Here is a 55,552-nt window from a genome sequence, read left to right as displayed (position 1 = left end):
GCGGCAGGGTGGCCGGGTCGATGGCATCGACCAGGCGGGTGAACTCCTTCAGCGTGAAGGTGCGCAGGCCCGCCGAGTGGCCCATGGAGATGACCTGCGCCCGGTGGTCGCGGGTCGCCGTCAGCACCAGGTCGGCGCGGATGACGTGCTCGTCGTGCAGTTCACGGCCGGTGAAGCCGGAGGCGTCCGCGCCGAACTCGGCCAGGACGGTCTCCGCGTGGGGCTCCATGGGCGCGCCCTCGTGGCCCCAGGTGCCCGCGCTCTCCACGATCAGGCCGCCGCCCAGGACGCCGAGCCGCTCCGACACGAAGTGCCGGGTCAGCCGTTCGGTGATGGGCGAGCGGCACACGTTGCCGGTGCTGACGTGGAGGATGCGGAAGCTGTCGCGCGGAAAGCCGAACGTCGTCGTCTCCTCGGCGGCCCACTGCCCGCTGCCTATGCCACGCCCCGTGTCAGGGGCGGTCAATTGGCCACCTCGAGGTCGGGTACGACCTTGCGCAGCTCGTCCGGGGACAGGGCGCCCTCGCGCAGCAGCACGGGCACGGGACGGGTGACGTCGACGATCGACGACGGGACGTTGCCCGGGGTGGGGCCGCCGTCGAGGTAGACGGAGACGGAGTCGCCGAGCATCGCCTGCGCGGCGTCGCAGTCCTCCGGCGCCGGGTGGCCGGTGAGGTTGGCGGAGGACACGGCCATCGGGCCGAACTCGTTGAGCAGCTCCAGGGCGACCGGGTGCAGCGGCATGCGCACGGCGACGGTGCCGCGGGTCTCGCCGAGGTCCCAGGCCAGGGACGGCTGGTGCTTGGCGACCAGCGTCAGCGCGCCCGGCCAGAAGGCGTCGACCAGCTCCCAGGCCAGCTCGGAGAAGTCGGTGACGAGGCCGTGCAGGGTGTTCGGGGAGCCGATGAGGACGGGGCTGGGCATGTTGCGGCCCCGGCCCTTGGCCTCCAGCAGGTCGCCGACGGCCTCCGGGGAGAACGCGTCGGCGCCGATGCCGTACACCGTGTCGGTCGGCAGCACCACGAGCTCGCCCCGGCGGACGGCGGACGCGGCCTCGCGCAGACCGGTCACGCGGTCGGTCGCGTCGTTGGTGTCGTATCGCCGTGCCATGTCTAACGGGCCTCCTCGTACACGTGCTGCGAAGTCGAAGTCTGGGGGTCGCTCACGGCAGGGCCTTGCGGGCCGTGGCGAACCGCGGGCGGTTGTTGAGGTCGGGGTGGTCGGCGGCGTCGGTCCAGCCGCGGGTCTCGGCGAAGATCCACGGCACCTGGCCGCCCTGGGTGTCGGCGTGCTCGACGACGACCACGCCGCCGGGGCGCAGCAGCCGGTGCGCGGTGCGCTCCAGACCGCGGATCAGGTCCAGTCCGTCCTCGCCGGAGAACAGGGCCATCTCCGGGTCGTGGTCGCGGGCCTCGGGGGCGACGTACTCCCACTCGGTGAGCGGGATGTACGGCGGGTTGGAGATGACCAGGTCGACCTGGCCGTCGAGGTCCGGGAAGGCCGTCCGGGCGTCGCCCTGGCGCAGTTCCACCCTGGACCCCTCGACGTTCTTGCGGGCCCACACCAGGGCGTCCTCGGACAGCTCCACGGCGTACACGCGCGAGCGCGGCACCTCCTGCGCCAGGGCGAGCGCGATGGCGCCCGACCCCGTGCACAGGTCGACGATGCACGGCTCCACGACGTCCATGGCGCGCACGGCGTCTATCGCCCAGCCGACCACGGACTCCGTCTCGGGCCGCGGCACGAAGACGCCGGGCCCGACCTGGAGCTCCAGGTAGCGGAAGTAGGCGCGCCCGGTGATGTGCTGGAGCGGTTCGCGGGCCTCGCGGCGGGCGACGACCTCCCAGTAGCGGGCGTCGAAGTCCTGGTCCTTCACGGTGTGCAGCGCGCCGCGTTTGACGCCGTGCACGAACGCGGCGAGCTCCTCGGCGTCGGTGCGCGGCGAGGGCACGCCGGCGTCGGCGAGCCGCTGGGTGGCCTGGGCCACCTCCGCGAGCAGCACGCTGCGGGGGCCTGGGGGTCGCCCCCCAAAAGATTGCTGCACGCGCGTCCTCCGGTGCTCGGTGCTTCGTACGAGGGCTGGTCTGGTTCCTTGGTCCTGTGTCGCCGCGCGTCCTTACGCGGCGGCGAGCTTGGCCGCCGAGTCCGCGTCGACACAGGCCTGGATCACCGCGTCGAGGTCGCCGTCCAGGACCTGGTCCAGGTTGTAGGCCTTGAAGCCGACGCGGTGGTCCGAGATGCGGTTCTCCGGGAAGTTGTAGGTGCGGATCTTCTCGGAGCGGTCGACGGTGCGGACCTGGCTGCGGCGGGCGTCCGCGGCCTCCCTCTCCGCCTCCTCCTGCGCCATGGCGAGCAGCCTGGAGCGCAGGATACGCAGCGCCTGCTCCTTGTTCTGCAGCTGGCTCTTCTCGTTCTGGCAGGAGGCGACGACTCCGGTCGGGATGTGCGTGATGCGCACCGCGGAGTCGGTGGTGTTGACGGACTGGCCGCCGGGCCCGGAGGACCGGTAGACGTCGATCCGCAGGTCGTTGGGGTTGATCTCGACGTCGACCTCCTCCGCCTCGGGGGTCACGAGGACACCGGCGGCGGAGGTGTGGATGCGGCCCTGCGACTCGGTGGCGGGCACCCGCTGCACGCGGTGCACGCCGCCCTCGTACTTCAGCCGGGCCCACACGCCCTGGCCGGGCTCGATCTGGCCGCGGGCCTTCACGGCGACCTGGACGTCCTTGTAGCCGCCCAGCTCGGACTCGGTGGCGTCGATGATCTCGGTCTTCCAGCCGACCCGCTCGGCGTACCGCAGGTACATGCGCAGCAGGTCGCCCGCGAACAGCGCCGACTCGTCGCCGCCCGCGCCCGCCTTGATCTCCAGGATGACGTCCTTGTCGTCGCTGGGGTCGCGGGGGACGAGCAGCAGCCGCAGCTTCTCGGTGAGCTCCTCGCGCTGCTTCTCCATGTCCTTCACCTCGGCGGCGAAGTCGGGGTCGTCGGCGGCCAGCTCGCGCGCGGTCTCGATGTCGTCGCCCGCCTGCTTCCAGGAGCGGTACGTGGCGACGATCGGGGTGAGCTCGGCGTAGCGCTTGTTCAGCTTGCGCGCGTTCGCCTGGTCGGCGTGGACCGACGGGTCGGCGAGCTTCTTCTCCAGGTCGGCGTGCTCGGCGACGAGTTCCTCGACGGCCTCGAACATCTTGGGGCTCCTGATACTGCGGTGAAGGGGAAGGCGGGCGACCAAAAACGCCGGTCCCGGCGCTCCCCCGGCTGGGGGCGCGGCCGTGGACCGGCGGTATGGGGCTCGCTACTTCTTGGAGCCGGCGGCCTTGCCGAAGCGGGCCTCGAAGCGGGCCACACGGCCACCGGTGTCGAGGATCTTCTGCTTGCCCGTGTAGAACGGGTGGCACTCGGAGCAGACCTCGGCCCGGATGGTGCCGGACTCGATGGTGCTGCGGGTGGTGAACGACGCGCCGCAGGTGCAGCTGACCTGCGTCTCGACGTACGCGGGGTGGATGTCGCGCTTCAAGGTGTCTCCTAGGTTCCGGGAGGGCGCCGGGTCGCATCCGCGGGTTGCGGAGGCGTGAACCGGAGCCGACGTACCAGTCTGCCAGGACTGGCGCCTTCACCCAAAACCGGGGGCCGCCGTCGTTTGTTCCCGGGGACGGGAGCGGGCGTGCTGTGGCCGGTCGCGCCGTTCCTCGCACCGCTAAGGGGCGCTCACGACGTCCCCGGCCTCGCCCGTGGCCGTGCCCTCGGTGGCCGTCTGCGGGATCGGCTCGTCGCGTTTCAGGGCGTCCCAGACCTGCCGGGCCTCGGCCTCCCGGACGAGGACGCGGTTGCCGTCGGCGGGGTCGTAGCACACCGGCAGAGTGACCATGTGCAGACCGGAGGCGCCGATGCCCTTCAGGCCGTTCGCGAAGGCCGTCAGGGAGTTCACCGAGCCGAGGCCGGAGTCGGTGGTCACGGCCTCGGTGGCGGTGTCGGCGAGGCCGTAGAGCTTCTTGGGGCTGGTGAGGACGCCGATGTCCTTCACCTGGTCGACCAGGGCCTTGACGAAGGCCTGCTGGAGCTGGATGCGGCCGAGGTCGGAGCCGTCGCCGACGCCGTGCCGGGTGCGGACCAGGCCGAGGGCCTGCTCGCCGTCGAGCCGGTGGGTGCCGGCCGTCAGGTCGAGGTGGCTGCCGGGGTCCTCGATGTCCTCGGTGGTGGTGACCCGGACGCCGCCGAGCTCGTCGACGAGCTTCTCGAAGCCGGCGAAGTCGATCTCCAGGTAGTGGTCCATGCGCAGGCCGGTGAGGGTCTCGACGGTCTTGACGGCGCAGGCGGCGCCGCCGGTGGAGTACGCCGAGTTGAACATCACCTCGTGCGCGGCGGGGTGCTGCCGGCCGGCGGTGCCGGTGCAGGTGGGGCGGTCGACGAGGGTGTCGCGCGGGACGGAGACGACGCTGGCTTCCTTGTGGCCCCGGTGGACGTGCACGATCATCGCGGTGTCGGAGCGGGCGGTGCCGTCGTCGGTGCCGCCGCCGAGCTTCCCGTTGCCGCCGGAGCGGGTGTCGGAGCCGAGGACGAGGATGTTCTCGGAGCCGTTGCCGGCCTTGTCCGGGCGGCCGGTGCCGAGGACCTGGTCGATGTCGACGCTCTTGAGGTTGCCGTTCAGCTTGAGGTACAGGTAGCCGGCTCCGGAGCCGCCGAGGACCACGATGCCCGCGGCGGTCCACGCCGTGACGATCAGACCGGTGCGCCGCCTGCCGCGGGGCTTGCGGCGGCGGCCCCTGGCGCGGCGGCGCGGGCCCGTGCGGGCGGGCGCGCCCGGTATGCCGGGGCCCGGTGTGCGGTCGTCGGGCATGTGCTCCTCGGTTCTCCTGCGGCTCCGTCGTCGCTCTGTCATCGCTCTGTCAGGTCTGACGGGTGAGCTCCGGAAAGAGTTGCACTTTCCCACATGTCCGCCGTGTGGCGATTCGCACATCGCGCGCGCGGCGCACACGTGCCCCGCGCGCGAAGGGCCGCCTCCGGTGAGGAGGCGGCCCGGGGCTCCAGGGCGCGCGGAGCGCGGTGGGCGGATCAGCCGAAGAGGTTGAAGGCTGCCCCAGCCGCCGCCGACCCGGACGCGGGTGCCGAGGAGGCCGTTGCCCTTGCCCGGGTAGAGCCACAGCGCCCCGGACTTGTCCTGGCCGATCAGGTCGGGCAGGGCGTCGCCGGAGAGGTCGCCGGGGACCGCGATGTTCTTCATCGTGTTCCAGCCGCCGCCGGCCCGGGTGGTCTCGTAGCGGTCGACGCCGTTGAACCCGAAGTGGTACAGGACGCCGTCGGAGGTGCGCAGCGGGTAGTCCTGGAAGGAGTCCCGGTCGAGGTCGGCCTGGCGGGCCAGGGTGACCCCGCCGTAGTCGCCGAGCGCCATGCAGTCGCCCAGCCACGGCCACTTGCCCAGGGAGTAGTACTCGTACGCCGTCCCGCCGGGCGTGCGGACGAACAGGTCCGCCCGGCGGTCGAAGTCGAGGTCGGCGTCGTCGATCCGCGTGTTGAGGGCGCCGACGCAGGAGCGGGTCTTGGCGTAGACGCCGTACGCGCCCGACTCGGCGCAGTCCTTCACGCCCCACGACACGACACCGGCGATCCGTCCGTTGACCACGAGCGGGCCGCCGGAGTCGCCGTTGCACGGGGAGACCGTCCCGGCGTCCTGGCCGGAGGCCGGGTTGCCGGCGCAGGCCATCTGGCCGGAGACGAAGGAGGAGCCGAAGACCGACTTGCAGGCGGAGTCCGTCCGCATCGGGACGGTCGCCTTCCGCAGCGTCGGCGAGATGTCCTGGCTGGTGGAGCTGGTGCGCCCCCAGCCGTAGACCGTCGCCGGGGTGCCGCTGCCGTACGAGGCGGTGTCCGTGCTCGACGTCACCTGGAGCGTCTTGTACGGCAGGGCCTCGGACAGCGTCAGCACCGCGAGGTCGCCGCCGGCGCTGGTGCGGTTGTTGTACACGGGGTTGATCCACTGGCGCCACACGCCGACGGCCCGGCCGCCGTGCAGGTCCTGGCCGTCGGGAGGCGGTTGGTGCCGGCGACGACGGCGCCGTGCCTGCTCCAGTTCAGGCCGTACGCGCAGTGCGCGACGCCTCGGCGATGGTCGCGTCCTTGCCGCCGATGATCTTCGGGTCGACGGTGCCGGAGGAGGTCTCGGGGCTCGCGGTGGGCTCCGGTTCCGCCGTCGGCGTGGCGGTGGCGTCGCCCTCGAGCACGTCCCGGGCGCCCTGGACGCGCTGGAGCAGTTCCGCCTGGGAGGCACCGGCCGGCGCCTCGGCGGTCTGCCGGGCCGGGACCGGGGGCACCCCGGGCGCCTCGGCCGGAGCGGCTGCCAGGACCGCGCCGGACAGCGCGAGTGCGGCAGCAGCCGCGGGGAGAGCTCTGTGCGCTCTCCGGGAAGTGGATGTCACTCAGAACTCCTGTCGATCCTGCCGGAAGGCAGCGCGGCGCCGTGCGCGTCCGTGCGGACGGAGGCGCCGGTCGGATGGTGCGCGCAGGAGAGAGAAAGGAACCACCGGGGCAGGCGGAGCCGCCCGAGGGCAGCCCTGAGCATCCCGGTGGCGTATCCGAAAACACGTTCTCCCACTACGGCTCGCCGATCTCACAAAGCAGAAGTCCGCCCCGTCACTCGGGTGACGGGGCGGACTTGTGCGGGCGTCGAAGACGCGGCGGGCTCAGGCTCAGTCGCCGTTGCCCGGCGCCGGCGTCGTCTTCTGGATCTGCATCAGGAACTCGACGTTCGACTTGGTCTGCTTCATCTTGTCCAGGAGCAGCTCGATCGCCTGCTGCTGGTCGAGGGCGTGCAGCACCCGGCGCAGCTTCCAGACGATGCCCAGCTCCTCGGCACCGAGCAGGATCTCCTCCTTGCGGGTGCCGGACGCGTCGACGTCGACGGCCGGGAAGATGCGCTTGTCGGCGAGCTTCCGGTCGAGCTTGAGCTCCATGTTGCCGGTGCCCTTGAACTCCTCGAAGATCACCTCGTCCATGCGGGACCCGGTGTCCACCAGAGCGGTGGCGAGGATGGTCAGCGAGCCGCCGTCCTCGATGTTGCGGGCCGCGCCGAAGAAGCGCTTGGGCGGGTACAGGGCGGTGGAGTCGACACCACCGGACAGGATGCGGCCGGAGGCCGGGGCGGCGAGGTTGTACGCGCGGCCCAGACGGGTGATCGAGTCCAGCAGGACGACCACGTCGTGGCCCAGCTCCACCAGGCGCTTGGCGCGCTCGATGGCGAGCTCGGCGACCGTGGTGTGGTCCTCGGCCGGACGGTCGAAGGTCGAGGAGATGACCTCGCCCTTGACCGACCGCTGCATGTCGGTGACCTCTTCCGGACGCTCGTCGACGAGGACGACCATCAGGTGGCACTCGGGGTTGTTGTGCGTGATCGCGTTGGCGATCGCCTGCATGATCATGGTCTTGCCGGTCTTCGGCGGGGCCACGATCAGACCGCGCTGGCCCTTGCCGATCGGCGAGACCAGGTCGATGATGCGGGTCGTCAGCACACCCGGGTCCGTCTCCAGGCGGAGGCGGTCCTGCGGGTACAGCGGGGTGAGCTTGTTGAACTCCGGTCGGCCGCGGCCGTGTTCGGGCGCCATGCCGTTGACGGAGTCGAGGCGGACGAGCGCGTTGAACTTCTCGCGGCGCTCGCCTTCCTTGGGCTGGCGCACGGCACCGGTGATGTGGTCGCCCTTGCGCAGGCCGTTCTTGCGGACCTGGGCGAGGGAGACGTACACGTCGTTCGGGCCCGGCAGGTAGCCGGAGGTGCGGATGAACGCGTAGTTGTCGAGGATGTCCAGGATGCCCGCGACGGGGATCAGGACGTCGTCCTCGGCGATCTGCGGCTCGGCGGCGATGTCGTCGCGGCCACGGCGGCCACGGCGGTCGCGGTACCGGCCGCGACGGCCCCGGCGGCCGCCCTCGAAGTCGTCGTCGTCCTGCTGGCGGTCACGGTCCTGACGGCCGCCGCCCTGCTGCTGGCGCTGCTGGTTGCCCTGGCTCTGCTGCTGGTCGTCGCCCTTGCCCCGGCGGTCGCGGTCCCGGCCGCGCTCGCGGCGGTCGCGGCGGCGGCCCTCGCCGCCCTCGCCGGCCTCGGACCGGCCCTCGCCCTGGCCCTGGGCCTGCTGCTGCGCGGGCGTCTCGGCCTTCGGCTCGCTCTTGGCCTCGGCGGCGACCGACTCGGCGGCGGCCGGGCTGCCGGCGTCGGCGGTGGCGCGGCGGCGACGGCGCTCGGAGGGGGCGTCGTCTCCCCCGCGCTCGGCTTCTCCCCCACGCTCGGCTGCGCTCGCGCGGGGGGTGCCCCCAGCGGGCTGGCCGGGAATCTCGATCTGCTGCTGGGCCACGGCCTTCTCGGCGGGGGCCTCGGCAGTCGCCTTGCCGGCCTTCTTCCCGGCCTTCTCCGCCTTGTCGCCCTTCTCGGCGGCGGCCTCGTCGCCCGTACGGGTCCGGGAGGTGGCGCGGCGCTTCGGCTTGGTCTCGGTGGCGGCGTCGGCCTTGGCCGGTGCGGCCCCGCCGGACGCCTGCGCCTCCTTGATGACCTCGATCAGCTGGCTCTTGCGCATGCGCGCGGTGCCCCTGATGCCGAGGCCGGATGCGACCTGCTGCAGCTCGGCCAGCACCATGCCCTCGAGGCCGGTACCGCGGCGCCGCCGGGAGCCGGCACCGGTGGCAGGCGCGGCAGCGTCCGTGGCGGGCGCGGCAGCGGTCTCCTCGACACGTGCGCCCATCAGATCGGTGGTGTCGCTCACGAAGGGTCCTTCCCTGGAGCGGACGTCGGCCTGTCTGGCTCGGCGACCGGTTGTGCTGTCCGGCTTCGGTCCTTGCTGTGTGGACCGTGCCGGGGCGGTAATCCGCCGAAACGGCGGAGGAAATATCTGGTGATGGCGCTTCCTTGAGCCGTGGCACCCAGTGTCTGGGTCACGCGGCGTGGTCGCACCGGTTCCGGAGCGTGCCCGGCGGACCGTTCAGTGCCTGTGTACGCCGTACTGCCCGTGTTCGGCGTGCACCGCACAAGGCGGCTTGGGGGGCTCCCGGAAGAATGTCTGTCCCGGACGGGGACACGAGGCACCTCGCCATGGTGGGGTCGGGTGCAGACTTGAGATTAACACTACCGGATCCAACAAACATTCCCCCTCTCCAATCCGGCAACCGTGTGTCAGGTGGCGAGCGGCAGCACGCTCGCGCCCCGCAGATCGAGGCTCAGCCGGTTCGCCGCCCAGTCCCGGCCGGCGAGCGCCTCGACCTTGTCGGCCGTGCCCTCGTCGGCCAGCGCCATCACCGTGGGCCCGGCGCCGGAGATCACCGCGGGGATGCCGTCGGCCCGCAGCCGCTCCACCAGTGCCGCGCTCTCGGGCATGGCGGGGGCGCGGTACTCCTGGTGGAGGCGGTCCTCGGTGGCGGGGAGCAGCAGCTCGGGGCGGCGGGTGAGGGCCTCGACGAGGAGGGCGGCGCGGCCGGCGTTGGCGGCGGCGTCGACGTGCGGGACGGTGCGCGGGAGCAGTCCGCGCGCGGTCTCCGTCAGGACCGGCTTCCCGGGGACGAAAACCACCGGAACGATGGAATCGGAGGGCTCCATCCTGATCGCCCGGGCGGCGCCGGCCTCCATCCAGGACAGGGTGAAGCCGCCCAGCAGGCAGGCCGCCACGTTGTCGGGGTGGCCCTCGATCTCGGTGGCGAGGTCGAGCAGGGCCGCGTCGTCGAGACGGGCCTCGCCGCCTATGGTCACCGCGCGAGCGGCGACGATGCCGGCGCAGATGGCGGCGGAGGAGGAGCCGAGGCCGCGGCCGTGCGGGATGCGGTTGGCGCAGACGATCTCCAGGCCGCGCGGCTGTCCGCCGAGGGCGTCGAAGGCGGTGCGCAGAGAGCGGACGAGGAGGTGCTTCTCGTCGCGCGGGAGCGTCTCGCTGCCCTCACCTGCGATGTCGATGTGCAGCCCGGAGTCGGCCACCCGGACGACGACGTCGTCGTACAGCCCCAGCGCGAGGCCGAGGGCGTCGAAGCCCGGGCCGAGGTTGGCGCTGGTGGCGGGGACGCGCACCCGGACGGCGGCGGCGCGGAACGCTGGACCGGCCATCGCTCGTTGACTCTCCTTGAGCTGCGTGGTGGTCGAAGGACATGCGAGGACGTACGAACCCCGAGACCGCTGCCGGCCTGGCGGCCGGCCGTTTCCGGTCCGCTGCGGGTCCGGGGAGACGGCTCGGCCCGCGCCATATGCGGGGCATATGCGGCGGGCGGGTTCGGTACAGCCTATCGAAGGAAGGTTCTGTGGCGACATAGGGCGCACAGGAGGCGCACGATGCGTGTCGCAAGCCCCCTGTGCAACCCCTGTGGGGAACTTCCCCAGGCAAGCGTCCTCTTACGCCTTCCCGCGCCGAGCGCGGCGGGGCGGGCGGGAGCTCACCGGGGTGGGGCGAGGCTCGGCGGAGTGGGGCGGGCCGGCCGGGACGGGCGGTACGCGCCGGGGTGCCCCGGGGAGCGACCGGAAGCGGCACGGCCGGTTCCGGCCGAACCACACGGCCGCCGCCCGGACGGCCGTCCCCTGCCGGACCGGCCGGCACGCGCGGCACCCGAACCCTGCCGGGCCCGAACCCTGCCGGGCCCGAACCCTGCCGGGTTCGCACCCTGCCGGAGCCGAGTCCTTCCGCAGCCGGCCCCGCCTCGGCCGCCCCGGCTAGACCAGGCCGAGCCGTTCCGCCGCCGTCGCCGCGTCGACCGGGACCGTGACCGGCTGAGGGGCGCCGGCGACGGCCCAGTCGGGGTCCTTCAGGCCGTTGCCGGTGACGGTGCACACGATGCGCTGTCCGGGGTCGACCTTGCCCTGCTCGGCGGCCTTCAGCAGACCGGCGACGGACGCGGCGGAGGCGGGCTCGACGAAGACGCCCTCCTGCGCGGCCAACAGCCGGTAGGCGCGCAGGATCTCACGGTCCGTCACCTCGTCGATGAGGCCGCCGGACTCGTCCCGCGCGGCGAGCGCGTACTGCCACGAGGCCGGGTTGCCGATGCGGATGGCGGTGGCGATGGTCGACGGGTCCTTGACGACCTCGCCGCGCACGATGGGCGCGGAGCCGGAGGCCTGGAAGCCCCACATGCGGGGGGCCTTGGAGGAGATGCCGTCGGCGGCGTACTCCGTGTACCCCTTCCAGTACGCGGTGATGTTGCCCGCGTTGCCGACCGGCAGCACGTGGATGTCGGGGGCGTCGCCCAGCATGTCCACGATCTCGAACGAGGCGGTCTTCTGGCCTTCGATACGCACCGGATTGACCGAATTCACCAGCGCCACGGGGTAGTTCTCGCTCAGGGCGCGCGCCAGCGTGAGGCAGTCGTCGAAGTTGCCGTCGACCTGGAGGATCTTCGCGCCGTGCACGAGGGCCTGGCCCATCTTGCCGAGCGCGATCTTGCCCTGCGGGACGAGCACGGCGGAGACCATCCCGGCGCGCACGGCGTACGCCGCGGCGCTGGCGGAGGTGTTGCCGGTGGAGGCGCAGATGACGGCCTTCGCACCCTCCTCCTTGGCCTTGGTGATGGCCATGGTCATGCCGCGGTCCTTGAAGGACCCGGTGGGGTTCGCGCCCTCCACCTTCAGGTGGACCTCGCAGCCCGTGCGCTCGGAGAGCACCTGCGCGGGCACGAGCGGCGTACCGCCCTCGCGGAGCGTCACGACCGGCGTGCTGTCGGAGACCGGCAGCCTGTCCCGGTACTCCTCGATGATTCCGCGCCACTGGTGGGTCATTGCTGGTTACTCTCCTTCAACCCGCATGATGCTGGCGACACCCCGCACGGTGTCGAGCTTGCGCAGCGCCTCGACGGTGCCGCTCAGGGCGGCGTCGGACGCGCGGTGGGTGACGACGACGAGGGAGGCCTCGCCGTCCTTGCCCTGCTGCCGGACGGTGTCGATGGACACCCCGTGCTCGGCGAACACCGTGGCGACCTGGGCGAGCACGCCCGGCTTGTCGGCGACGTCGAGGCTGATGTGGTAGCGCGTGACGACGTCCCCCATCGGCGACACGGGCAGCGCCGCGTACGCGGACTCGCCGGGTCCGGTGGTGTCGCCGAGCCGGTTGCGGCAGACGGCGACGAGGTCGCCGAGGACGGCGGAGGCCGTCGGGGAACCGCCGGCCCCGGGGCCGTAGAACATGAGCTGCCCGGCCGCGTCCGACTCGACGAACACGGCGTTGTAGGCGCCGCGCACGGAGGCGAGGGGGTGGCTGAGCGGGATCATCGCGGGGTGCACGCGCGCGGTGACCGACGCCCCGTCCGCGGCCCGCTCGCAGATGGCGAGCAGCTTGATGGTGCAGCCCATCTCCTTGGCGGAGGCGAAGTCGGCGGCGGTGACCTCGGTCATGCCCTCGCGGTAGACGTCGTCGAGGCGCACGCGCGTGTGGAAGGCGATGCCGGCGAGGATGGCGGCCTTGGCGGCGGCGTCGAAGCCCTCGACGTCGGCGGTCGGGTCGGCCTCGGCGTACCCGAGCGCGGTGGCCTCGTCGAGCGCCTCCTGGTAGCCGGCGCCGGTGGAGTCCATCTTGTCGAGGATGAAGTTGGTGGTGCCGTTGACGATGCCGAGCACCCGGTTGACCTTGTCGCCGGCGAGGGACTCGCGCAGCGGGCGGATCAGCGGGATGGCGCCGGCGACGGCGGCCTCGTAGTACAGGTCCCGGCCGTGCTCCTCGGCGGCGGCGTGCAGGGCGGCCCCGTCCTGGGCGAGCAGCGCCTTGTTGGCGGAGACGACGGAGGCGCCGTGCTCGAAGGCGGTGGTGATGAGGGTCCGCGCGGGCTCGATGCCGCCGATGACCTCGACGACCACGTCGATGTCGCCGCGTTTGACCAGGGCGGTGGCGTCGGTGGTGACGAGCTCGGCGGGGACGCCCTCGCGCACCCGGTCGGGCCGCCGGACGGCGACCCCGGCCAGCTCGACCGGGGCCCCGATCCTGGCGGCGAGGTCGTCGGCGTGCGTCGTCATGATGCGCGCCACCTCTGAGCCGACCACTCCACAGCCCAGCAGCGCCACCTTCAGCGGACGCGTACGCATCATCCGACCTCGTTTCCTCTTACCGTCTACGGTGGGACCAGTCTCACTCACCGGACGGGATTTTCTGCCGATCGTCCGGATCGTGAGACATTTATTTCATTTTCCATGGGACGCCGGACGGAAGATCTTCCGCCCGGCACGGCCCGCCCCTGACGCTCGCCGGTTCACCCGACGTCCAGGCGCAGGAGGTCCTCCTCCGTCTCGCGCCGGACGATCACCCGGGCCTCGCCGTCCTTGACGGCGACGACCGGCGGGCGCAGCACGTGGTTGTAGTTGCTGGCCATGGAGCGGCAGTAGGCGCCGGTGGCGGGTACGGCGACGAGGTCGCCGGGGGCCAGGTCGGCCGGCAGGAACGCGTCCTTGACCACGATGTCGCCGCTCTCGCAGTGCTTGCCGACGACGCGCACGAGCATCGGCTCGGCGTCGGAGGCGCGGGAGACGAGGGCGACGCTGTACTCGGCGTCGTACAGCGCGGTGCGGATGTTGTCCGACATGCCGCCGTCGACGGAGACGTACGTGCGCAGCCCGTCCAGGGGCTTGACGGTGCCGACCTCGTACAGCGTGAACGCGGTCGGCCCCACGATCGCCCGCCCGGGCTCCACGGAGATGCGCGGGGTGCGCAGCCGGGCCGCCTCGCACTCCCGCGTGACGATCTCGGTCAGCGCCTTGGCGATCTCGTGCGGCTCGCGGGGGTCGTCGTCGCTGGTGTACGCGATGCCGAGGCCGCCGCCGAGGTCGATCTCGGGCAGTTCGACCCCGTGCTCGTCCCGGATGTCCTTCAGCAGCCCGACGACGCGGTGCGCGGCGACCTCGAACCCGGACATGTCGAAGATCTGCGACCCGATGTGGGAGTGGATGCCGATGAGCTCGATCCCGTCGAGCCGCAGGGCCCGCCGCACGGCCTCGGCGGCCTGCCCGCCGGCGAGCGGGATGCCGAACTTCTGGTCCTCGTGGGCGGTGGCGATGAACTCGTGCGTGTGCGCCTCGACGCCGACGGTGATCCGGATCTGCACCCGCTGCCGCTTCCCCAGCGACTGCGCGATGTGGGCGACGCGGACGATCTCCTGGAAGGAGTCGAGGACGATCCGCCCGACCCCGGCGCGCACGGCCCGCTCGATCTCCGCCACCGACTTGTTGTTGCCGTGGAAGGCGATGCGGTCGGCGGGCATGCCGGCGGAGAGCGCGGTGGCGAGCTCGCCGCCGGAGCACACGTCCAGGTTCAGCCCCTCCTCCTCCAGCCACCGCACGACGGCCCGGGACAGGAACGCCTTCCCGGCGTAGAAGACGTCGGCGTCGTCCCCGAAGGCGGTGCGCCAGGCCCGCGCGCGGGCCCGGAAGTCGGCCTCGTCGAGGATGTACGCCGGGGTGCCGAACTCCTCGGCGAGCCGCGTGACGGGCAGGCCCGCGACGGTGACGACCCCGTCCTCCCCCCGTTCGACGGTCTGCGCCCACACCTTCGCGTCCAGGGCGTTGAGGTCGGCGGGCGGGGCGGCGTAGTGGCCCTCGGGCAGGACGTCGGCGTGGCGGGGCCCGGCGGGGTGTGCGGAACGGCTCATGGCTCTCGGAACTCTCTGTGCGCTCTTCAGAGGTGGTCGGGTGCGTCGATGCCGAGCAGGGACAGGCCGCCGGCCAGCACCGTCCCGGCGGCTTCGGCGAGGGCGAGCCGGGCGCGGTGGGCGGCCGAGGGTTTCTCCTCCCCGCGCGGGAGGACGGCGGGCAGGTACGGCAGTACGGCATCGGCGACGGCGACCAGGTGCCGGGCGAGGCGGTCGGGGGCGCGGTGGCGGGCGGCGGCGCCCAGCACACGCGGATGGTCGGCGAGCGCGGCGAGCAGCTCGCGGCTCCCCGCCGCACCGGCCACGTCACCGGCCCGCGGGCCGAAGCCGAGGTCGGCGGCGTTGCGGAGGAGGGCGCGGGTGCGGGCGTGGGCGTACCGGACGCGGAAGAGCGGATTGCCCTCCCGCTGGACGAGGTGCTCACCGGTGATCCGGGGCCGGTCGTGGGCGGCGGGGTGCAGCAGCGCCCAGCGGGCGGCGTCACGGCCGAGGGGGAGGGGATCGGCGGGCGCAGGGGCGGGCCGGACGGTGAAAGCTCGGGCGGGACGACCGGACGGTGCCTCGGCGCCGCCGCCGTACGCGTCGACGCGCAGCCCGAGAACGGCGATCCACGCGTCCTCCGGGCGGGCCTCGCAGCCGGTCCGCACGGACAGGCCCTGGGAGCGCATGATGCGGGCGACGGCGTCCATGACGACGAGGGCACGGACCTCACGGGGGCAGCGCAGCCGCACGGGGGCACCGGGAACGGCACCGCCCCTCTGACCGCCCGCCGAGTCCTGGCCGTCTACCGCGTCCTGGCCGCTTGCCGCACCCTGGCCTTGGCCGCTTGCCGCGTTCGGGGCGTCGCCGTCCCCGCCCGAGCCGTCGGCGTACCCGTACCGGACCCCTCGCCGCAGGATCTCCTCGACGAGGGCGGCGGGAGCGCCGCTCCGCAGGCTGATGTTGAGGAACCCCGGCCCGGTGATGGCGACGTCGCCGATGCCGTCGGCGTCGGCGAGGCGCGGCCGGAGGATCTCCGCGACCCGGCGGGGCGGGTACCCGGCCGGGCGGGCGAGCTGGAGGGCGATGTTGGTGGCGTAGTCCCCGCATCCGCCGGGCCCCGGCGGCGTGATCACGGCACGCGCGGGAACCGTCACGCTGAGCTCCCCGTCGTCGACAGCGCGACGCACCGCGTGCAACACGGTGCGGGAGAGCTCGACGGGGGTCACGGGACAAGCGTAGGGGAGGAGGGGGGTGGGTAGGCGAGCCGATTCGGCGAGGGTCCCGCGATGTGGACGGCGGAGACGGGGAGCGGGGCCTGCCGCCCGGAAGCGACGACGCACCGCCCCACCGCGCCACCTCCGCCGCGCCACGTCCACTGCTTCCACTGCTTCCACTGCGGAGCTTCCACCGCGACGCATACGGCTGCCCGGCGCATACGGACCACCCGGCGCGCGTGGACTACCCGGCGCGCTCGGTCGCCTGCGCGGACGGTCCGGCCTCGCCGGTCACCTCCGGGGCACTGCCGCCCTCCGCCCCCTCGGCGTCACCGCCCGCCTGACTCCCCCGGAGCGACTTGCCCTCCACCAACCGCCTCACCAGCTCCACGAGCTCATTCGGCTCGAACGGCTTGGACAGGAAGGCGTCGACACCGAGGCCGGCGTCGACCTCGCACTGCGCGGAGGCACTGACGATGGCGAGGGGCAGGTCGCGGGTCCGCGGATCGGCACGCAGCCGGGCCGCGGTGGCGAGCCCGTCCAGCCGCGGCATGACGACGTCCAGGGTGACGGCATCGGGTCTCACCTGATGCACGACTTCCAGACACTCGGCACCATCCGCCGCGGTCACCACCTCGAAGCCCTCCAGCTCGAGGTTGACCCTGATCAACTGCCGGATGACCTTGTTGTCGTCCACCACAAGCACCCGGCCCGACGCGCCTGACACAACTTGAGAGTAGGTCCGGACCGGCCACCGCGTCCGGGTTTTCCCCACTTCCACCCCGCGCGGGGGACCCCGGCCCTGCACCTGACGCCGGCGACACGGACGGCGCGGGCGCCCCAGGGGGAAACCCGTTCATGACCACCCCGAAAGAGCTGGTAGGGTTCTACCCGTCGCCGCGAACACCGCGACCGACACGCCCCCGTAGCTCAGGGGATAGAGCAACGGCCTCCGGAGCCGTGTGCGCAGGTTCGAATCCTGCCGGGGGCACTTTGCAGGAAGTGCCCAAAGACCCCGTCACCAGCGGAAACGCTGAGGTCGGGGTCTTCGCGTATGTGCAGCCAGATGCAGCGCTGAGCGGCCCTAGGACGGGGTCCGTGGACTATTCGTGGACAGGATCTTGGGGCGTCTTCCCTGGTCAGCACCCGGAACAACGCAGGCCCCCGGACGGACCCAGGGGCCTGGAGCCTAGCTAAACGTCTTGTTGCTCAACCTGAGCAAGCTCGGCAAGGTACTCCTTCACCAAGTGCCCGAGCAGGTCTCCCAGATAGAGGCCCTTGTCGTGGGCTGCCCGCTGAAGCTCTTTCCATTCCTTCTTGGAAAGAATGATGCACTCAAACCGGGCGTCCGGGTGTGTGTAGCCGCAGCACAGACGTCGGGTGCAGCGCTTCGATCCCTCCCGTAGCTCTGGAGATGTCCACGGTGGGTAGGGGTAACGCTTCAGTCCATCTACGCAGGCCTCTACACGCTCATGGACCTCCCTCCGCAAGCGCGGCTTCCTCTGCTCGCCGTAGTGGTGCTCGAACCATCGAAGACGGGCAGGATCTTGTATCTCACGTTGTACCTCGGCCACCCGCGCCGGGATGCCCAGCACCGTCTTCAACGGCAGTTTGTTCCTCGCGAAACCCGAGCCCGGATAACGGTGCTCCATCTCCATGTCGATCTTCCACCTGGAAGCGGACTTCCAGCTCTTCCAGCGGTTGCACCTGTCACAGGCTGGCACCAAATTCCACCAAATATCTCGCCCTTTAGTAGCCAGTGGCGTTTCGTGCTCCAATGTCACGGATTGTTCTTCGGCACAGTACGTACAGCGCCTCTCATAGGCTGTGAGCACAGCAAGCCACACCCAAAGCGGTTGCTCTCCCCTATCTCGTCGGATGGCTGCTTCAGCACTGCTCGACACTTCCCCTCCCCAGCGGTACTGCCTTGGGGAGGACGTTAAGCGCTGCCACTGACAGAGCGGAGCACGCGCGTGATCACTCGTACTCGCGCAACAACTCCTCGATCTTGCGGTTGGCGATCTCCTGCCGTCCGTCGATGCACTTGGCGTAGCGGCTCAACAGGACCTCCACGCTGTTGCCCGCACGTTCGGCGACTTCGGTCGGGTCCACTCCGGAGTTGAGCCAGGTCGACAGCGCCGAGTGTCGAAGGTCATACGGGCGAGCCGCGAGCGGGGAGGCGACCGCGGCCGGCGGAAGCGCCAGCGCACGGGCCTCCTGCCAGACGCGGTAGTACGTCGAGGAGCCGACCACTCCCCCGCGCTCGTTGGTGAACAGCCGCCCGTCCTCGGCGGTGCCGAAGGTGTCGAGGTGCTGCCGGAGGATGGCGACGAGCTGGGGCGGGATCGGCACGAGCCGGACCTCTTCCGCCGGCCGGTTCTTCAGGCCCCGGTCGTCATGGGTCTCGCCGGAGTCCGTCCACTGCTTTCCGGCGCTGGGGCGCGTCCGGTTCAGCAGCACCGTCCCCCAGCCGGTCTCGGACAGCTTCAGGTCCGCATCGGTGAGGCCGACGGCCTCGGCCGGGCGCAAGGCGCCGTAGTACATGCAGGCGAACAGGCCGACGAGCCGGCGGCCACGTGCCCGGCGGTACCCACCGACGTACGAGACCGCGGTCAGCAGGGAACGGGCCTGCGCGGGATTGGCGACCACCCGGGGGTCGACTTCCCCGGCCACCTTCGGCTTCTTCCAGCGGATGCCTGTGATCGGGTTCTCCTTGAACTCCCCGAGGTCCACCGCATAGTGCAGCGCGTTGACGAGTGTCCGACGCTTGCGCCGGACGGTCTCCGCGGCTGCCGCCGTCCCGTCGAGCTTCAGCTTGAGCGAGTCCAGGACGGCCCTGCCGATCGCAGCGTCGCCGAGGTCCGAGAGCGGACGTGAGGCCTTGGCCACCCAGTGCAAGGTGTTCGCGATCTCGGTCGGCAGTTCGCGTTCATCCGGTCCGGGAAGGACGAAGGCCCAGTTACGAAGCGCCTTCCTGATCAGTTCCTCGGAGGGCCGCCCCGGGCGCTCGTCGAGAAGGGCCATCGTCACGGCGGTCAAAGCCTCGTTGATCCGGTTGCGCGTGTTCGGCGCCGCGTGCGGCCACTTCATAGCGAGGTACTTCAGGGCGAAGGCGTACCAGGTCATCGAGGCTGCCTTTTCGACCATCGAGTCGGGCAGCCCTGTCTCCGTGTCGAACTCCTCGCCGGCGTGCGCGGCGCGGAGCAGCTTGGACCGGTAGTGGTCCGCAAGCCCTTTGGTGCGGAACTGTTCGGAGAACACGCTCCCGGCCACGGTCCACCGGACGTCATAGGACGACTTCTTGGTGTTCCTCTTCCGAACGCCCCACACCTTCACATCGAGGGACTTCACGCCGCCGCCTCCAACTGCCGCAGCCAGGCGGTGAAGTCGCTCCGCCATATCCGGAGCTCCCCGTTGGGCAGCTTGAACGCAGCGGGCCCCTGCCCCAGTTCGCGCCACCGGTAGAAGGTACGGCGGGACACACCGCCCAGCTCCGCGAGGACTTGCGGGACGGTCATCAATTCGTCGCGTCGGTGGTCCATGCCGGTTCTCCTTCCGTGTCGTCGTCTTCCGGGACTGCGGGCGTGGGGAGGCCGTGAGCGATGAGGTGTTCTGCGGCGGTCAGGCCGGTGCCGGCGAAAACCCAGTGGGAGAGGACGAGGACGGTGTCCGGGTCGGGCAGCGGGTGGCCGGCCTCGGCCGCGCGTGCGCGGGCCAGGGCTTCGTTGTGGTCGGCGCGTTCCTGGCGGAGGGCGCCGAGGGTGGTGGAGTAGGCGCGGGACTTGGTGGAGAAGTGGCCGCGGAAGCCGAGCATGTGGGCCCACTTGCGCAGGCGCAGGTCTTCGAGTTCGGGCAGGGCGCCCAGGTGCCAGCAGGTGAGGATCATGCGCCGGGCGTGGTCGGTGACGCCGGAGCCGATCAGGTCCGTGATCGGGTTACGGATGGGGCGGTCCAGGGTGCCCGCGGCCTCGGCGCCCTTGGTGGCGTACTTGGCGATGTAGGCGGCCACGGCACGGCTGGACAGTTCCGAGGTGCCCGCGAAGTCGGCCGAGCGGATGGGGCGGATGTCGAGCTGTTCGCCGAAGCGGAAGGCGTAGGCGCGGCCGTCGAGGACGGGGCCAGGTGCCTCGGCGAGGCGGGCCGCGGAGCGGATCGCGTCGGTGAGCAGTTCGGTGGTGGCCCAGGCCGGCGGGGCGTCCTCGGCGCCGTCCGGGCCGTCGAGACGGATGACGGCGTGGAAGTGGACGGCGCCGCGCCGCTGGTACTCGGCGACCTTGGCGTACGAGACCTTGAGGCAGTGGCGCAGCGCCGAGCGGCTGACGCCCGCGCGGGAGGCGAGGTACTGGCGCAGGTAGGTGGTGAAGCGGGCCCACAGGGCTCCGGCGTGCGCGTTCCACAGGACGGCCGCGCGGTAGTCGTAGCGGTCCGGGTCCAGGGGCGTGCCAAGGGCGGGGTCGTCGTCCGGGTGGAGGCGTCCGCAGCGGCACCGGCCGCCGCCGGGGCGGTTGTGGACGGGGCCGAAGGACGGGGCGGTGAAGGTGGCGAAGACCCGCGGGTGTTCGGCGACGGCCGGGCCGATGCCCTTGCCGCCGCTCAGGCCGGCGGTGATCAGGTGGAAGGTGTCCCTGCGGTAGATCTCGGCGCAGGCGGCGCACCGGTTGGCGCGGCGGTTGTTGCAGCGGATGAGTAGCTGTCCGGCCGGAAGGTCGCGGTCGGCGATCTCGCGGACGATCTCACCGGTTGCGGCGTGGACGTCGAGCCGGTGGCCCTCCATCCGCACCGGTTGCTCGCAGCCGCCGAGACGCTGGATCTGGCGTGCGTAGGCGCCGAGGTCGCCGTGCCGGGCGAGCGCTGCCAGCTGGCGGATGGCTCCGGTGGGAGCCGCAGAGCGCATGTGCGGGTTCCTCCTTGCAAGGGGTGGGCGTTCGGTGCACGCACCCAGCCTGTCCAGGGGACTAGACAGTGTGGGCAGGCCGGGTGCGATGGAGCGATGAGGTCAGCGGCGGCTGAGGACCGAGCGGAGGGCGACGGCGCACACGGCCACGGACGTGGCGGTGAGGGCGACGGCGAGGAGCATGGAGACCAGGACAGCACCGACGACCAGGACCGCGGAGGCACCGCCGCCGACGAGGGCGAGCGCGGTACCGGGCGTGAGTCGGGCGGCCGGGCGGGCCGGGACCGGGGCGAGGGAGGCCGGCGGCGAAGCCGGGGCGCCCGGCGTGAGGGCGGTCGGTTCGACGACGGCGAGCGGGGCGGTCAGGCCGGTGGGCTGCGGCATGGTCGGGATCTTCGGTCGGAACATGAGCGCTCTCCTTTCGCGGGTCACTCGAGGAAGCTGTCGATGACGGGGGCAAGCAGGCTGTCGGCGAGGAGGTAGCCGCCGACGAGCAGCACGGCGATGAGCCACCAGGGCGGGCGGACGAGCTTGACGCCCAGGACCCCGACGACGAGCAGGGCGAGCCAGAGGGGGACGTCCATGGCGGTGTTCTCCTGTCAGGCCGGGCAGCGGTGGGTACGGGCGGCGAGTTCGGCGGCGGCGCGGCTGTCGTACTCGGCGGAGAAGTCACAGCGGGGCGCGGTGCAGGCGGCCAGGTGACGGTTCCGGCCGCGGTCGACGTACGAGGCGACGTTGACGGGGCCGATGCGGCGGACGTTGCGGAAGCGCCGGTGCATGGTGGTGCTCCTCTCAGAGATAAGCGGCGACGGACGGAGTCATGGACGGAGGCAGGCCGAGCCGGGCGCGTACGGCGTCGGGGTCGGCGGGGCGGCCGGTGGCCGAGCGGTGTTCCTCGGCCAGGGCCCGGACGCGGTCGACGAGGACGGGCGGCAGTGCGGCGGCGGAAGCGGTCACCGCGGCCGGGGTGGCGGCCGGTTCGGCGGTGGACTCCGGAGCCGGTTCGGGGTCGGTGGAGGTCGCCGGAAGCGCCTCGCGGTCGGGCTGGTCGACGGCAGCCGGAGCAGGGCGCGGCTCCGCTTGCGTGTCCGCTGCCGAGGGGGCCGGGGCCGCCGACGTTTCCGGGGTGTGCGGTGCGTGGGCCAGCAGCGTGCCGCCGAAGAAGGCGACGGCGGGCCAGCCCGCGACCGTCACGCGGAGCCAGGCCGGTACGTCGTCCAGGTCGAGGAGCCCGGCGGTGGCGACATTGGCGCCGAGGGACGCGGCCAGGGCCACCAGGAACCACAGCCGCGGTCCGCCGGTCGCCTGTCCCGCCCGCTGCTGCTGGCGCATCCGGCGCCAGGCGGCGACCAGCAGCAGGTCGACGCTCACGGGGTAGGCCCACGCCTTCCAGCCGTCCTGTCCGGCCGCCGCGGCGAGGTCGTGCAGGTGGGAGAAGGACAGGGCGCCCGCGATCACGGCCTGAATGACCACGGCGTCCACGCGGACCAGGTGGGCACGCATCGGCTCGGGTTCCCTTCCGTGCGATCAGTCGGTGGACTTGAGCGCGTCGGCGCGTTCACGGGCGAGGCGGGCCGCCTCGGCGGCATCCGCGTCGCCGGGCGTGTGGGCGGCGATGCGCTCCAGCAGGTCCGCCTTACGGGCCATGAGCGCGGCGTACTCGGCGGAGGTGCGGTCCTGGCGGAGCGCGGCCAGGTCCGCGATGAGCGCGCTCACCTCGGCGACGGTGGGGCGTGGCATGGGGCTTCCTTCCGGGTCCGGGCATGGGAGGGGTAGGGACGTGGCGCGAGGCGGTCACGCCGGCCGTGGAGGGGGAGGTGCGGCTACTCGGTCACCGGGCGAGCGGTGGGAACGGCAGCGATGGAAGAGGACGAATCGGCGGGTTCGGCGGTGGCGACGGGCCGGAAGGAGGCGAGCCGAGGCAGTTCCGGCACCAGGGCGGCGGTGTCGCGGCAGACTGCCGCCGCGTCGTCGAGGGTGAGGTGGGGCGAGCGGACGCGGGACCAGCCGCCGGAGGAGTCGCCGACGATGGCGACGCCGGGCCGTTCGGCCGGGATGGAGGTGGCGGCCAGCGCCGCTTCCGGCGCGATGTCGCCGAGCGCCATGGTGGCGGAGGTCTCGTCGTTGACGCGGTGGCAGACCCGGCCGGTCAGCTGGGCGCGCAGCATGGTCGCGCCCTTGCCGAGTTCGGCGCCGAAGCGCTGCCCGCACACCTCCAGGTAGATGCCGGCCGCGCGGCCGAGCTGGGCGAGGCGGATGAGCTTGGTGACCATGGCGTCCCGCCGCTTCTCGTCCTCCTTGCTCGCGGCGAGGAAGAGTTCGGCGACCTCGTCGACGACGACCACGACCGGCACCGGCCGCGCCTTCTCCGGCAGGCCCCAGACGTCCGAGGTGAGCACGGCGTCCGGACCGGCCCCGCTCGTCACGCCGATCAGGCGGAACCGTGCCTCCATCTCCTCCACCAGGACGTCCAGAAGGTCGTTCGCACGGTCCGGCGTATCGGCGAGCGCCGACAACCGGGGCGCGAACGGCGCCAGTTCGACGCCCCATTTGCAGTCGATGCCGACGAGCGCGACGGGTTGGCGGGCGAGTCCGCACAGCAGGTTGCGCAGGTACACGGACTTGCCGGACTGGGTGGCGCCGAGGATCAGTTCGTGCGGCACGGTGCGGAAGTCCCGGACGTGCCAGTGCCCGTCTTCGCGCAGCGCCAGCGGCAGGGACAGCGGACCGGTGCGCAGCCACGGCCGAGTGGGTCGGACGTCGGCGAGGACGTCCCAGCCGACCAGCCGCAACTCCAGCCGCCCCGGCTTGGTGGGCCGGACGTGCACGGCGTGCGCGCCCCAGGCATGCCGCAGCCGGTCGGCCGAGGCGGTGAAGTCCTCGGGCGCCTGCCCGGCCGCCATGCGCAGCCGCATCACGAGTCCGGACCCGGTCGGCAGCGGCAGCGACCGGCGAGGCGGTACGGGTGCCGCCTGCCGCCCCATCATCCGGGCGGTGGCCCGGCGCATGGCCGAAGCGGGAACCGTCAGGCCGCAGGCGTCCATCGTCGCCCGGTACGAGGTGAGTACCCGCAGCGCGACGACCGGATACCCGACCAGCCACCAGAACAGGACCGGCAGGCGACGGCACACCGCGGCCAGCGCGGCCACCGCCAGCAGTGCCGGCACCAGAACCCACAGGGCATCGGTCATGGCACTCAGCCCTGCGCAGCTGCCGGGGCGCCGACCATGACGGCGTCCGCACGGTAGGCGATGCCGTGCCGGACACGGCCGCCGAACTCGCTCTCCCAAGGCCGCGCCACAAGGCCGGACAGGAAAACCGGAGCGCCCATGACCAGGCCCTCACCGATGCCCTTCTCGGGAACGGTGACCTTAATCATGTCCGAGCCGCCCGCGGCGATGAACACCAGCTCCAAGACCATGAGCCGGTCGTTGGTCACCGGGTCCACGGCCACCTCACCGGTCTGCCGATCCCTCACCTTGACCTCGGGCAGCTTCGTAACCAGCAGAGTGGCGGACGAAGTATCCACAGGGATGACACGCATTCTGTGAACCTCACTTGATCGGGCGCCCGTTCTGGACGCCGAGCCGAGCTGAATACCCCCCTAGACAGCACGGGGAGCAACCCACCCAACTGTCTAGGGGGATTGACGGTTACCGTAACGCGGCGCCTCGGCAACTGTCTAGGGGGGTATACGAGTGTCGAGTCGGCGAGACGACCCGTGCTCTACGGGAGCGCCCAGTGCAGGACGGTGGCGTCGTCGTGCGCCTTGCCCCGAGGCCAGCGCTGGCCGTCGGGATCGCTGTCCTCCGCTTCACGGGTCCGACGGATCAACTCGTCCGGTCCGGCGGAGTCGAGGACGGCCAGAGCCTCGTCCCACGAGGCGAGTCCGAAGCGGTCCACCAGGCGCGTCGCTCCGTCGCTCAGCAGCGTCACGGAGGCCAGGGAGTTCAGCGCTACCGTGCCGGTCAGCGCATGCTCGGCCGCGAGCGGATCGGGGCCGGCGATCCAGAAGCCATCCGGCCGGTTCCGGAGAGACGTCAGCGCGTCCCGGTACTTGGCCAGTGCGGCGGCGTGTTCCGGGGAACCGGTGGGCAGTTCGTCAACCGCCCCGCGAAGCCGCGCGCCGACCTCGTCCAGCCGCCGGTCAGTGACCACGGAGGAGCGTCCGTCCCGTTCCGCGAGGAGCAGCGAGGAGTCACCGAGTACCAGGTATTCGAGCTTCCCGTCACGGGCTCGGACGGCGACGACCGTACTGGTCGGACTGGCCCGGTACTCCAGGTCACAGACGTCCTCATGAAGCGAGCGGACGACGCGGAGGGAGTCGGCCAGACATTCGGCGAGCGACCAGGCCGGGCATGTGGTGAGAGTGCGGAGCAGCAGCGCTCCCAGCGTTCCGGAGAACCAGGCGACGCCGTGCACGCACCCGGTTTCCGCGCCCGCTACGCCGGCACCGTCGAGGAGTACGGCGGCGCCGGAGGCGGCAGCGGCGAAGTCCTCGTTCTCACTGCCCAGCGCGGACGGCGAGGTGCCGAGGGCGAACCTCACCCTGCCGTCTCCTCATCGTGGCGGTAGAGCGGGCAGACCAGTTCGACGGACCGCGGCTCACTGGTCTCCGGGTCGTACTCGACGCCCACCAGCGTGGAGAACCGGCGATCTCCCACCTGCCCCCACAGGGAGTTGAGTTCGGAGGCCAACAACTGGACCACGCCGAGGGAGCCTTGCGTGTGGATACCGGCGATGGCGAGAAGCGAGCCCTTGCCGTCCGGGCGCGGCAGCCGGCCGAGATAACCGACGTCGTACGGCCGGGCCGGATCACTGTCCTGCCCCGACCGGTACACGGTCCCCGTGAGCCGGTCCACGACCGTCCAGGGCCCGTCTTCCGCCTTCTCCCAGCGCAACACGGGATCCTGGGCGTAGGTGTTCCACATGTCCTGGGACATGCGCGGGCCACAGACGACGACCAGGCCGTCGCGGTTCAGGTCGATCTCTCCGCTCACCGGCACGTGCTCGGAGGTGACGTCGAGCCCGTACGACCGCGCCAGGTCTTCCAGGCGCTTGCCGGAACTGACGTCGTCCACGGCGACGACCGTGCGCCCTCGTTCGTCATCCCGCCGCAGCGGAGTAGCGACCGTGACGGCACCCGACCCGAGGAACGCTCCCTCGGGAGCCGGGCCGGTGTGGCGGATCTGGTGGATGCGCCCGCGGCTGAGGCCGGCCTTCGCCGCGATCTGCGCGTACGACAACCCTTGTGCGTGGAGGTCCTGCACCACACGGCGCCGCAGCCGAGCGAGTTCGGTGACCTCCTGCTGCGCTTCGGCCAATCGGGTCGTGACCTCGCGCAGGAGCAGGTACGGATCATCGATCGCCATGATCCTCTGCAACTCGTCCGACATGCCCTCACCTCCTTGCCTCAGCCACGAGTCTAGGCCCCTAGACGAAACGGGCGGGAGTCGCCGTCCCGACCGGACGCCTACCGCATAGAGGCCAGACCGACGCCGGGGTACCCCACGAGGGGTCACCCCTTGCCGCCCGCGAGAGGGCCGAGGTAGGGCAGGCCGGGCGCGGTCACGCTTCCTCCCGCACCAGGTCCGCCCACACCGAAGAACCCTGCGGCAGCGCCTTGGCACCCCAGTCCTTCGCACAGGCCGCCACCAGCATCAACCCGCGGCCGCCCTCTTCCAGGCTGCTCGCGTCCCGCACCGTGGGTACACCGTCACCGCCCTGGTCGATCACCTCGATCCGCACGAAGTCCGCACCGAAGCCGACGACCACGAGGAACCAGCCTCCGGCCTTGCCGCTCAACGTGTGACGTACGGCGTTGGCCGCCAGCTCCCCGACGATCAGAGCCGCCTCCTCGACGCGGCCCCACTCCCGGAGTAACCCGGCCACGAAGTGGCGAGCTTCGGCAACTTGTTCAGGCAGGCCAGGGAAGGCACGACCCCACTTGGTGAGCACAGGAAAACTCCTCGTCTAGAGGGCTAGACAGCATGAGAAGCAGAGTATTCCTACACTCGACATCGATCCAGGCATGCAGAGGAATTATTCCTCTACTGGGTGACGGTGGCCGTCATCTCGCGGAACTCCTTCATCACCTGCACCAGCAGGTCCCGCGCCTCACCGCCGAAGACGGCCGCGCCCTCGAAGCGGCTGAACATCTCTTCATGGAAGGCGAGGTCATCCGCCTCGGTCGAGACCCGCTCACTGGGGAACCCCTCCACCACGACGGCCCGCCGGTCGCAGAGCGTGAAGCCGTGACGAGGCAGCACCGGCACCGGTCGACGCCACGGGATGACCCCGAGCCGTACCGTGTCCAGACTCTCGACGGCCAACAGCCGATCGAGCTGGGCGAGCATCAGCGACGGCGCCCCCGGCCACGTCCGCAACACCGCTTCCGTCAGCACGAACACCGACTCGCGCCCCGGCTCGTACAACAGGCTCTGCCGCTCCACGCGAGCAGCAACGGCCCGGCCTACCGCCGCAGCGTCCAGGTCCAGCGAAGCCAGGAAGACGTGCCGGGCGTACTCGGCACTCTGAAGCATGGCCGGCAGGACCACACACTGAAAGGAGCGCACCAGCCGAGCACCGCGGACCGCCTCATCCACGACGAGGCTCGCGGAGACGTCCTCTTCGGACTCGGGACCGGTCTCCACCGCAGCCTCAACCGCGGCCAGCAACTCGCGGACCTCACCGGCGGTCGACTCGTCGAGCCCGAGCGCCCGAGACAGCCGGTCCAGCACATCGAAGCTCGGGACCATACGCCCGTTCTCCACCTTGGAGACCGTCGGCTGGCCTACGCTGGCCCGCTGCGCCAGAGCAGCACCCGTCAGACCGGCATCCGCACGCAGAGCCCGAAGACGCGCCCCAAGCACCCTCATCCGCTCGCGCCGTTCACTCCCCATACCGAGGGTTCTACACCACGAACCAGCAGCCACCAGGCACAAGAGCAGCATCAACGACCAGCAGTACGAGCATGATTCAAACTCTCCCTACTGGTTCAAGTGCGGCTCGCTGCCGCTCGCCGCGCGCGGCCCGGCCCCCGGCCGGGCCTGCGCTCTTGTCTCCGCCCCGCTCCAGCCCGGCCGGCGCCCGTACCGCAACTAGCCACCCGATGCCAGAGAAGGGGCACATCATGGCTGGGGCGGTCGGCTCCACGGCTTTACGGAGCCACTTTGGCGCGAGCCTCGCAGATCATGGCCCCAACGTCGTGCTTTACCGGGCAGGTCCACAGACTGCCCGACGCGCCGGAAGCTTACGGGGCCATGATCACTCGCGCCAAAGCAGCGCCACCCCAAAGCCGCTCCACCGACCTACATGAACCGCAAAGCTCTCTCCCCCTCCGGCCGCCCAAAACACTTTTTTCAGATTCAACCGCTAACCCTCGGCGTCCCTTCAATCTGCGACGGATCGCAACAGATAATCAACAAGGAACCTGCCAGGGCCGTTGCGCGTGGAAGTGCCCGCGTTGCAGCTTTGTCCGCCCGCTCATTAACAGCGACTATGACGACCGCCCGACCTTTGATATGAGAGGAGTCAATGGCTGCGTAAAATACATCCTCCGCGGCATCGTGCTGGGCCCAGTAGGATGCCTCACCGAAGGACACCTCATGCGCGGCCCAAGGATGAGGGTCTCCGGTTGTAAGGACAAGAATGTCGCCTGGGAGTTGACCGGTCTCCAATATCAGGTCTACAGCCTGGTCGGCGACGTTTACAGCCTCCTCGGGGGAAGCCGGGATGATTTGGATGTGCGGGATCGAGGCGGCTGAATCATCAGCTCGAGGAGGAGCGTTCGTTGTGGCCACCTCGACGGAGGGCCCAGGACGGGACGCAGGGCGCCGAGGGGCTGGCATGGCCCTAGCGGTGGGCGCCGGCCGACTAGCAGCTGAAGCTGCAGGGAGCTCGGGAACACCCTTGTCATTCTGAGGTTCACTGAGAGGCATGAGTGATGTGTAGCAAACGCAGCTCGTCGGCATCGAGGCGGGTCGGCGGGATCCCTGTGCGCAGTCGGCGCCCCATGAAACGCGACCAGCACCGTTGACACGAGCTCGCCAACCACAGGACCGGACCGCATAGACTTCGCAGGACGCGGCAGCGCTGCGCTCGTTGCGTCCGCGGCCTTCATCCAAGTTTCCGCGCCCTTCCCACAGGCTCACTCAGTGGGTGATCTGCCAGGCGCCACCACCAACCCTGCTGCGGGCGTCGACCGCTTACCTCATTGACACATGCCGATCTTCACCACTCCATGATCCCCGAGTTTCAGCCCCAAGGTCACGGCACTCCGCTCCGGTCCCTCCGGGCCAACGAGAGGTCACGGACGATACACCTGCCAGCCCTACCTAATGCCCCCTTTGGCACAATCAAGGACGAGACTCGGCTAGTATGTCTAAGGCCACCGAGGAGAGGAAAAGTCCGATGAGCATCACGAGCGATACAGGTACAGAAGCCCCCCTTCTGGGTGTATCCGGCTCATTTGGAACTGCCGAGATCGAATTTGCGCGTCGTTTCGACGAGCTTCATCAGCTAATCTACCGGCAAGGCGGCGTCCGCCCCACCAATGCAGCAGTAGAGGAAGTTGCCAAACTTCTCTATCTTCGTCTTTGGTGGTTGAAGAACCCGTCAATTGTTCTACCATCCGGAGTTGCGCTGGGTCGACTTTTTGATCCTGACGCCGATCAATCCGGATTGGTAGACGGCTTTAAAGAGGCTTTTACGCTCGCACTCGGGGCAGATGAACTCACAGCCCGAACTCCCAGCGGCTCCAAAGAAGCAGTGTGGCCCAGGGATGAGCCTTTTCGGCTTAGCAACGCCAGGGTTCTCGGTTCCGCAGCATCACTAATCGCAGACCTAGTGCAGGACCATACTCCAGCAATTTCCGATCCTCTGGGTACGGCGTTCGATGCCCTCCTCAGTGGCCGCTATGACCACAGCGGCGGATTGGGAACCTACCTCACGCCTAGCAGTGTGGCACGGATGATGGCCGAGGTTGCTTTCGATCTCCTCGGCGAATCTCCGATTAACACAAGCGCACACCCAGTATTGGGCGATCCCTTTTGCGGCACTGGTCGATTTCTCGTAGCCGCAACGGAAATCCTCAGAGAAATCGGAACCAAAGAGGCTGCTCAAACCATCGCCACCGGCATCTTCGGCTCTGATCAGTCTCACTCCTCCGTCGCCAAAGCACGCATCAACATGATGCTGTACGGAGTTGAACACCCCCTAGTCTGGGCCACCCACGACTCAGTCACTGACCCTGACCTCACAAAACTCCACGGAAAATTCAGCCTGATCCTAACCAACCCCCCCTTCGGGGAAGGGAAATATGACAGTATTCCTGGAATTACTCAAACCGCGAAAGCCATTCCTAGGTTGTCAGGAAAATCTAAAATCGACCCTGCTCTTGCTGGACTGGTAAAGTCCTTGCTGCTCCTGAAGCCTGGCGGCGTTCTTGGGATCGTGCTTCCTGACGGAATTATCGAGTCGCGGGCATTCGAGGATCTCGTATCCGGACATGCAGGCCTCTTCGATGACGGCGCCACTGTCGCCGCGAATATCAGCCTCCCCACTTCTACATTCTCTCTAAGTGGTACGGTGGCGAAAACGAGTGCGATTTTTCTGCGGCGAGAGCATCGACCCACTCGCGTTGCACTGGCTCGAGTTCAACACGTTGGATATGTGCGGCAAGCCGGAAAGGCAGCGCGGGATCCGCAGGGGAACGATCTCCCAGAGGTTCCAGGCCTGATCCGTAAAGGCCTACTCAACGCCGGCAACGCCTCTGTCTCCATCGAGAGTCAGGAGCCACTAGTTGCGGTTGTCCGTCCCGGCGCTCTGCAGTCGTACGACCCTTCGCGGGTTGATCCTGCGGCTCTAGAAGCGCGGGCCTTCGTCCAAGAGAAGGGAGGGATCGAACTCCGCAACCTCATGGATGAGGTGCGGGCGCGCCGCTCGCCTTTGTTGGCAGGAATCCCCTTCGTGTCGGTTCTTCATATCGATGATCTTGGCACTATTGCTTGGCATGAAGCGGAAAAATACCAGCCAACGACACCAGGCATCTTGGCATCTGGCGGAGACCTCATCATTTCTTTGCTCAACCCGTCGAAGCTGCGTGCGTCTGTCGTTCCCGAGGAGTTCGCCACCGTACAGGTCTCGGCAGAGTTCGGCGTTTTCAGGCCCCACGAAATGCCCTACGCAGTTTTGGGGCTGCTGTATTCGGAGAATGTTAAAGCGCAGCTGCGTCCACTTGGACGAGGAACCTCAAGCTCGCGGCGCCGAATCACCGAAGCGGACGTGCTGTCACTGGCCGTCCCGAATCTTAGTCGTCCTTCTATGTCCCAGTTGGACGTCAAGGTTAAGGCTGCCCTTGAGTCGATCACTCAAGCCAGGGCGACACTGAGTGCCGAGTTCCTCAAGCTCGACGAAGCATAACGCCCGCCTCCCAACATCGGAGGGGCCGCCTGCTGAGGCGGCCCCTCCAAGTCATTCACCTATCCTTAGCTGCCCAACATCAGTTGCCAACACTTGCTCTACTGCCTGAATGTCGCTCTGCGAAAAGGTGTCAGCAAATAGGTTAGGAATCATGGCTATATCCGCCACGATGTCAGCTGTTTCGGTCAACCGGGTTGATCGGTTAACCTGCCTCGCGTAAGGCATACCGATTGTCCGGCCGCGGACAGGGAGAACTTCACGAGGAAGATCTTTGAACCACTTCACCTCGTGTTCGCCACTTGCCCTTACGTATAGGCGAACATCGAATACGAGAACTTCCTGGAAGTCTAGATTTCCGAGTGTGTTGACCACAAGATTGTCGTCGTGCCCCACCGGTGGGTGGAGCTGGAAGTTGTAGGTTCTCCCACTGCGACTCTCAACGAATTTAAGAATCAGAGCTCTCCAGCCGTCATCGGCTTGAGCGTCAACACACCAGCCCCTTATCCGGATGGGAACTTCACTCTCAGGGCTATGTGCACCAACCACCCTGTCGACCAAGACATAGAAGAGGTATGGAGCCTGAAGGAACTTCTTCCAGGTCTCGTCTCGCCCTTTCTTCCTCTGCACCTCGTCGTCGGCTAGAGTGCCGAGATTATGGTTCCATCGGGGCCTGTCCACTCCAGATATATTGGCAGCACTCTTCACCTCACTTCCATCGACCAAATCATCGCCCTTTCCCCGGAATCCTTGTCCCGGTGTCTGCAAGACTATAGAGGCGACAAATTGGGCAATATATCCAGTGTCAACCTGAGCCGTTTGGCCAGTGAGAGCAGCCCACTTTTGCAGTGTTAGGTGTTGATTGGCGAAGAAATCGATAAACAACTCTTCAAGGAGAGCTTTGCGTTTCTCATAAGTGAGCCCTTTGAGAAGCACACTCCTTTTCTTGATGCCCTCTGCGATCGCTGCCGCTGTTTCCTCTTTCACGCATGCTCCAGCCATGGCTCTGATGGGTGGGACAACACGCCAAGCCTGCCGCCAGCAGACACAACGCAGCGCGTCGGCTCGCTGTGGACCAGGAGTGGACGAGCGACACTCTAGCTCGGAGCAGCAAGCGGAGTGACCTGGTTGGAGTTCCCGATCCAGCAACGGCCTCCGGAGCCGTGTGCGCAGGTTCGAATCCTGCCGGGGGCACTTCGTGTGAAGTGCCTGAAGACCCCGCCGTCAGCGTGTTCGCTGGGTGCGGGGTCTTTTGCGTGCGCAGGTGTGCGCGGCTCGATGCAGCCCCATGACAGTGATCACATAATGGCGACGTAATGATCTTGATGGGTCTCTCGGCAGGCCAGAGGCAGGCCCGGTCCCCTTGCCCGCCGAAGCGGAAGCGTTCAGGGGCCGGATCTCCGCCGCGCGGAACGCGATCCCGTGCCGCCCCTCGTTCTCCCAGGGCGTCACGACCAGGTCCCGTACGGCCACCGGCATACCGGTCTGCACACCGGCAGGCTCCCCCACCACGCTCACGGTCACGACGTCCGCGGACGCCCCGGCCATCAAGCACAGGTCGACCTGGTACACGGTCTTGCCGGTCTCCTGGTCAACCCGGAGCCGACCGGTCTCACGGTCGGTGACCCGCGGAGCCGGGGGCACGGCGCAGATGATCCCCGTGAACTTCGCGGTGTCGGCCGGAAGGCTTGCCACTGTTTCGGATCTCCTCGTCTCCGACACCCGAAGGGCGATCCTTCGGGTTGCCGGACCGCCCGTAGTACGGGCAGTCAACCGCCTTCGCGTGGGAGTGGCGCTGTCCGTCCATGGACGGAAGAAGCAGTGGCCACGGCCACGGAGGGTCCCATGCCGCCGAAGAACACGCAGCCGAAGTACCGGCAGATCGCCGACTACCTGCGCGACGGCATTCTGCGCGACACCTTCCCGGCCGACCGCTTCCCTGGGAGGAAGCGTTGGCGAAGCAGTCCGGCGTGACGCGCCCCACGGTTCGTCAAGGGCTGGCCGAACTGCGGGCCTCCGGTCTCGTCGAAGCCATCATGGGCCGCGGCACCTTCGCCCGTTCCCCGTACAGCCGCCCCGGCCTCACGCGCCCCCCAAAAAAACACACGAGCCCACCGCCTTTGACTAGAAAAAACCCAGCTCACCGAGATCCCCGGCAAGACTCAGGGCAAGAAGAAGTAAGCCCGCACCCACAGGTCCCCTGTCCGCAGTTCTTACGGCGGTAGGGGATCTGTCGCCGTGCCGGACCTTCCCTTCCAGGGCCGCGCGTTCTGCCTACGTGTTTCCTCTATGCCCGGCATGCCCCTGACTGGCCGGCACGGGTGCGACCGGGCGAACCGCTGTGAAGTCCTGGAACGCATCGCGGGTGGCGGAGAGCAACAGCAGCCACTCGTCGCAGCCCTGCCACGGATAGAGGTCGCCGCCGCCTCCACGCACCACCCGCGGTCCGTCCCCGGTGCGGGGGCGTGCGTCCGTCGGCGCGTCCGTGAAATGCGGGATCCACACGTCGGCGCAGATCTCATTCGCCGACCCCATCCCCGCCAGCCCGAAGGCGTTCTCGGCCACGGCAGTGCGCTCCTCGTCGGCGAAGTCGTCGAGCACCTGGTCCTCGCCTGGCCTCCCGTCCCCGCGGAAGGTCAGAGTGGTCGTGCCTGCCCGGGCCGCGTACTCCCACTCCGCCTCGCTGGGCAGCCGGAAGGGCAACGTCCCGAGCAGGTCGTCCAAGTCGTCCTCGAGCCGGGCCGTGCTCGAATCCGATTCGGTGAAGCTGTCCTCGTACTCGGGCAGCCAGTGCCGTACTTGCGCCACCGTCAGCGGATGCCGGGCGATCAGGAACGGCTCGACCCGCACTTCGCGCACCGGCCGGGCCCGGTCAGCGCCGGCGAAGAACGCCTCGAGGTCGTCATCGGCGCCGTCGGCCCGCTCGATGGCGCGAACCGCGTCCAGTTCCGCGTCGGACAAGCCCATCCGGAACGTCCCACCGGGCACAGCCCGGAAGACCACCCCGGAAGGGGTGTGCCGCCAAGCCGGTCGTCCGGCCACGATCTCTTGCGCCCACATGGCGCCGGACGCTAGCAGCCGGGCATCCCGGACGGGGAAGTGGGTCCGGGAAGGGAGCGTGACCAGCTGATCACTTCCTGGACGCCGCAGCTCTGCACCACTACCGCACCAGATCGAGCGGGGAACAGCGGGGAATCACAGTGAAAGCCGCCCTGCCCGACGACGCTACGCCCAGGCCGTTCACCCAGGTCAGTGCATAAAACGGCCCCAAATGATCGCAGCTTCCAAGCTGATGTCACTACCGGCCTGCCGCTTCGTCCGGGCTGCGGCGCTGGGGCGCCGGTCCCGGCCGAGCGGCAGGCCGAGGCTCACGCCAGAGGATGCCGGAACATGAAGAGTCCCGTACGACAGCGCCAGGGAACGATGTCGTACGAGGCCGGGAGTCTGCTCGATCGCGACCAACCGGCGTCCGAGGGCAGCTCAGGCCGCAGGTGCCTCCCGAGCCAGCCCGCCATGCCTTTCCGCTTCCAGTCCCGCCGTGATCAGCTTGGCCAGCAGTTCGGCTGCCTCGGGGCGGACGGTCCCGAGCTGCACCAAGCCATCACCGAAGACGTTCACGTCGGCCACCAGGCCAGGGAAGTCGGAGTCCAGCCCGAGCAGCACCAGCTGATCGGCCAGGGTGCCGGCGCTTCGCCGGGCACGGTTCCAGCCTCGGACGTAGGGCACGCCCGGCATCAAGTCCTCCGCGCGTTTGGCCACCACTCCTCGCCGGTCGGTCATGACGTCAGGTCCTTCCCTCGGGGTTCCTCGACGGTGGCCGGTGCGTGCTCGGCACCGTCACTGTCTTGGCCGAAGCCACTTGCCAACGCCAGGCGCAGCAGTTCTGCAAGGCGCTCCGCCGTGCCCGGAGACACCCGGCCCAGCTCGACCAGGCCGTGCCCGAAGGCGTTCAGGTCCGCGCGCAGGTAGGGGAAGTCCTTCTCCAGACCCGCACGCACCAGCGCATCCCGCAGAGCGGTGGTCGCGTTCCGAGCCGCGTACCATCCGTCGCTGTCGAGAGGTGACCACGTAGCAGCGTCACACTTGTTGGCCGGCTCATCCCGCATCGGTGGTCGTCTCCTCCGGAAGCGCAGCGACCGCCGAGTACGGCGTCGGGTACTGCTCCCCGAAGCGGTCGATCCTCGCCAGGAGTTCCGCGGAGGCCACCAGCGCGGTCGCGAGAGCCACCGGGCGCAACGGGTTGGCCTCCGGCCGGCGCATCGGCGCACGAAGCCACTGGTAACGATCACCGGACAGCGGAATGGGGCCGGGCACGACGACGGCGGACCCCTGCCCGAGATACCGGTAAGGCGGCGGGGAGGACGTTTCGCGCTGGAGGTAGTACCCGAAGGTTTCGCGACTCTGCGAGCCCAGGAAGAACCCGACGCGCTGAGCCTTGCGGTCCACGACCGCAGGCCCGAACGGCAGCCCGCTGCGCAGAAGGCGGTCGAACATCTCCAGTCCCAGGCGCTCCTCCACGCTCACCACGTCGAAGAAGCGGCCGGTCGCCAGCAAGCAGGGCATCCGCGGGTCATCCACCCAGATCTGTCGGCACTGCGCCGGGTCGTCCGCCGACGCAGACAGCCATTCCATTCCCCGCCGGGTCATCCTCTGCACGTCATCCCACCCTCAGTCGGACTGTGGCGCGGCCCCGATGCCGCCGTGCATCCACACTCGCGGGATGGCCCCTGGCCAGGGCAGATGACGAGAGGTGACGGGGGATGACGCGTGCACCCGTGTCACGTCATCCCCCGTCACCCCATCTCCGCAGACAATCTCCGATTACTACCTGCACGGGGCAATGACCAGCGCGTACATTCGGGCAGGTAACCCGAGTCGTCGCACCGGCGTATGCGCAGGGAGTGAAGGGCCACGTCTTCATGAAGCCGACCAGCGTCCGCTTACGTGAGGCTCGCACTGGCCGGGGCTGGAGTCAGCCGCGGTTGGTGAGGGAGTTACGCCGGGTTGCCGCCCAGCGTGGGCATCAGCTTCCCTCGGACACCAGCGTGAAGCGCCGCATCGCCAGTTGGGAGAACGGCCACAGCACGCCGGACGACTTCTACGGGACGCTGCTGTGCGACGCCTACGCCACCAGCGCGGCGGAACTCGGTCTGAACCACGGGGAGCCGAAGGACGCCGCCGTACTCGACGCCGTCTATCCCGCCAGCCCGGACGATGCCATTCAAACGGTCGGCCAGCTGTGGCATGCGGACCTCAACCAGTACGACCCGCTGCTCACGGCGGAACCGTCCGAGCCCGCGTGGAGCGAGGCGTCCCTCCGGTGGTTGGTCGCGCCGGAGCCGAGTGTTCCCAGGCCGCGCGGCGAGGGTGTCCGAGTCGGTCTCGGTGACGTGGCGGCCGTGAAGACCACGGCGGACATGTTCGCCCAGCTCGACGACAGGTTCGGCGGTGACCACGCGCGTCACTCGCTCATCCAGTACCTCAACAACGATGTGGTTCCGCTCCTGCGAGGCCGGTACACCGAGCAGGTGGGCCGAGCCCTGTTCTCCACCGTGGCCGAGGCGACTCTCCTTGCCGGCTGGATGTCGTACGACGCCTGTCACCATGGACTCGCCCAGCGGTACTTCCTCCAGGCCCTCCGCCTCGCCCAGGACGCCAACGACCGCCGGCTCGCGGGCAGCATCCTGTCGGCGATGAGCCACCAAGCGACCTTCCTGGGCCGGTACACCCAGGCCGCCACTCTCGCCCGCGCCGCGCTCATGGGCATTTCCCCGGTGGCCACGCCGACGTTGCGCGCCCAGTTCCACGCGATGGAGGCCCGCGCCCTCGCACGCACCGGAGATGTCACTGCCTGTGAGGCCGCTCTGAACGCGGCGACCAAGGCCCTCGAAAGCCGGAACAGCGAGGACGAGCCGGAGTGGATCAGCTACTTCGACGAAGCCGAGCTTGCCGCCGAGACCGCCCACTGCTTCCGTGACGTCAACAGGGCCCGCCGGGCGGTATCCCACGCGGAGAACGCCATGAGCGGCAGCCACGTACGGAGCGACTTCTTCGCGACCATGGTTCTTGCCGACGCCCACTTGCGCGCGGGGGACGTCGAGGAGGCGTGCCGCGTGGCACTCGACGCGCTGGATCTCGGGGAGCAGCTCAAGTCCGCTCGGTGCATCAGCTATCTCGCCGAGTTCCGGCGGAACCTCGACCTGACCGGCCGCAGTGCCGTAGCGCGTGATCTTGCGGAGCAGGCGCGAGAGCACAGGCTGTGGATCGCTGCGGGAGGGAGAGCCGCGTGAAGGTCAACTGCTGAAGCAGGAACAGGAAGCCAGTCCGTACGGCCCTGAGCCTGCATCGCCGACGCTCAGAAAGCACTCCACGAGTCGCGCCCCTCACCCGTCCGCAGTGACCGCACGCGGCGGGCGAACTCGGCAGCGGAACGCTCACTTGTGCCCACCTGGTGACCCAGCCAGACGACCATCATCAGCTCCCGCAGGTCCGCCAGGGTCTCGTAACCGGGCCAGTTCATGAGGTCGAAGCCGTAGCGGTGGACGAATTCCGCGTACTCCGCCTTGGTGTGCCAGTCGTACCGGTCGTAGTAGAGCGCGGTCAGGATCAGGTCCCACTCGCGCGGGGCGAGGGCGAAGCCGTCGAGGTCGATGAGGACGGCGTGGCCGTCCCGGTGCCGGAGGACGTTCCCGATGTTGGCGTCCCCGTGGATCATCCCGAAAGGCAGCACGAAGTCCAGCCGGTCGTACTCCTTGGCGAGCCTGGCGGCCCGTTCCTCCAGGAAGGACCGGTCTTCCTCGGAGACGGCGTCCAGGCCGCCCAGCGAGGCCGACAGCTTGGCCATGGGGTCGAAGTACGGCAGGCCCAGCGACTCGGGTTCCTCCAGCCAGTGGAGCCGGCGGAGCAGGTCGGCCACTTCGCCCAACGTCGCGTACTCCTCGCGCTCCTGGACGCTCTCCCAGAAGGTCACCACCAGACCGCGCACGACGATGGGCTGAGCGATCCCGGTCGGCACGCGGGTGGCCGGGAAGTCTGCCGTCTCCAGCCACCGGGCGACGCCCACGGCCCGTTCCATCTCCGCCAGAACGGCGGGGTCACGCGCGATGCGCACGATGATCGGTAAGGACGCCAGCCGGTACACCGCGTTGGAACCCAGCCGCAGCAGCTCTGCCCCGGTCGCGTCCAGCCCGGCCACCTCGCACGCCTCGCGCAGGACGACCGCCACGCCCTCCGCCGTGAACTCCGTACCGCCGTCGTGCGGTCCCCCGCCACTGCCCGAGATCATGCTTCCGACGATACGGCGCGGCTCCATCCGCGGACAGGGCGCCCACGTAATAGGGGCGTAATGATCTTGGTTGGAGGAAGCCTGCAGAAGCGCTTCGTCGCAGGTCAGTACCCGGGAGGTCCCTCGTTCTCACCTGGGCTCCGGAGCCGTGTGCGCAGGTTCGAATCCTGCCGGGGGCACTTCGCGAGAAGTGTCAAAGAGGTCCCTGGCCTGCAGGCCAGGGACCTCTTTGTTCATGCCGGAAGGCATACGGCCCAGGTGGGCGTTGCGCTTTCCGGAGTCTTCACATCCGCACGTCTTCGATCTGCGCTTCCACCTCGGCCTGCCGAAGAGACCGGGCGTGCCCGTCCCCTCGGAACCAGCTCCCGCGGGGCGCGAGGTTCGCGTGGGCCGCTCGGCCCTTCTCGTCGAAGAACAGTCGGCCGTCGGCTGCGGTGCCGCCGGTGTCGGCACTTCCCCGCCACAGGCTGACGAGTCAGGAGGAGGAAGTGTTTCCTCCCACAGCGGGGAGGATAAGAGGTAGGTTTTGTAGCATGAGTGAGCCTACCGGCAAGTACTCGATCACCATGCCGCGCGACATCGCCGAGGCCGCCAAGGCCCGCAGCGGCCCCTCCGGTCTGTCCGCCTACGTGGCCGCGGCCGTCGCCCGCCAGATCGAACGCGACAACCTCAACGAGCTGATCCAGGTGGCCGAGGCCGAGCACGGCCCTGTCACGGACGAAGAGATCCAGTCCCTGCGCGACCAGCTCACCCAGGCGCGACGGGAGCAGACACAGCGCGGGACGAGCGCCGCGTGACCCGCTCCTCTGCGGTCCCCGGCGGCACCCTCGTCCTCGACAGTGAAGGTCTGGCCAAGGCCGTCCTGCGCGACCGTACGGTCACCGCCTGGCTCGCTCTGGCCCGCGCCGACGACCTCCGGGTCATCACCTCGGCGGCCACTCTCGTCGAAGTGGTCCACCCCCGCGTCAACCGCCCGGCCCTGGAGTGGACACTCTCCCGCCTGGTCATCGAACCGATCACCGAGCCGATCGCCCGCCAGGCCGCCGCCCTGCTCGCCGACGCCGGCCTGCACGGCCACAAGTACGCCATCGACGCCATGCTTGCCGCCACCGCCCTGACAGCCCCTGGGCCGGTCACCATCCTGACGTCGGATCCAGAGGATCTGAGGGCCCTGTGCGGCGGACATGCCACGGTCATCGCGGTCTGACTCCGTTGGAGACCTCCGCCTCACGCACGGAGAGCGAGAGTGACGGCTTCCCCGCGCCGTCTCTGCGTCGTGTGATCAATTCGCTGTGCCTTGGCAAGCGGCGTCCGTAGGGTTCCCGCATGACGGACGAGAGTGAGCGGATCGTGCAGGCGGCCATCGACGGGGAGATGGAGCTTCTCGATCCCGCGGTGCGCGCTTCCCCGGCCCGTGTGCTGGAGCTTCTGGATCCGGAGTTCACCGAGATCGGGGCTTCCGGACGCCGGTGGGACGTGGAGTCGATCCTCACGGTGACGAGCGGCGGCTCGGTGGCCTCGGAGTCCCCGGTCGAGGTCAGCGAAATGTCCGGAGTCGTCCTCGCTCCGGGCGTCGTTCACCTGACCTACTTCGCCGACGACCAGGGCCGTCGGGCATGGCGGAGCTCTTTGTGGCGTCTGACGGAGACGGGCTGGCGGATGTACTTCCACCAGGGCACTCCGACCGGTTGAGCGGGCGGGACGGCTTCAGCCGGCCGTGGCACCATCCGCCGTGCCCTGGCTCCTGCGCCCCCACCGCCCGAGTCGTTGCGGATTCTTCCTACGGAGAGGATTCCCGCTTCCGGCGCTTCCTCGAAGACCACGGCCTCTCCTGCGTCGTCGCCGTGCCGAGTCCCAGTCCGTCCATGGCCCGCGCATCGGCCATGTCCCCGCCCAGGCCCTGCCCGAGACATGACGGCGGCTGTCGGCGGGCCCCGGAGCCGAAGGCGACCGGTTCTACGACTGAGCCGCCGCCCGTCTGCCCGCAGTCCGGGAGTTCGACGGCGACGAGCCGACCCGGCAGCGGTGGATGCCGGCTCGCCGCGGCATCGGCAACCCCGACGAGATCGCCTACTGCCCCGCCTGCGCCCCGCTGGAGGTCACCGTCGCCGGCCTGGTCCGTGTTGTCGGCTGCCACTGCGGTCGCGGGCCCCGTGGCGCGGGCGCGGCGTACGGTCGGTGACGGGATTTTGCCGGCCGGGCTGTCCGTGAGGGCCGTGCCGGCGCTTCGGGGCGTCGTGTCTCACAGGCCGTGTTCGTCCATCAGCCGCATCAGGTTCCGCTTGCGTCTGTGGGCGGTGCGCAGGGCGGTGACGTACGTGGTGAACTCGTCCGGCGTGCCGAGGCGGTGGTGGCAGTCGCGGATGTTCAGCAGCAGGCTGACGAGCTGCTCGTAGGCCGCGTTGCCGGTCTGTTCGGTGAGCGGTTCGGCCAGGCGCAGGTAGACGCCGAGGGCGTCGGCGGGGCGGTCGGGGCGGACGCGGTCGGCGAGGGTGAGCCACTGGCGATCGTGGGCGCCGGTCTCGGTGGCGGCTCGCCAGGCGGCGTCGAGGTCCTCGTCGGAGAGCAGGACGTCGACCAGGACCGGACCTTCGGGGCTTCCCGGCCGTCTCGCGGCGGTGCGCAGCAGGGCCAGGGCCTCCTCGCGCTCTGCCGGCCAGCAGTCGGCGGCCAGCGCGGCGGTGCGCAGTTGGCGGTAAGCCAGCGGGGAGCGGCGGGCGCCGAAGTGGTCGCGGCGCAGGGCGACGGCGTCCAAGAGGCGGCCCGCCGTCGCGTAGCGGTCGCAGAGGTGGTCGACGAGGGCGGTGTCGACCGCGGCGAGGTCCCCGGCTTCCCGGATACCGCGTTCCGCCCAGGACAGGGCCTCGCCGGGCCGGCCCGCGACCTCCAGTTCCCGGGCGATGACCAGGTGGGTGTGGCCGCTGGGGGCGAGGTCGGCGGCCTGCACGGCGATCAGCGCGTCGACATCGCCTCCCGCCTTGGCCAGGCGTTCCATCAGGTACTTCTCGGCCCAGCCGGTGCGGTTGCCCTGCCACGCCTCGACCGCGTGCTCCCGCAGGGCGGCCATTCCTCGTTCGCCGAGCATGTCCCGGTAGTCGAGCGGGTCGATGCCGGTGAGTCCGTCGGCCTCGCCGAGCATGTGGTCGGCCAGCCAGTGCGCGAGTTCCTCCGGGTCGGGGCGGGCGGCGCGGCACGCGGCGTGGTGGGCGTCGGCGAGGTCGGCTCCGATCTGTCCGAGCCCTCCGTCGGAGTCGTCGACGCTCTCCGCCGCCTCGGCCAGCAGCCGCATCGCCTCCCGCGCCAGGACGACCGCGCCGGCGGCCCGGCCCGAGCCGGTCAGCTCCCTGATCGCGGCGACCGCCTGCCCGGCCTGGTCGGCGTAGGCGCGGGCGTCGGCGTACTCCACGTACCCGTACTGCGCGAACGGGCCGATGTCGAGCAGCTCACGGACGCGGGCCCGGATCCCGGCCAGGTCTCCGCGCGCGCTCGCGGCCCGCAGCTCCAGGCGACGGCGCAGCTGCCGGTCCCCGGCGATCTGGTCCCGCACGAGGGCGAGCAGGTCTTCCCGGGACAGGCCGGACAGCCAGGCGTCGAGGGTCTGTGCGCGGTCCCGGGCCGCCTTTCGCTGCCGCGGCAGGCTCTCCCGGCGGGCCAGCACGGTCAGGCCGAGTGCGACCAGGTGCTTGCAGAAGTTGCCCTCCAGGCCGTACGGGCAGTCGCACGTGCCGGTCAGGCCCCCGGGGTCGTCCAGGACCAGTTCCACCTCGTAGCGTTCCGTGCCGTGGACGGCCGCGGTGATCCGGGCGTCGTCGATCTCGACTCCGGAGACCGCGTCCAGGTACCCGAGCCCGCGTTCGAAGGAACGGGTCCCGGCCAGTGCCCTGAGGTTTTCCTCGGTCAGTCCGTCCGCGGCTCTTCCCGCCCCGCCTCCGCTCTTGCTCGTCATGCCCGTCAGCCTATGGCTGCCGGCCGGCCGGTCCGTCGATGTGCCGGGAAAGCACCCTCGTCGGTGATCTGTGGTCTGCCGCGAACTGTGGTCTGCCGCGTCGGCCGTCCGGCCCGCGCACGCGGTCGGTGGGGCGGCTCTCGTACTTCCGGGGCGTGTACGGGACGGGGGAGCCGGTGTCCTGGCAGGTGGGCTGCCTGTTCGTGGGAGTGCCGGGGAACCGGCCGGTCCCGTGCTCCGGTGCCGGGGGCCGGCCGTGCCGCAGGGGCAGGGCGGTCTTCCGTGTCGGCGCGGTTCGTTCGCCGGGAGGCTTCCGGGCGCGTCCTCGGCCATGTGGGTGTTCGTCCGCGAGTCACACGGGGTTGCCGGTCGTCTCCGCCGCCGTGGCCGGGCGCTGTGCGCCGATGGCCGGGGCCGGGGCAGGGGACCAGCGGCCCAGGACCATCTCCGCGGTGATGCCCGGGCCGAAGCCGGCCAGCAGGCCGCGGGCGTCGTGGTGGGTGCCGCCGGCGGCGAAGAAGCGGTCCAGGGCGTCGAAGACGACGGAGCTGGCGATGTTGCCGCGTTCGGTGAGGGTGGCGCGGCTGAAGCGGAAGAGGTGGTCGTCCACGTCGAGGTAGTGGCACAGGTCGTCGAGGATGCGGGGTCCGCCGGCGTGGATGATGAGGAAGTCCAGGGCGCCGACCTCCCAGCCGTGGCGGGTGGTCAGGGCGCGCAGGGCGGGGGCGAGCATCCGCATGGTGCCGGGGACGCGTTTGTCCAGCAGGAAGTGGAAGCCGGTGTCCCGTACGGCGTAGGAGATCCAGGACTCGGTGTCCGGGACCAGGTGGGAGGCGTTGCGTTCCAGTCGCATGCCGGTGCCGCCGGTGCCGCGGACCACGGCGGCGGACAGGGCGTCCCCGAACAGGCCGTTGGACAGCAGGGAGCCGACGCCGAGGTCCGTGGGCTGGTAGAGGAGGGAGCAGAACTCGCAGGAGACGATGAGGACGTTGGCCGTGGGGTAGGCGGTGCAGAAGTCGTGGGCGCGGTTGACCGCCGCGCCGCCCGCGGCGCAGCCGAGCTGGGCGATGGGCAGTTGCCGGGTGTCCGGGCGGAAACCCATCGTGTTGATCATCCAGGCGGTCAGCGACGGCATCATGAAGCCGGTGCACGACACGTAGACGATCATGTCGATGTCGGGGGGCTCGACGCCTGCGTGGGCGAGTGCCTGGCGCACCACCGCCGGTACGCGGGCCTTGGCCTCCGCCTCGTAGCGCTGGTTGCGGACCTCGAAGCCGGGGTGGGTGAGGGTCTCCTCGATGGGCCGCAGCAGGTGCCGGGTGCGGACTCCGGTGTTGGTGATCAGGCGCAGGACCAGGTTCAGCTGGGGGTGGTCGGCGTGGGTGCGGCGGGCCAGTTCCAGCGTCTGCTCCTGAGTGATCACGTGCTCGGGCACGGCCACCGCGGGACGGCACAGAATGGGCATGGTGAGAGTCGTCCTCCAGGGAATGTGCCGTCACCAGGTCACTGGTAAGGCGAGCGGGTGCCGCCAGATCGACGTCGTGTTCCACCGGACGTCCGCGGGCGGGACCGCCAGCCGGAGGCGGGGGAAACGGGTCAGCAGCGCCTCCAGCGCCACCTGCATCTCCATTTCGGCCAGGGGTGCGCCCAGGCAGTGGTGGGAGCCCCAGCCGAAGGTCATGTGCGGTACGGAGGGCCGGGTCAGGTCGATGTCGTGGGGGTTCGGGAACTTCTCCGCGTCCCTGTTGGCCGTGAGGTAGGAGACGTGCACCACGTCGCCGGCGCGGATGGTCACGCCGCTCAGCTCCACGTCCTCGGTGGCGACCCGCGGGATGCCGACGCCCTTGCGGAACGGGATGTGGCGCAGCATCTCCTGCAGCGCCCGGGGCAGCAGCTCGGGCCGGTCCCGGAGCGCGGACAGCAGGTCGTCGCGGGTCAGGAGCAGGTAGCTCAGGTTGGCGATCTCGTAGGTGGTGGTGTCCTGGCCGGTGATGAGGAGCACCATCGCCATCACCGCCAGTTCGTCGTCGTCCAGCAGGTCGTCGCCGACCCGGGCCGTGGCCAGCGAGCTGATCAGGTCCTGGCCCGGGTAGCGGCGGCGCTCGGCGGTCAGTTCGGTGAAGTAGGCGCGCAGTTCCGCCTTGGCGCGTACGGCGGCCTCCTTGCCGGCGGCGCCGATGTTCATCATCGTCAGCGCGTTGCGCCGCAGCCGTGCGCGGTCGGGCTCGGGGATGTCCAGTACCTCGCAGATGGTGTGCATCGGCAGCGGCGAGGCGAGGTGGGCGAACAGGTCGGGGGCGTCGGAGGCGGCCATGGCGGACAGCAGGTCGTCCACGACGCGCTCGGTGCGCACCCGCATCCGCTCCACCTGGCCGGGGGCGAAGCCCTTGGCCACCAGCCCGCGCAGGCGGGTGACGGCGGGCGGGTCCATCAGGTTGATGGCCTCCGACTGCACGATGGGTTCGGGGGTCATGCGCGGGAAGTCGCGCCCGGCGACCGCCTTGCGGCTGAAGCGCCGGTCGGTGGTGACGACGCGTACGTCGTCGTACCGGGTGACCAGCCATGCCTCGCCCTCGCCGTACGGCATGGTGATCCGGGCGATGGGGCGTTCCTCCAGTAACTTCCGCAGGAGTGGGTCGAATTCGAGTGCCTCCGCGAAGTCGAAGGGGCAGGACCAGGCGGCTTCCACTGCTTCCACTGCTTCCACAGGGGCTCCAAGAACTCCGAGAAGGGGATGGCCAGGGCTCTGAGAAGGGGACAGAGAGGGCTCTGAGAGGGGGCGGCGAGGGCTTCGAGAGGGAGATGAGCAGGGGCTTCGAGAGGGGGACGAGCAGGGGGGCCGAGAGGGGACGGCTCCGGCACGTCCGCCGGTGGCTCTCACGTCGTGCCCCGGGCGGCACCCCGCAACCGCTGGTGCCGTCCGATTAACCTGTTCGAGCGAGCGCGTGGTGCGGAGTGTGCGTCCGCGGTGGCGCCCGGCGCGGGTCCCGCCGTGAGAGCCACCGGCGGACGTGCCCGCGTACGGACGGAGTTCGGCCTCCTCGTCCGTGCTCCGGCCCTCTCGCCCGCGCCTCAGCCCTCACGCGCGCCCCGGTCTTTCCCCGCACCCCGGTGGTCCTCTGCGGTGAGCGGACCGGGTGCGATCGGATGATCTGAAAAGTCCGGGAGAATGGGCTCGGCCGCTGGTGGTCGGCTCCGTGCCTTGCGACGATCGGGCGGAGGACGGTTCTCCGCCCCGCTTCCCCACCCGGCCGTCGCCCGCGACCGTGTACGAGGAGGAGAAGGGGACCGTGACCACGCTGGGGCCCGGCAGCGGTGACACGCTGGGAGGACCGGAGGGGACGCCGGGCGTTCCCGAGGAGGTCTGGCAGAAGTTCCTGGCCGACAGCGAGGACGCCATCCGGGGTTCCGCTCCCCGGGAGCCCTCCGCGTGGGAGCGGGCGCCGGGCCGCTTCCCCGGGCCGCCGGACACGGCCGAAGCGGAACGGTGGGTGGAACGGCGGGCGGGGTGTCCGTACGACGACCGGGGGAACGCCGCGACAGGTGCCGTCGGCGAGCTGTGGCAGCCGGAGGAGCCATGGGGCGGCCCGCTCTGGCGGAACCTGGACCGGCGTGCCCGGCTCCGCCGTGCGGGCCGGGTGGCCGGTACGGCCGCCGCGGTCGCTCTGGCCCTGGCGGCGTGGTCCTGGCTGCCGACCGGTTCGGGCGTGCCCGGCAACGGGCCGGGGCCGGCGACCGTGCAGCAGCTGGAGGACGCCCCCGAGGAACTGCCCACGGCGACCGCGCGTCCGGTCGGCGGGGCGGCCGAGGGGGCGGTGGAGACCCGCCCGGCCGGCCCGGGTGCCCGCTGTGTACCGTCCGCTTCCTGGTCGCCGCCGCGGCAGCCGGAGCCGTGGAGTTGCGGCTGACGGGGTCTTCCGGCCGGACGAGCCGGTGAGGCCGAAGGGCGGGGGCGGGAGACGGGAGGCTGGGGGCGGGGGGTGACGGCCGGTCCCCGTTCCGGCGGACGGTCCCGGGTGGGCGACCGTTCGGGACCGGACCGTGGGCGGGCCATTCCCTGGCGGTGGCGTCAGGCGCTGTGGCTGCGGCTGCGGCTGCGGCTGCGGCTGCGGCTCTGGGACGCCGTCTTCTTCTTCGCCGACGTCTCCTTCCCCGTCGTCTTGTCCTCGGTCGTCTGCTTCGCGGTCGTCTGCTTCACGGTCGGCTTCTTCGCGGTCGGCTTCTCCGGGGTCGTCGACTTCGCGGTCGCCGTCTTCTTCTGCGCGGTCGTCCTCCGCGCCGTGGGCTCCGGCCCCTTCCCCTCCCGGGACTCGTGCGCCGCCCGCACGCTCTCCTCCAAGGCCGTCATCAGGTCCAGGATCCGGCCCGGAGGCGTCGGTTCGGGGGCCTCCGGGAGCGCCTCGCCGGTGGCCTTGGCGAGAATGACCTCCTCCAGGGCCTTGCGGTACTCGTCGTGCAGGTCGTCGAGGTCGATCTCGCCGAGGGTGTCCATCAGGACGTCCGCGAGGCCCAGCTCCTTGTCGCGGATCGTGACGTTCGCGGCCGGGGCGACGCCCTCGGGGGCGCGTACCTCGTCCGGCCACAGCAGGCCGTGCATCACGATCGCGTCGCCGATCACCCGTAGCATGCCCAGACGCTCCCGGCCGTACAGCGCGAACTTCGCGATCGCGACCCGGTTGCTGCGCTTGAGGGCCTCGCGCAGCAGCGTGTACGGCTTGGCGGCGCGGGCCCCGTTCGCCGCGAGGTAGTACGCGGCATCCAGTTGGAGCGGATCGATGCGGTCGGCCGGCACGAAGGCCACGATCTCGATCGTCTTCACGGTCGGGATCGGCAGGTGGGCCAGGTCCTCGTCCGTGATCGGGATGATCGTGCCGTCCGCGTCCTCGTACCCTCTGATGATCTCCGCCTGGGCGACCTCGCGGTCCTCCAGCTCGCACACCTTGCGGTGGCGGATCCGTCCGCCGTCCTCTGCGTGGATCTGGCGGAAGAGGACCGTACGGCTCTCGGTGGCGTTCACCAGCTTGATCGGGATTCTCACCAGGCCGAACGAGATGGCGCCGTTCCAGATGGATCTCACGTTCAGCACCCTTCCGATCGGTGATCTCGGTGGTCGCGTCGCCCCATGTCCGCATTTCCGCATGGGGGGCTTTTGTCACGCTTCGCGAGATTCTCATCGTAGGGCGCCCACCGTCGGGACGGCGGGTGGGGAGCGCGCCCGGCGTCTCACACCCGCGTCCACGTGGAGCGGTCCCGGGCCATCGCGTGCAGGGCCTCGACGTCGGCCGGCTTGAGCACCCCGCCCCGGCGGGCCAGGCCGGCCAGCTCGCCGTCGTGGAGGACGCGGACCGCGCGCGGCGGGACCGCGACCGACACGTCCGCCGGGCCGACGAGGGCCAGCACGGCGCGGACCTCGGCGGTCAGGGCGTGGGACGCCCGGTCGGCGTCGGCGCGGACCCGGCGCAGCAGCGGCTGCGGTGCGCGGCGGCCCAGCGTGACGAGCGGGTCGGCGACCCGGACCCGCTGCCTGCGGGCGTACAGCGCGTGGACGGCGAAGAGGCCGCCGGGGCCGATCAGCAGGTGGTGGATGCGGTCGCCGCCGGGCAGCGGGACGGAGTGCAGGGTGCGCCAGCCGGCCCCGTCGAGGCGGTCCAGGGCCTCCCCCACCGCCTCTTCCGCGGCCAGCGCCCGGCGGCGCGGGTCGGGGCGCAGGCGGTGCGCCGGGCCGGGGTCGCGGTCCAGGGCGACCAGGTGGGCCTCGCCGGGGCGGTTGGGGGCGAGGTCGTCGTCCGGGTGGAGGGACAGGCGGGCGAGCTCGGCGGGGGTGGGCACCGGGGGCGGTCCCACCGTGACCGGGCCGGTGAGGAAGGGGCCCAGGGCTTCGAGGGCGTCCGCCCGGTGGTCGTCGGCGAGCAGGTTGACCCGGGCGGCATCACGGTCGTACCAGGCGATGTTCCTGCCGTCCGGGAGGCAGACGTACAGGCGTTCCTGTCCGTGCCGCCAGGCCGGTACGACGCGCGCTCCGCTCATGCACCATCACCCCATGACCATGGGAACAGGCGGGGTGCTCCACGGGCAAGAACCCGGCTACCGTTGACGGGAACCGGCAGGAGGCGGCGAGGGATCGGGGGGGAGGCGCCGTTGCGGACGCCTGGGAAGCGGCCCGACGTACCGGCCCCGGACAGTCCGTGGAACGAGATCGTGCCCGGGCTGTGGATGGGCGGGCACGAGTTCCGCAAGGGCTCCGGGCGGCTGGAGTTCGCCGTGGTGCGGGACGAGTTCGATCTCGTGCAGACCCTGCTGCGCCTGCCCGGACACGGGCCGGACCCGGGCGTCGAGCACCATGTCTGGCCGATCCCCGACGGCCCGCTGGACGGGACCCAGCTCGCCGGGGTGATGCGGCTGGCCGAGGCGGCGGACGCGGCCCTGGGCGCGGGCCGGAGGGTCCTCGTCCGCTGTTACCACGGGTACAACCGGTCCGGTCTGGTCGTCGCGCAGGTGCTGATCCGGCAGGGCCGCTCCGCCGAGGAGGCGATCCGGCTGGTCCGGGCCCGCCGCTCGCCCTGGGCGCTGCACAATGAACGGTTCGTGGAGTACCTGCGGGCGGGGCTGTCCACGGCCCGGCTGCTGGAGGAACTGGCCGAGTAGCCGCGGGTGGGGACGGCCCCGCCCGCGCGCCCGCGCCCGCACCCGCACCCGCACCCGCACCCGCACCCGCACCCGCACCCGCAAAAAGGACGTCCGTGCGAATCATGTGAATAAGGTGTACGCGGTCCCCGTCACCCCTCGACCCCCAGGAGTGCAGTGCCTCTCAGCCGCCACCTGCGCGCGGCCCGCCGTACGGCCGTCGCCGCCCTGGTCCTCGCCGCCGCGGCCGGCTGCGGTGACGCGGGCGGGCTGCGGGGTGCGGGGGCGACGCCGACCGCGGTCGGCCCGGCGCGGCTGTGGCCGGACCTGCCGCCGGCGTCCAGTCCGGCCTGGGACTTCGACGAGGCCGACACCGAGACCGTCAAAGGCGTGACGGTGCCGGGGGACGACATCCGCGCGGTGGACCCGGCGGCGGTGGTACGGGCGGAGATCGCGGCGCACCCGGACGACTACTCCAAGGGCAAGGCGCCGTACCGGGAGACGGCACGCCGGATGGACGACTGCGGCCCGGGCGGCGTCCGGAGCCGGTGCCCGCTCCTGGAGCCGTACTACCGCGACCTGACCGGCGACGGACGCGAGGACATGACACTGGGGTTCCGGCTGCCGCCGACCGGCCAGACGGCGGTGCGCGTCTACACCGTCATCGGCCACCGGCTCGTGCAGGTCATGTCCCACAACGACGCGGTCGGCGCGGTCGAGCTGGCCGGGCGGTCGGTGATCATCCGCTCGCCGTCCGACCTGGCCGGGTACGAGTACCGCGTGCAGTGGACCTGGGACCCGGACCAGCGCGCGATGCTCCTGACGCACGACGAGATGCTGCGCACCGGCAAGCGCGGGGCCGCGCCGCGCCCCTCCGCCTCCCTGTCCTCCTCGCCGTCCCACTCCCCGTCGCCGTCCCACTCCCCGTCGCCGTCCCCCTCCTCCGCGAGCGCCCGATGAGGCTCCGTCCGAGGCACCTGCTGCCCCGGCGGGCGGGCACGCTCGCGGTGAAGGCCGCCGCCTTCATCACGGTGATGTGCTGCGCGCTCGCCGCGCTGCTCGGCGCGCTCGTCCACGTCTCCGTGACGCATCAGACCGTCGGACAGGCCCGGGACCGGGCGTTGCAGCGGCTGGCGGAGGCGACGGAGTCCTACGAGGCCGGGGAGACGCTGCGGCGGGGCGCGGGCCTGGACCCGCCGGGGCTGCCCGAGTCGCTGCGGAGGATGGCGGCGGGCGGCGAGCGGGGCACGATGGTCGCCGAGTACCGCGGGCGGCCCACGATGTGGGCGGCGGGTCCCGCCGACGGCGGCCGGGCCCTCGCCGTGGGGATCGACTACGCGCAGCAGGCCCGCACCATCGACGGGCTCGACCGGGCGATCGTATGGTCGTCGGCCCTGGCGATCGGGGCGACGCTGCTGGTGGGCGCGTTCGCGGTGACGCGGGTGACGAGGCGGCTGCACACCACGGCCCGGGTGGCCCGGCGGATCACCGCGGGCGACCTGGACGCCCGCGTCGGCGACCCCCGTACGAAGGACCCGGCCCGGCCGCAGGACGAGGTGGCGGCGGTCGCCGCCGCGCTGGACTCGATGGCGGCGTCGCTCCAGGGCAAACTCCTCGCCGAGCAGCGGTTCACCGCGGACGTGGCGCACGAGCTGCGCACCCCGCTGACCGGGCTGCACGCGGCGGCCGAGCTGCTGCCGCCGGGCCGGCCCACCGAGCTGGTCCGGGACCGGGTGGCGGCGCTGCGCACGCTCACCGAGGACCTGCTGGAGATCTCCCGGCTGGACACCGGGCGGGAGCGGCTGGACGCGGACACCGAGCAGCTCGGGCCGCTGGCCGAGCGGGTGGTGCGGGCGGCGAGGGCCGCGGGCGCCGGGCCCACGGAGGTCAGGGTCGTCCGGGACGTGTCGGTCGAGACGGACCGGCGGCGGCTGGAGCGGGTGCTCGGCAACCTGGTCGCCAACGCGCACCGGCACGGGCGGGCGCCGGTGGTGCTGACCGTGGACGGGCCGGTCGTCACCGTGCGGGACCACGGGGAGGGCTATCCGGAGTACCTTCTCGCGCACGGGCCCCAGCGGTTCCGTACGGAGGGCGGGGCGAAGGGGCACGGGCTGGGGCTGACGATCGCGGCCGGCCAGGCGGAGGTGCTGGGCGCGCGGCTGGAGTTCGCGAACGCGCCGGACGGCGGGGCGGTGGCGACGCTGACACTTCCACCACCTCCCTGACCACCCACCGCTGAAACCTGACCACCCATCGCCGCCCCAGGGAACCCCCACCCCACCCCTGACGGGCCCTCAACCCGGCAACCACTCCCCGATGGCGCACTGCGACGGGCGCGCCCCGGACCCCGCTCCTAATGTGGCGATTGGTCACTTCATGTGGCTGTGAGTCCGTTCCACCCCTTTCGCCCCTCAGGAGGTACTCCGATGTCCACCCGCCTCTCCCACACCACCGCCCGCCGTCTCGCCATAGCTGCCGCCACCGGCGTGCTCGCCGCCGCGGCCGCCGTCACCCCCGCCGCCGCACACGACGCCCTGGGGGACGACCCCGGCACCGGCGGCTACAGCGGTTACAGCGGCGGGAACGGCCTCGGCGGCAACGGACGCGGCGGGGACGGTCACCGCGGCGACCATCACGACCCAGGCCGGTACAAGGGGGTCGTCACGGCCGGCCGGCTCGCCCTGCGCAGCGCGCCGAACCGCGGCTCCCAGGTCATCCGGTACGCCCACCGGGGTGAGACCGTCTCCATCCACTGCAAGACCGGAGGCGAGTCCGTGAAGGGCAACCCGCTCTGGTACCTCCTCGCGGACGGCACCTGGGCGTGGGGGTCCGCCCGTTACATCGACAACATCGGCCCCGCGCCGCGCTGGTGCTGATGCCCACGGAGCGCACAACGCACCATTTGGGTAAGTTCCGGACATGACGAAGGCCGGAACCGGAATCACCGTGGCGGCGGCGGACGCACCCGTCCGCGCCGCCCGCCTCCCCCGGCGCCGCGGCGTCGAGCTGGCCCTCCTCGTCCTGGCCGTCCTGCTCTGCGTGTTCGGCTACTGCGGTGTGGGCCTCGCCCGGCACGGCACGGTCCCGCCCGGCGCCGCCGGTTACGGCGCCGGGCTCGGCGTGCTGGCCCTGCTCGCCCATCTCGCGGTGCGGCTGCGGGCGCCGTACGCCGATCCGCTGCTGCTGCCCATCGGCGTCCTGCTCAACGGCCTGGGCCTGGTGCTGATCTACCGGCTCGACCTGGAGACGCCGGGCGACCGGGCGGCCCCCACCCAGCTGGTGTGGTCGACGCTGGGGGTGGCGCTGTTCATCGTCGTCGTCCTCGTCCTGCGCGACCACCGGCTGCTCCAGCGCTACGCGTACGTCTGTGTCGCCGCCGCCCTGGTCCTGCTGACGGTGCCGATCCTGTTCCCGGCCGTGAACGGGGCCCGCATCTGGATCCGGATCGCCGGCTTCTCCATCCAGCCGGGCGAGTTCGCGAAGGTGCTGCTGGCGGTGTTCTTCGCCGCGTACCTGGCCGCCAACCGCAGCGCGCTGGCGTACGCGGGCCGCCGGGTGTGGGGGCTGCAACTGCCCACCGGGCGGGTGCTCGGGCCGATCGTCGCGGTGTGGCTGGTGAGTGTGGGGGTGCTGGTCCTGGAGCGGGACCTGGGCACCTCGCTGCTGTTCTTCGGCCTCTTCGTCGTCCTGCTGTACGTGGCCACCGGCCGCACCGGCTGGATCGCCGTCGGGCTGCTGCTGGCCGCGCTGGGGGCGGTGGCGGTGGGCCGGCTGGAGCCGCACGTGCACGGCAGGATCGAGGACTGGCTGCACCCGTTCGCCTCGATCGAGGCGGGGCAGGGCCCCAACCAGCTCGCCCAGTCGCTGTTCTCGTTCGCGGCGGGCGGGGTGACCGGCACGGGGCTCGGGCTCGGCCACTCCTCCCTCATCGGCTTCGCCACCAAGTCGGACTTCATCCTGGCCACGGCCGGGGAGGAGCTGGGCTTCGCCGGGCTGACGGCGATCTTCCTGCTGTACGCGCTGCTGGTGGAGCGCGGCTACCGGGCGGGCCTGCTGCTGCGCGACCCCTTCGGCCGGCTGCTCGCGGTGGGGCTCGCCTCGATCGTGGCGCTCCAGGTGTTCGTGATCGCCGGCGGGGTCACGGGGCTGATCCCGCTGACCGGCATGGCGATGCCGTTCCTGGCGCAGGGCGGGTCGTCGGTGGTCACCAACTGGGCGATCGTGGCGCTGCTGATCCGCGTCAGCGACTCGGCCCGCCGCCCGTACGACGGCCGGGTGGCGCCATGAGCGGCACCGCCGGCGGGGAGGCCCCGTGACCCGGTACATCCGGCGTGCCGCCGCCTTCTGCGCCCTGCTGCTGGTCGCCCTGCTGGTGAACGCCGCCCGCGTCCAGATCGTGCAGGCCCCCTCCTACGAGTCCAACCCCGCCAACCGCCGCCCGGAGATCGCCCGTTACCAGCAGCCGCGCGGCGACATCCTGGTCGGCGGCGAGCCCGTCACCGGCTCCCGCGACACCAGCGAGCACCTGCGCTACGAACGGACGTACGCCGACGGCCCGCTGTACGCGCCGGTCACCGGCTTCGCCTCGCAGGAGTACGGCACGACGCTGCTGGAGCACGCCGAGGACGGGGTGCTGTCGGGCACGGACCCGATGCTCTCGCCGTTCCCGCTGTGGGGGGACGGCGCCCGGGAACGCAACCCCGGCGGGGACGTGGTGACCACCATCGACCCGGCCGCGCAGCGGGCGGCGTACCGGGGGCTGGGCCGGCGCAAGGGGGCGGTGGCTGCGATCGAGCCGTCCACCGGCCGCATCCTGGCGCTGGTGTCGACACCGTCGTACGACCCCGGGGAGCTGTCCGGCAACGGCACGGCCACCGCCCGCTCCTGGACCCGGCTCAACCGCGACCCGGACCGGCCGATGCTGAACCGGGCGGCGCGGCAGACGTATCCGCCGGGCTCGACGTTCAAGGTGGTCACCGCGGCGGCGGCGCTGGACGCGGGCGTGGTGCGGGACCTGGACGCGCCGACCCGCTCCCCCGACCCGTACCCCCTGCCCGGGACGCGGACCAGGCTGACGAACGCGGCGCGCGGATGTGCGAACGCCTCGCTGCGGGAGGCGTTCGAGTGGTCCTGCAACACGGTGTTCGCCAAGCTGGGCGTGGACGTGGGCGTGGCGCGCATGGCGTCGGCCGCGGAGAGCTTCGGCTTCAACGACGGCGGCCTGAGGATTCCCTACTCCGTCGCGCGGAGCACCTTCGACACCTCGGTGGACCGGGCGCAGCTGGCGCTGTCGTCGATCGGGCAGTACAACACGCGGGCCACGCCGTTGCAGATGGCGATGGTGGCGGCGGCCGTGGCGGGCGGGGGGCAGGTGCGGGAGCCGTACCTGGTGGAGCGGACGGTGCGGGCGGGCGGCGGCACGGTGGCGACGGCCGGGTCCCGTCCCGTGCGGCAGGCGATGCGCCCGTCGACCGCGGTGCTCCTGAAGGAGCTGATGACCGACGTGGTGGAGAACGGCACCGGCGCCAAGGCCGCGATCCGCGGGGCCCGGGTGGGCGGCAAGACCGGCACCGCCCAGCACGGCGTCGGCAACTCCGGCCTGCCGTACGCCTGGTTCGTCTCCTGGGCGCAGGGGAACCGGGACCTGGAGCCGAAGGTGGCGGTCGCGGTGGTGGTGGAGGACGCGGCGGCCGACCGGGCGGACATCACGGGCGGCGGGGTGGCGGCGCCGATCGCGCGGGCGGTGATGGAGGCGGTGCTCGCCCCCTGACCCGGCTCCGGAGCGGGGCACGGCCACCGCGCGGCCGGGTCCCGGGCCGTGGGCCGTGGGTCCCGGGCCGTGGGCCGTGGGCCCGCTCGGGGTGGCGACAGGCCCTAGCGGCGGCGGTCGATGGCGGTGAGGTCGATGTCGACGGGGAAGGGGACGGTGAGCTTGAGGCGGTTGTGGAAGATGCCGGTCAGGCCGTAGGTCCGGGTCGCGGGGTCGAGTTCGTGGACGTAGACGACCGGGAGGCCGTCGTTCTCCTCGACGCGCCAGAAGTGCCGGATGCCGGCTTGCGCGTATTTCCGCGGTTTCACCTCGCGGTCCCGGTCCTCGGAGTCCTCGGACACCACCTCGACGGCGATCAGGACGTCTTCCGGCCGGAACCAGGTCTGCCGCGGTCCGGCGTCGGCGTCCGCGCGCATCACCAGGACGTCGGGCTCCGGCCTGTTGCGCTTGTCGAGCTTGACGGTCATCTCACGGATGACGTCCCACTCGCCGGGCACCTGGCCCAGCAGAGCGCTTTCGAACAGGTACAGGGCGCGCGCGTGGAAACGCGTCTGCGGGCTCACGAGGACGAGGCTCCCGTCGATCAGCTCTGTGTGCGGGGGGAGGTTGGGAAGCTCGTCGAGGTCGTCCGCCGTCCAGCCGCCCACCGGCGGGCGGGGCCACTCGTAGTCGTCGTCCAGGCCGTAGTCGCGTGCGGCGCTCATGCTTGCTCCCATGTGCCGGAGACTGCCCGATCCGGCCAGCGTACTCGGGGGGGTGCCTCTATGTCCTTCGTCAAGCGAGTCGAGGGCTTCTCGGTTCGTAGAAGGTTCCGTCGCGGAGCATGGCGAACAGGACGCTGATG

General features: G+C 70.7%; 56 protein-coding genes, 1 tRNA gene and 3 pseudogenes (1 of these 60 cut by a window edge). 16 read left to right on the top strand and 44 right to left on the bottom strand.

What is annotated here, in order from left to right; genetic code table 11:
- From ABZ340_RS25680 to ABZ340_RS25610, 15 genes and pseudogenes are all read right to left on the bottom strand, one after another.
- Positions 1-466: the 5' portion of a protein-tyrosine-phosphatase gene (locus ABZ340_RS25680; protein ID WP_358784179.1), read on the bottom strand. Its footprint begins 212 nt before the window's first position; 466 of the gene's 678 nt are visible here — the first part of the coding sequence; its start codon is at positions 464-466; its stop codon lies off the left edge, out of view.
- Positions 463-1,110, bottom strand: coding sequence for an L-threonylcarbamoyladenylate synthase (locus ABZ340_RS25675; protein WP_358784178.1), 648 nt, complete (start codon positions 1,108-1,110; stop codon positions 463-465). Before ABZ340_RS25675 ends, ABZ340_RS25680 begins: the two co-directional genes overlap by 4 nt.
- Positions 1,111-1,162: 52 nt before the next feature.
- A complete protein-coding gene (prmC, locus tag ABZ340_RS25670) occupies positions 1,163-2,002 on the bottom strand; it encodes a peptide chain release factor N(5)-glutamine methyltransferase (protein ID WP_358784177.1) in 840 nt (279 codons plus the stop codon).
- 114 nt (positions 2,003-2,116) lie between these two features.
- The gene (gene prfA / locus ABZ340_RS25665; protein ID WP_358784176.1) at positions 2,117-3,184 is read right to left on the bottom strand and encodes a peptide chain release factor 1; all 1,068 of its coding nucleotides are present in this window, start codon (positions 3,182-3,184) and stop codon (positions 2,117-2,119) included.
- Between the two features lie 108 nt (positions 3,185-3,292).
- A complete protein-coding gene (rpmE, locus tag ABZ340_RS25660; RefSeq protein ID WP_030740744.1) occupies positions 3,293-3,514 on the bottom strand; it encodes a 50S ribosomal protein L31 in 222 nt (73 codons plus the stop codon).
- Between the two features lie 180 nt (positions 3,515-3,694).
- Positions 3,695-4,834 (bottom strand): LCP family protein, encoded by a 1,140-nt coding sequence (locus ABZ340_RS25655; RefSeq protein ID WP_358784193.1) that lies wholly within the window; start codon positions 4,832-4,834, stop codon positions 3,695-3,697.
- Between the two features lie 753 nt (positions 4,835-5,587).
- Positions 5,588-5,920 (bottom strand): annotated as a pseudogene (locus tag ABZ340_RS25650) (trypsin-like serine protease); the annotation flags it as partial.
- Between the two features lie 145 nt (positions 5,921-6,065).
- On the bottom strand, positions 6,066-6,410 hold the full coding sequence (locus tag ABZ340_RS25645) for a hypothetical protein (protein ID WP_358784175.1): 345 nt from the start codon (positions 6,408-6,410) through the stop codon (positions 6,066-6,068).
- Between the two features lie 270 nt (positions 6,411-6,680).
- Entirely contained in the window at positions 6,681-8,741 is a 2,061-nt protein-coding gene (gene rho / locus ABZ340_RS25640) for a transcription termination factor Rho (protein ID WP_358784174.1), read from the bottom strand.
- Between the two features lie 407 nt (positions 8,742-9,148).
- A complete protein-coding gene (gene thrB, locus ABZ340_RS25635; protein ID WP_358784173.1) occupies positions 9,149-10,066 on the bottom strand; it encodes a homoserine kinase in 918 nt (305 codons plus the stop codon).
- Positions 10,067-10,663: 597 nt separating this feature from the next.
- Positions 10,664-11,722: a threonine synthase gene (gene thrC, locus ABZ340_RS25630; RefSeq protein WP_358784172.1), complete on the bottom strand. Its 1,059-nt coding sequence runs from the start codon at positions 11,720-11,722 to the stop codon at positions 10,664-10,666.
- Between the two features lie 6 nt (positions 11,723-11,728).
- A complete protein-coding gene (locus ABZ340_RS25625; protein WP_358784171.1) occupies positions 11,729-13,021 on the bottom strand; it encodes a homoserine dehydrogenase in 1,293 nt (430 codons plus the stop codon).
- Between the two features lie 161 nt (positions 13,022-13,182).
- Positions 13,183-14,574 (bottom strand): diaminopimelate decarboxylase, encoded by a 1,392-nt coding sequence (lysA, locus tag ABZ340_RS25620; RefSeq protein ID WP_358784170.1) that lies wholly within the window; start codon positions 14,572-14,574, stop codon positions 13,183-13,185.
- A gap of 26 nt (positions 14,575-14,600) precedes the next feature.
- Positions 14,601-15,782 (bottom strand): ArgS-related anticodon-binding protein NrtL, encoded by a 1,182-nt coding sequence (nrtL, locus tag ABZ340_RS25615; RefSeq protein WP_358784169.1) that lies wholly within the window; start codon positions 15,780-15,782, stop codon positions 14,601-14,603.
- 232 nt (positions 15,783-16,014) lie between these two features.
- Complete coding sequence (locus tag ABZ340_RS25610) at positions 16,015-16,497, bottom strand: response regulator (RefSeq protein ID WP_358784168.1); 483 nt, start codon at positions 16,495-16,497, stop codon at positions 16,015-16,017.
- A 192-nt stretch (positions 16,498-16,689) separates the two neighbouring features.
- Between ABZ340_RS25610 and ABZ340_RS25605 the strand changes: the two genes are divergently transcribed.
- A tRNA-Arg gene (locus tag ABZ340_RS25605) sits at positions 16,690-16,761 on the top strand.
- Positions 16,762-16,963: 202 nt separating this feature from the next.
- Here the strand turns inward: ABZ340_RS25605 and ABZ340_RS25600 are convergent.
- The 16 genes and pseudogenes from ABZ340_RS25600 to ABZ340_RS25525 form a co-directional block, all read right to left on the bottom strand.
- Positions 16,964-17,428 (bottom strand): hypothetical protein, encoded by a 465-nt coding sequence (locus ABZ340_RS25600; protein WP_358784194.1) that lies wholly within the window; start codon positions 17,426-17,428, stop codon positions 16,964-16,966.
- A gap of 45 nt (positions 17,429-17,473) precedes the next feature.
- Positions 17,474-17,605, bottom strand: a pseudogene (locus ABZ340_RS25595) (HNH endonuclease); the annotation flags it as partial.
- 142 nt (positions 17,606-17,747) lie between these two features.
- Positions 17,748-19,121 (bottom strand): tyrosine-type recombinase/integrase, encoded by a 1,374-nt coding sequence (locus ABZ340_RS25590; RefSeq protein ID WP_358784167.1) that lies wholly within the window; start codon positions 19,119-19,121, stop codon positions 17,748-17,750.
- Positions 19,118-19,312 carry a helix-turn-helix domain-containing protein gene (locus ABZ340_RS25585; RefSeq protein WP_358784166.1) on the bottom strand — a complete coding sequence of 65 codons (195 nt, stop codon included), beginning with the start codon at positions 19,310-19,312 and terminating at the stop codon, positions 19,118-19,120. Before ABZ340_RS25585 ends, ABZ340_RS25590 begins: the two co-directional genes overlap by 4 nt.
- Positions 19,288-20,664, bottom strand: coding sequence for a replication initiator (locus ABZ340_RS25580; RefSeq protein WP_358784165.1), 1,377 nt, complete (start codon positions 20,662-20,664; stop codon positions 19,288-19,290). The genes ABZ340_RS25585 and ABZ340_RS25580 overlap by 25 nt, the downstream gene beginning before the upstream one ends.
- Before the next feature lie 102 nt (positions 20,665-20,766).
- Complete coding sequence (locus ABZ340_RS25575) at positions 20,767-21,072, bottom strand: SpdD-like protein (protein ID WP_358784164.1); 306 nt, start codon at positions 21,070-21,072, stop codon at positions 20,767-20,769.
- Between the two features lie 20 nt (positions 21,073-21,092).
- The gene (locus ABZ340_RS25570) at positions 21,093-21,248 is read right to left on the bottom strand and encodes a hypothetical protein (RefSeq protein WP_358784163.1); all 156 of its coding nucleotides are present in this window, start codon (positions 21,246-21,248) and stop codon (positions 21,093-21,095) included.
- A 15-nt stretch (positions 21,249-21,263) separates the two neighbouring features.
- Complete coding sequence (locus ABZ340_RS25565; RefSeq protein WP_344603641.1) at positions 21,264-21,443, bottom strand: mobile element transfer protein; 180 nt, start codon at positions 21,441-21,443, stop codon at positions 21,264-21,266.
- A gap of 13 nt (positions 21,444-21,456) precedes the next feature.
- Positions 21,457-22,167 (bottom strand): DUF2637 domain-containing protein, encoded by a 711-nt coding sequence (locus ABZ340_RS25560; RefSeq protein ID WP_358784162.1) that lies wholly within the window; start codon positions 22,165-22,167, stop codon positions 21,457-21,459.
- Positions 22,168-22,191: 24 nt separating this feature from the next.
- Complete coding sequence (locus ABZ340_RS25555) at positions 22,192-22,404, bottom strand: hypothetical protein (RefSeq protein WP_358784161.1); 213 nt, start codon at positions 22,402-22,404, stop codon at positions 22,192-22,194.
- Positions 22,405-22,487: 83 nt separating this feature from the next.
- Positions 22,488-23,855, bottom strand: coding sequence for an FtsK/SpoIIIE domain-containing protein (locus ABZ340_RS25550; protein WP_358784160.1), 1,368 nt, complete (start codon positions 23,853-23,855; stop codon positions 22,488-22,490).
- A gap of 5 nt (positions 23,856-23,860) precedes the next feature.
- Positions 23,861-24,208 (bottom strand): hypothetical protein, encoded by a 348-nt coding sequence (locus ABZ340_RS25545; protein WP_358784159.1) that lies wholly within the window; start codon positions 24,206-24,208, stop codon positions 23,861-23,863.
- Between the two features lie 182 nt (positions 24,209-24,390).
- Positions 24,391-25,212, bottom strand: a complete 822-nt coding sequence (locus ABZ340_RS25540; protein ID WP_358784158.1) for an integrase — start codon at positions 25,210-25,212, stop codon at positions 24,391-24,393.
- On the bottom strand, positions 25,209-26,060 hold the full coding sequence (locus ABZ340_RS25535; protein WP_358784157.1) for a sigma-70 family RNA polymerase sigma factor: 852 nt from the start codon (positions 26,058-26,060) through the stop codon (positions 25,209-25,211). Before ABZ340_RS25535 ends, ABZ340_RS25540 begins: the two co-directional genes overlap by 4 nt.
- A gap of 172 nt (positions 26,061-26,232) precedes the next feature.
- A complete protein-coding gene (locus ABZ340_RS25530) occupies positions 26,233-26,622 on the bottom strand; it encodes an ATP-binding protein (protein ID WP_358784156.1) in 390 nt (129 codons plus the stop codon).
- A gap of 92 nt (positions 26,623-26,714) precedes the next feature.
- Positions 26,715-27,566 (bottom strand): helix-turn-helix transcriptional regulator, encoded by an 852-nt coding sequence (locus ABZ340_RS25525; RefSeq protein WP_358784155.1) that lies wholly within the window; start codon positions 27,564-27,566, stop codon positions 26,715-26,717.
- 1,510 nt (positions 27,567-29,076) lie between these two features.
- Here ABZ340_RS25525 and ABZ340_RS25520 point away from each other — a divergent pair.
- A complete protein-coding gene (locus ABZ340_RS25520; protein ID WP_358784154.1) occupies positions 29,077-31,086 on the top strand; it encodes an N-6 DNA methylase in 2,010 nt (669 codons plus the stop codon).
- Between the two features lie 51 nt (positions 31,087-31,137).
- On the opposite strand, the gene ABZ340_RS25515 is transcribed toward ABZ340_RS25520, so the two are convergent.
- Together ABZ340_RS25515 and ABZ340_RS25510 are read right to left on the bottom strand one after the other, a co-directional pair.
- Positions 31,138-32,070, bottom strand: coding sequence for a MamI family restriction endonuclease (locus tag ABZ340_RS25515; RefSeq protein ID WP_358784153.1), 933 nt, complete (start codon positions 32,068-32,070; stop codon positions 31,138-31,140).
- A gap of 372 nt (positions 32,071-32,442) precedes the next feature.
- Positions 32,443-32,778, bottom strand: a pseudogene (locus tag ABZ340_RS25510) (hypothetical protein); the annotation flags it as partial.
- 150 nt (positions 32,779-32,928) lie between these two features.
- Here ABZ340_RS25510 and ABZ340_RS25505 point away from each other — a divergent pair.
- A complete protein-coding gene (locus ABZ340_RS25505; RefSeq protein ID WP_358784152.1) occupies positions 32,929-33,057 on the top strand; it encodes a hypothetical protein in 129 nt (42 codons plus the stop codon).
- Positions 33,036-33,308: a hypothetical protein gene (locus ABZ340_RS25500; RefSeq protein WP_358784151.1), complete on the top strand. Its 273-nt coding sequence runs from the start codon at positions 33,036-33,038 to the stop codon at positions 33,306-33,308. Before ABZ340_RS25505 ends, ABZ340_RS25500 begins: the two co-directional genes overlap by 22 nt.
- A 49-nt stretch (positions 33,309-33,357) precedes the next feature.
- Here the strand turns inward: ABZ340_RS25500 and ABZ340_RS25495 are convergent, their stop codons facing one another.
- The 4 genes from ABZ340_RS25495 to ABZ340_RS25480 all read right to left on the bottom strand — a co-directional run bounded on the left by ABZ340_RS25495 (position 33,358) and on the right by ABZ340_RS25480 (position 35,739).
- Positions 33,358-34,050 carry an SUMF1/EgtB/PvdO family nonheme iron enzyme gene (locus tag ABZ340_RS25495; RefSeq protein WP_358784150.1) on the bottom strand — a complete coding sequence of 231 codons (693 nt, stop codon included), beginning with the start codon at positions 34,048-34,050 and terminating at the stop codon, positions 33,358-33,360.
- A 513-nt stretch (positions 34,051-34,563) separates the two neighbouring features.
- Complete coding sequence (locus ABZ340_RS25490) at positions 34,564-34,863, bottom strand: hypothetical protein (RefSeq protein WP_358784149.1); 300 nt, start codon at positions 34,861-34,863, stop codon at positions 34,564-34,566.
- A complete protein-coding gene (locus ABZ340_RS25485) occupies positions 34,860-35,189 on the bottom strand; it encodes a hypothetical protein (RefSeq protein WP_358784148.1) in 330 nt (109 codons plus the stop codon). Before ABZ340_RS25485 ends, ABZ340_RS25490 begins: the two co-directional genes overlap by 4 nt.
- Positions 35,179-35,739 (bottom strand): bifunctional DNA primase/polymerase, encoded by a 561-nt coding sequence (locus ABZ340_RS25480; protein WP_358784147.1) that lies wholly within the window; start codon positions 35,737-35,739, stop codon positions 35,179-35,181. The genes ABZ340_RS25485 and ABZ340_RS25480 overlap by 11 nt, the downstream gene beginning before the upstream one ends.
- A 389-nt stretch (positions 35,740-36,128) precedes the next feature.
- On the opposite strand from ABZ340_RS25480, the gene ABZ340_RS25475 reads away from it, so the two are divergent.
- Entirely contained in the window at positions 36,129-37,373 is a 1,245-nt protein-coding gene (locus tag ABZ340_RS25475; RefSeq protein ID WP_358784146.1) for a hypothetical protein, read from the top strand.
- 65 nt (positions 37,374-37,438) lie between these two features.
- Here ABZ340_RS25475 and ABZ340_RS25470 read toward each other — a convergent pair whose 3' ends face one another.
- Entirely contained in the window at positions 37,439-38,368 is a 930-nt protein-coding gene (locus ABZ340_RS25470) for an aminoglycoside phosphotransferase family protein (protein ID WP_358784145.1), read from the bottom strand.
- Between the two features lie 533 nt (positions 38,369-38,901).
- Here ABZ340_RS25470 and ABZ340_RS25465 point away from each other — a divergent pair.
- The 4 genes from ABZ340_RS25465 to ABZ340_RS25450 all read left to right on the top strand — a co-directional run bounded on the left by ABZ340_RS25465 (position 38,902) and on the right by ABZ340_RS25450 (position 40,550).
- Positions 38,902-39,165: a CopG family transcriptional regulator gene (locus tag ABZ340_RS25465; protein ID WP_358784144.1), complete on the top strand. Its 264-nt coding sequence runs from the start codon at positions 38,902-38,904 to the stop codon at positions 39,163-39,165.
- A complete protein-coding gene (locus ABZ340_RS25460; RefSeq protein WP_358784143.1) occupies positions 39,162-39,575 on the top strand; it encodes a PIN domain-containing protein in 414 nt (137 codons plus the stop codon). The genes ABZ340_RS25465 and ABZ340_RS25460 overlap by 4 nt, the downstream gene beginning before the upstream one ends.
- Before the next feature lie 119 nt (positions 39,576-39,694).
- Positions 39,695-40,060, top strand: coding sequence for a DUF4440 domain-containing protein (locus ABZ340_RS25455; protein WP_358784142.1), 366 nt, complete (start codon positions 39,695-39,697; stop codon positions 40,058-40,060).
- A 337-nt stretch (positions 40,061-40,397) separates the two neighbouring features.
- The gene (locus ABZ340_RS25450; protein ID WP_358784141.1) at positions 40,398-40,550 is read left to right on the top strand and encodes a hypothetical protein; all 153 of its coding nucleotides are present in this window, start codon (positions 40,398-40,400) and stop codon (positions 40,548-40,550) included.
- Positions 40,551-40,610: 60 nt separating this feature from the next.
- Here the strand turns inward: ABZ340_RS25450 and ABZ340_RS25445 are convergent, their stop codons facing one another.
- The 3 genes from ABZ340_RS25445 to ABZ340_RS25435 all read right to left on the bottom strand — a co-directional run bounded on the left by ABZ340_RS25445 (position 40,611) and on the right by ABZ340_RS25435 (position 45,012).
- On the bottom strand, positions 40,611-42,314 hold the full coding sequence (locus ABZ340_RS25445; RefSeq protein ID WP_358784140.1) for an SWIM zinc finger family protein: 1,704 nt from the start codon (positions 42,312-42,314) through the stop codon (positions 40,611-40,613).
- Between the two features lie 352 nt (positions 42,315-42,666).
- On the bottom strand, positions 42,667-43,779 hold the full coding sequence (locus ABZ340_RS25440; RefSeq protein ID WP_358784139.1) for a type III polyketide synthase: 1,113 nt from the start codon (positions 43,777-43,779) through the stop codon (positions 42,667-42,669).
- A 30-nt stretch (positions 43,780-43,809) separates the two neighbouring features.
- Positions 43,810-45,012, bottom strand: coding sequence for a cytochrome P450 (locus ABZ340_RS25435; protein WP_358784138.1), 1,203 nt, complete (start codon positions 45,010-45,012; stop codon positions 43,810-43,812).
- 592 nt (positions 45,013-45,604) lie between these two features.
- On the opposite strand from ABZ340_RS25435, the gene ABZ340_RS25430 reads away from it, so the two are divergent.
- Positions 45,605-46,222 carry a hypothetical protein gene (locus tag ABZ340_RS25430; RefSeq protein WP_358784137.1) on the top strand — a complete coding sequence of 206 codons (618 nt, stop codon included), beginning with the start codon at positions 45,605-45,607 and terminating at the stop codon, positions 46,220-46,222.
- A 161-nt stretch (positions 46,223-46,383) separates the two neighbouring features.
- On the opposite strand, the gene ABZ340_RS25425 is transcribed toward ABZ340_RS25430, so the two are convergent.
- Complete coding sequence (locus ABZ340_RS25425; protein ID WP_358784136.1) at positions 46,384-47,400, bottom strand: Ku protein; 1,017 nt, start codon at positions 47,398-47,400, stop codon at positions 46,384-46,386.
- A 137-nt stretch (positions 47,401-47,537) separates the two neighbouring features.
- Complete coding sequence (locus tag ABZ340_RS25420; RefSeq protein WP_358784135.1) at positions 47,538-48,341, bottom strand: nuclease-related domain-containing protein; 804 nt, start codon at positions 48,339-48,341, stop codon at positions 47,538-47,540.
- A 111-nt stretch (positions 48,342-48,452) separates the two neighbouring features.
- Here ABZ340_RS25420 and ABZ340_RS25415 point away from each other — a divergent pair, with 111 nt between their 5' ends.
- The 6 genes from ABZ340_RS25415 (at position 48,453) to ABZ340_RS25390 (ending at position 54,708) form a co-directional block, all read left to right on the top strand.
- Positions 48,453-48,959: a dual specificity protein phosphatase family protein gene (locus tag ABZ340_RS25415; protein WP_358784134.1), complete on the top strand. Its 507-nt coding sequence runs from the start codon at positions 48,453-48,455 to the stop codon at positions 48,957-48,959.
- A 156-nt stretch (positions 48,960-49,115) separates the two neighbouring features.
- On the top strand, positions 49,116-49,898 hold the full coding sequence (locus ABZ340_RS25410) for a hypothetical protein (RefSeq protein ID WP_358784133.1): 783 nt from the start codon (positions 49,116-49,118) through the stop codon (positions 49,896-49,898).
- Complete coding sequence (locus tag ABZ340_RS25405) at positions 49,895-51,163, top strand: HAMP domain-containing sensor histidine kinase (protein ID WP_358784132.1); 1,269 nt, start codon at positions 49,895-49,897, stop codon at positions 51,161-51,163. Before ABZ340_RS25410 ends, ABZ340_RS25405 begins: the two co-directional genes overlap by 4 nt.
- Before the next feature lie 201 nt (positions 51,164-51,364).
- Complete coding sequence (locus ABZ340_RS25400) at positions 51,365-51,814, top strand: SH3 domain-containing protein (protein ID WP_358784131.1); 450 nt, start codon at positions 51,365-51,367, stop codon at positions 51,812-51,814.
- Positions 51,815-51,857: 43 nt separating this feature from the next.
- Positions 51,858-53,225, top strand: coding sequence for an FtsW/RodA/SpoVE family cell cycle protein (locus ABZ340_RS25395; protein ID WP_358784130.1), 1,368 nt, complete (start codon positions 51,858-51,860; stop codon positions 53,223-53,225).
- Between the two features lie 25 nt (positions 53,226-53,250).
- Positions 53,251-54,708, top strand: coding sequence for a penicillin-binding transpeptidase domain-containing protein (locus ABZ340_RS25390; RefSeq protein ID WP_358784129.1), 1,458 nt, complete (start codon positions 53,251-53,253; stop codon positions 54,706-54,708).
- A 104-nt stretch (positions 54,709-54,812) separates the two neighbouring features.
- On the opposite strand, the gene ABZ340_RS25385 is transcribed toward ABZ340_RS25390, so the two are convergent.
- Entirely contained in the window at positions 54,813-55,412 is a 600-nt protein-coding gene (locus tag ABZ340_RS25385; protein WP_358784128.1) for a Uma2 family endonuclease, read from the bottom strand.
- Between the last annotated feature and the right edge of the window lie 140 nt (positions 55,413-55,552).

The organism is Streptomyces sp. NPDC006134, assembly GCF_040628835.1.
GTDB lineage: Bacteria > Actinomycetota > Actinomycetes > Streptomycetales > Streptomycetaceae > Streptomyces.
Note: the sequence above shows the minus strand (reverse complement) of the source record. Positions and strands in the feature narration are given on the sequence as shown.

What these genes read in the sequence shown, in the direction of transcription:
- ABZ340_RS25675 (WP_358784178.1), bottom strand. Translation starts at nt 1,110, where the DNA reads ATGGCACGGCGATACGACACCAACGACGCGACCGACCGCGTGACCGGT.
- prfA (WP_358784176.1), bottom strand. Translation starts at nt 3,184, where the DNA reads ATGTTCGAGGCCGTCGAGGAACTCGTCGCCGAGCACGCCGACCTGGAG.
- ABZ340_RS25655 (WP_358784193.1), bottom strand. Translation starts at nt 4,834, where the DNA reads ATGCCCGACGACCGCACACCGGGCCCCGGCATACCGGGCGCGCCCGCC.
- thrB (WP_358784173.1), bottom strand. Translation starts at nt 10,066, where the DNA reads ATGGCCGGTCCAGCGTTCCGCGCCGCCGCCGTCCGGGTGCGCGTCCCC.
- thrC (WP_358784172.1), bottom strand. Translation starts at nt 11,722, where the DNA reads ATGACCCACCAGTGGCGCGGAATCATCGAGGAGTACCGGGACAGGCTG.
- ABZ340_RS25625 (WP_358784171.1), bottom strand. Translation starts at nt 13,021, where the DNA reads ATGATGCGTACGCGTCCGCTGAAGGTGGCGCTGCTGGGCTGTGGAGTG.
- lysA (WP_358784170.1), bottom strand. Translation starts at nt 14,574, where the DNA reads ATGAGCCGTTCCGCACACCCCGCCGGGCCCCGCCACGCCGACGTCCTG.
- ABZ340_RS25600 (WP_358784194.1), bottom strand. Translation starts at nt 17,428, where the DNA reads ATGGAGATGGAGCACCGTTATCCGGGCTCGGGTTTCGCGAGGAACAAA.
- ABZ340_RS25585 (WP_358784166.1), bottom strand. Translation starts at nt 19,312, where the DNA reads ATGGACCACCGACGCGACGAATTGATGACCGTCCCGCAAGTCCTCGCG.
- ABZ340_RS25580 (WP_358784165.1), bottom strand. Translation starts at nt 20,664, where the DNA reads ATGCGCTCTGCGGCTCCCACCGGAGCCATCCGCCAGCTGGCAGCGCTC.
- ABZ340_RS25575 (WP_358784164.1), bottom strand. Translation starts at nt 21,072, where the DNA reads ATGTTCCGACCGAAGATCCCGACCATGCCGCAGCCCACCGGCCTGACC.
- ABZ340_RS25570 (WP_358784163.1), bottom strand. Translation starts at nt 21,248, where the DNA reads ATGGACGTCCCCCTCTGGCTCGCCCTGCTCGTCGTCGGGGTCCTGGGC.
- ABZ340_RS25565 (WP_344603641.1), bottom strand. Translation starts at nt 21,443, where the DNA reads ATGCACCGGCGCTTCCGCAACGTCCGCCGCATCGGCCCCGTCAACGTC.
- ABZ340_RS25560 (WP_358784162.1), bottom strand. Translation starts at nt 22,167, where the DNA reads ATGCGTGCCCACCTGGTCCGCGTGGACGCCGTGGTCATTCAGGCCGTG.
- ABZ340_RS25555 (WP_358784161.1), bottom strand. Translation starts at nt 22,404, where the DNA reads ATGCCACGCCCCACCGTCGCCGAGGTGAGCGCGCTCATCGCGGACCTG.
- ABZ340_RS25550 (WP_358784160.1), bottom strand. Translation starts at nt 23,855, where the DNA reads ATGACCGATGCCCTGTGGGTTCTGGTGCCGGCACTGCTGGCGGTGGCC.
- ABZ340_RS25545 (WP_358784159.1), bottom strand. Translation starts at nt 24,208, where the DNA reads ATGCGTGTCATCCCTGTGGATACTTCGTCCGCCACTCTGCTGGTTACG.
- ABZ340_RS25535 (WP_358784157.1), bottom strand. Translation starts at nt 26,060, where the DNA reads ATGTCGGACGAGTTGCAGAGGATCATGGCGATCGATGATCCGTACCTG.
- ABZ340_RS25525 (WP_358784155.1), bottom strand. Translation starts at nt 27,566, where the DNA reads ATGGGGAGTGAACGGCGCGAGCGGATGAGGGTGCTTGGGGCGCGTCTT.
- ABZ340_RS25520 (WP_358784154.1), top strand. Translation starts at nt 29,077, where the DNA reads ATGAGCATCACGAGCGATACAGGTACAGAAGCCCCCCTTCTGGGTGTA.
- ABZ340_RS25505 (WP_358784152.1), top strand. Translation starts at nt 32,929, where the DNA reads ATGCCGCCGAAGAACACGCAGCCGAAGTACCGGCAGATCGCCGACTAC.
- ABZ340_RS25495 (WP_358784150.1), bottom strand. Translation starts at nt 34,050, where the DNA reads ATGGGCTTGTCCGACGCGGAACTGGACGCGGTTCGCGCCATCGAGCGG.
- ABZ340_RS25490 (WP_358784149.1), bottom strand. Translation starts at nt 34,863, where the DNA reads ATGACCGACCGGCGAGGAGTGGTGGCCAAACGCGCGGAGGACTTGATG.
- ABZ340_RS25485 (WP_358784148.1), bottom strand. Translation starts at nt 35,189, where the DNA reads ATGCGGGATGAGCCGGCCAACAAGTGTGACGCTGCTACGTGGTCACCT.
- ABZ340_RS25470 (WP_358784145.1), bottom strand. Translation starts at nt 38,368, where the DNA reads ATGATCTCGGGCAGTGGCGGGGGACCGCACGACGGCGGTACGGAGTTC.
- ABZ340_RS25465 (WP_358784144.1), top strand. Translation starts at nt 38,902, where the DNA reads ATGAGTGAGCCTACCGGCAAGTACTCGATCACCATGCCGCGCGACATC.
- ABZ340_RS25455 (WP_358784142.1), top strand. Translation starts at nt 39,695, where the DNA reads ATGACGGACGAGAGTGAGCGGATCGTGCAGGCGGCCATCGACGGGGAG.
- ABZ340_RS25450 (WP_358784141.1), top strand. Translation starts at nt 40,398, where the DNA reads ATGCCGGCTCGCCGCGGCATCGGCAACCCCGACGAGATCGCCTACTGC.
- ABZ340_RS25445 (WP_358784140.1), bottom strand. Translation starts at nt 42,314, where the DNA reads ATGACGAGCAAGAGCGGAGGCGGGGCGGGAAGAGCCGCGGACGGACTG.
- ABZ340_RS25440 (WP_358784139.1), bottom strand. Translation starts at nt 43,779, where the DNA reads ATGCCCATTCTGTGCCGTCCCGCGGTGGCCGTGCCCGAGCACGTGATC.
- ABZ340_RS25420 (WP_358784135.1), bottom strand. Translation starts at nt 48,341, where the DNA reads ATGAGCGGAGCGCGCGTCGTACCGGCCTGGCGGCACGGACAGGAACGC.
- ABZ340_RS25405 (WP_358784132.1), top strand. Translation starts at nt 49,895, where the DNA reads ATGAGGCTCCGTCCGAGGCACCTGCTGCCCCGGCGGGCGGGCACGCTC.
- ABZ340_RS25400 (WP_358784131.1), top strand. Translation starts at nt 51,365, where the DNA reads ATGTCCACCCGCCTCTCCCACACCACCGCCCGCCGTCTCGCCATAGCT.
- ABZ340_RS25395 (WP_358784130.1), top strand. Translation starts at nt 51,858, where the DNA reads ATGACGAAGGCCGGAACCGGAATCACCGTGGCGGCGGCGGACGCACCC.
- ABZ340_RS25385 (WP_358784128.1), bottom strand. Translation starts at nt 55,412, where the DNA reads ATGAGCGCCGCACGCGACTACGGCCTGGACGACGACTACGAGTGGCCC.